Below are 47,221 nucleotides of genomic sequence, written 5' to 3' on the forward strand. Positions count from 1 at the left end.
TTCCACGCTGGTGATATCCGAGTTACCGGGAACTGCGATAACCCACCGTGTTGGTTTTTTGCTGACCTTTGAATAGACTAAATTAGCAACCACCTCCACATCAGAGTCGTTCTCTAATGTCCAGTCTTTTCCAGTTATGCCGGCATCAAGCATTCCTGATTCAACGTATCTCGACATCTCTTGGGGGCGACAGATTGAGCATGACAACTCATCGTCATCTATTTCCGGAAAATAATTTCGGGACATCAACTTGATCTGCCATCCGGATTTTGCGAAAAGTTCTATTGTTGCCTTCTCAAGGCTTCCTTTGGGTATACCTAATTTTAACAAACTCATGTAGTTCCTCGTTTACTTATATTGCGAACCAGAATGTAAGGTACATTCCGGATGATTACTCATTGCATATCAATAATTTGCGAACGTCAGCATTGCTTTTTTTCAGTATGGCTTGAATTCCGGCAAAGGAAATTCTTATGCAATATGCTTTTACTTTTTGCCGTATACTTTTTCAGGATCAAACACTTTTTCTTCAGTGATGACGAGCTGTTCTTTATCAACTGTTCTGTAAAAACAGCTTCGATATCCTTTATGGCAGGCAGCTCCCCCGAGTTGTTCGACTTGAAAAACAACTGTGTCCTGGTCGCAGTCTACCCGTACGGCTTTAATGATCTGTACGTGACCAGAAGATTCCCCTTTGAGCCATAGTTTATCCCTGCTGCGACTCCAATAGTGCGCCTTGCCCGTTTCAAGCGTTTTTTGCCAGGCCAGTTGATTAATATATGCAAGCATCAATACTTGACCAGTTTCGTGGTCTTGTACGATTGCAGGAAGTAATCCGTTTTTATCTTTGGAAAAATCTAACTCTATCATAATCTTTTTTTCATGATGCAGTGGTTTGTAGTCATTGTTATTCGATCCTGCGTTTGGTTTTTAAAACAAATACATCAGGAGCAAGTATCTACACCCCCGGCAAAATAAGACTGCCAGGCGTCGACGACTATAAGGCACGAAACCTTGGCCTATTGGTAACAGTATGTTGAATGAAAGGTCAAGGGAGAACAAATGAGTGTTCATTTACTCTTTTGGGAAAAAAACTCCTGATACGTACCACACTCACGGTTGCCCATCAGTTCAGTCAGTGGCAGGTTCAAAAATTTCGGTAGTAAATAGGTAAGCGTAGAATCCGATAGTAGGCTATAGGAGTCTACGTTTACCTATTTACTGCTAAAATACTGAAGAAGATGTTACCGCATGGACTGACCTTTGGTAGACATTTTGTTGATTGTATATCTCATTAACTATAATTGCGTGGGTATGAAGTTAATATTTTTTCATGAAATGATAAAAAATGTTCATGAGAAATCAGGGTTAAAGAGCTCGGCACAGGATATCTATGCCCTCCTGTCGACTTTGTCAACCCTTGACTTGAAGAACTACCACTATTGTCAAACCTATGCAGGATGTTTATGATACAACACAAATTTTAAACCCATTTAATATAAGGAATCAAAAACAATGTGTCCCGTTCAATTTACAGATAGCGTTTTAGTCAGTTATACTGCCTCGTTAGACAGTGGTGAGGTTGTTGAAAGTGTACCGGAATCAAAGCCCATTCCCGTTTCTATCGGTTCGGGTAGAATTTTACAGGCTGTGGAAGCATCCTTACTTGGAATGGAACCCAACGAAACAAGGACTGTGAAAATATTTCCTGAAGATGCGTACGGTCTTTACCATAAAGCCCTTGTTCATGAAGTCCCTCTTGCAACTTTTAGCGATAAAATACAGCCACGTCCCGGAATGATACTTTCTCTTTCCATAGAAAAAGACGGGCAGGAGCAGCAAGTGCCGGCAACCGTTCTCGGCATTAGCAATGAATCTGTAACCATTGATTACAACCATCCGCTTGCGGGCAAAACCATAACCTATGAGGTTAAGCTCCACGCGATTGGTCATTAATTTTTGCAGTCTTCCTGGCCTGTGAAATACGTCTTCTGAAGTCCGAGGATGCTTTCTCCATTGCAGTTACCAATTTTGCAGGCCGGTTTTTCTCCTTGAATGGGTGGCGAGCACTCCTTTTTTTGCCTGTTTTTTTTGAACTGGGTGAGTTTTTCAAAATTCCATAGTGTCGCTACTCACCTTCATCACCCCAATGCCTCTTTCAAGTTATCTTCATTATCGCCATTACTGTTAGTCATTTTTCCAACCCAATTGGTATTACTGCTTAAAGAGCTGTTTTGCTCTCAAGCAAAAAGTTCTTCCTTCGAGTTAATAGATTTTTCCGCAGCTTCTGCGTTGCAAACCACTTGCGGTGGTTTACTACCGAAGTCTTCGCTACCTGCTGCGCCGCTTGTGCCTTGCCCTGCAAAAAACTTTATTGATAAGAAATCCTGGCGAGATGAAAACTTTGGATGGACCTGAGAGAGCCGACTAACGCGCGATTTTTCAACATAGCTCAGAAGTGTTTAACAGGTGTGGTTTGTTGTGCGAGGTCGACCTGCTTTTTTCTTTTCGTTATTTTTGTACCAGTAAAAAAAAACTGTACAACCCCTTACCGATACGTACAATACAACTATACTTTACCAACAGTGAACACTCAAAACCGTATGTTCAACTGATTTGCCCCTTTGCCTGACAAACCAGGCCGTAAGCATGCTTTAGTCTTGCAGGAGAATTGTTTATGACTTTTGAAGATGACGAAATATTACAAGGTTTTATCGAGGAATCTCTTGAGCATTTAGCTGACATAGAAAACGACCTTCTCGCCATTGAAGAGGGGGGAGCGGATATAGATGTTGATTTGGTCAATAAAGTTTTCCGAGCTGCTCACTCTATTAAAGGTGGCGCAGGGTTTATGGGCCTGACCGCGATCCAGGATTTAGCACATGCAGCAGAAAATGTATTAGGGTTAATCCGCAGTGAGAAGCTTGTCCCAACCCCTGAAATAGTCAATATTTTACTGATGTCTTCCGACCAACTACAACAGCTTATTGAGGATGTGGGTAACAGTAACAAAGCTGATATTTCCCCCAATGTAGATGCCCTGAATATAATCTATGAGCAAGGCGAAGCACCAAAAACAGCGGCCGCTGAATCTTCACCTGCTGTAGAGGAGCAATCACAAGAAGAGGTACCCATTACTCAAGAACATGTCGAAGAGGAAATTGCAGACGCACCCATTGGTGCTGTAAGTGACGAAACTGTATTTAAAGAGGAAGAACCAGCCAAACCTGAACCGAATGTCGAAGCAGAGGTAATACCCTCGACTGTAGTCCAGCCTGCCTGTAATAAAGCACAATCAAAAACCGCAACCAAAACCGACACCTCAATCAGGGTGACTGTCAGTCTTCTTGACCAACTTATGAACCTTGCCGGCGAGCTCGTGCTCTCCAGAAACCAACTTCTCCAGACCATCACCTCCGGGGATGTCAGAAGTGCAGAAACTGTTGGCCAACGCATCGACCTGGTCACCTCAGAACTCCAAGAAGCTATAATGCTTACCCGAATGCAGCCCATTGGGAATGTTTTCAATAAATTCCCTCGGGTTGTCAGGGACTTGTCAGGAAAGTTGAATAAACAGATTGACCTGACCATCGTCGGTAAAGATGTTGAGCTTGATAAAACAATCATTGAAGCTATTAATGACCCATTAACACACCTTGTTCGTAACTCAGTTGATCACGGGATTGAATCTCCTCAAGAACGACTTTCTAAAGGAAAGGATGCTAGAGGCTTAATAGTCCTGAAAGCTTATCATGCCGCCGGTCAGGTGGTTATAGAAATCAGTGATGATGGCAAAGGAATTGATGGAGATGTTCTTGCTGAAACGGCTATTAAGAAAGGACTGGTTACCCAGGAACAAACCAATGTGATGTCCGAAAAGGAGCGTATTAACCTGATTCTCCTTCCTGGATTTTCCACAGCTGAAAAGGTAACCGACGTCTCTGGCCGTGGCGTGGGGATGGATGTAGTAAAAACCAATCTAGATCAACTTGGTGGTTCAATAGAGATTGAATCAGACGTTGGCAAGGGTTCCACCATTAGCATTAAGCTCCCCCTCACTTTGGCGATAATCCCTTGCCAGATTATTATGACAGGTGGTGAGCGCTATGCCATTCCCCAGGTAAATCTGGAGGAGTTGCTCCGTATTCCGGCATCAAAGATTGCAGAGCGTATAGAAAAGGTTGGTAATGCGGAAGTTGTACGTCTGCGAGGGAATCTTTTGCCCCTTATCCGCATGTCGGATGTGTTCGACATAGAACGTACTTACTTTGATCCTGTTAAAGAAGTCACAGTTACAGATCGAAGAAAGAACTTAGCTGACCGAAGAACAGGGAGGTCGTTAGCTGAACATGCTCATGATATTGAAAAAAATACATCAGAAGACGACAGCAACGACTTGAAAGAGAAAAGGACAACCGACCGGCGCCAAGGCCCTGCAAGTGCGCTGAATATTGTTGTTGTCTCTACTGGAGCGATGAAATATGGACTTATTGTTGATCGCCTTCATGACTCAGAAGAAATTGTCATTAAACCTTTAGGTAGGCATCTTCAGCAATGTAAAGGGTATGCAGGTGCAACTATAATGGGTGATGGTAGAATCGCTCTGATTTTAGATGTAAATAGTATCGCATCAATGGCAGGGTTGACTTCTCTTGAAGGATCGGAAAGAGCTCGCCAACTTTCTGAGGCTAACAAAGAGGCTATTACCAAGTCAAAAGACCGGCAAGCCTTACTCACTTTTTCCAGTTCGCCGCAGGAAAATTTTGGTGTCCCATTGAATCAGGTTGAACGGGTTGAAAAAATCAAATCAACCGACGTCGAAGATGTCGGAGGCCGCAGGGTCATGCAGTATCGTGGAGGCAGCTTGCCTCTCATAAGTATAGATGAAGTGGCCATGGTACAGCCGCTGGATGTCCAGGACAACTATCTGGTCATTGTCTTTCATTTGGCAGGAAAAGACATTGGGCTTTTAGCTACCGGCCCAATCGATGCCGTCGAAATATCGTCAGATATTGATGATGTCACCCTCAAACAGACTGGTATAATGGGATCTGCTATTATCGATGGTAATACCACCATGTTGATTGATATTTTTGAAATAGTGCAAACTATCAATCCCCAATGGTTTGAGGATATTACCCTGGAAGATCGTTTTGGTACAGAAATCGAAGCGCCCACAATCCTGATAGTTGAAGACTCCAATTTTTTCAGAAACCAGGTAAAGGGGTATCTCGAAGAAGCCGGCTTTAATGTACTTGAAGGTGAAGATGGTGTTGAGGGGTGGCATATCATCGAAGAGCAACATGACGAAATTACATTGGTTGTTACAGATATAGAAATGCCGAATATGGATGGTTTTGAACTTACTGAAAAAATAAAGCAGCATCCGGAATACAGTGTGTTGCCTGTTATTGCGCTTACCACACTGGCTGCCCAAGAAGATGTCGAGCGAGGTGAGGCTGTTGGCGTCAATGAATACCATATAAAACTCGATAAAGAACGGCTTATGGAAAGTGTCCATAAATATGCCCAGCCGAAAAAGGCTACTCATTGATAGGCTAAAATAATGGCATATGCGTTTTTTATGCTCTTTACTGGGCACCTGGCTCTTTGTGGACCATTACTTCCGGCACATTGTTGACAAGGTCAATGGGATTCGCATCAAAAGATCATTTACCTCTTTGGAGATTTTAAATAATGAAACCATCATCTCAATCCAACAAAACTATGATAGAACTTGCCACTTTTCATGTGGGTGACGCCTTATGTGGAATGGATATCCTGAAAGTTCAGGAAATAAATAAAATCATGGAGATGACCATAGTTCCGCAATCCCCTGACTATGTGCAGGGTATCTTGAATCTTCGAGGTCAGATCGTCACGATTATTGATCTTGGGAAAAAACTTGGGCTTGGTCAAACTGATTTGGGTAGCGATCCTCGAAATATCATAGTCAATGCTCCTGGAGAATACGTAGGGCTGTTAGTAAACAAACTAAGTGATGTGGTGGCGGCAGAGCCTGACAAGATAGAGCCGGCGCCAGCCAACATGAGTGGAATACAAGGCAGTTTTTTTACAGGCGTTTACAAAACCGAAAATAAGCTTATTGGGGTGCTTGATATCAAAGAAGTACTTCGTATGGATACAGAAAACATTAATCGTGTGTAATTAATTTGCTAAAAACAAAAATGTTAACAAGAAAAACCAAGGTCCTGGTTGTTGACGACACCATAGTATATCGTAAGGCTGTGAGTGATGTCCTTAAAGAAATACCTGGAGTTGAAGTGGTAGGCGTCGCACACAATGGAAAAATAGCTGTCTCTAAGATAAAGAGTCTCAAGCCTGACTTGTTAACGCTTGATATAGAAATGCCGGAGATGAACGGGCTGGAGGTTCTTCAATATTTACAAAAACATGCTCCTGATATTTCTGCAATCATGGTTTCAACGTTGACCAGCGAAGGTGGCAACATGACGATGAAGGCTCTTGAGCTTGGTGCCTATGATTTTATTCTTAAGCCAAACACCTCAAATATCGCAGAAAGTAAAAAATATTTAAAGGAAAACCTCGCCCCTTTAATAAAGGCCTTTGTCACCGGGCGCACAGCTATTGGTCAAATGGGGACGAACCGCTTAGTAAAAAAACAATCGCTTAAAGCAAAACCTGCTGCACAGACAAAAAACAAAAGTACCGTACCTGGAAGACCTGGTCAACGTGTACCGCATAATAGTTCAGAAATAATTGCTATTGGTATATCAACGGGTGGCCCTAATGCACTCGCACGGATGATGCCGATGCTACCGGCAAACATAGGGGTACCTATTGTTATAGTACAGCATATGCCCCCTGTTTTTACCAAATCACTTGCTGCCAGTTTAAATAAGAAATGCCGGATAACAGTTAAGGAAGCTGAAAATGGAGAAGCACTTGCTGCAAATGTGGCCTATATTGCTCCAGGCGGCAAGCAAATGAAATTAGTAGCTGCTGCTGATGGTGTTAATCGCCTGGTGAAGATAACAGATGATCCGCCCGAAAACTCATGTAAACCATCCGTGGACTATCTGTTTCGTTCTGTTGGAGATTTTTATGTTGGTAGGGCAACGGCTGTAATCATGACAGGAATGGGGTCAGACGGTACTAAGGGCCTACAGGTGCTCAACCAAAAAAATGCCTATATAATCGGCCAGAATGAAATGTCGTGTGTTGTTTACGGTATGCCCAAAGCCCCTGCTGAACTTGGTCTGTTAGACAGTGTGGTACCGCTTGATAAAATTGCAGGTGAGATTCTTAACTCACTTAAATAAATGTGAGGTTGATCCATCACGAAGAGGGCGTGAGGGATCTTAGCTCAATTTAGTTACAAATCCTTTGACGGCTATGGCGATTATCTTTGTACGCCTTTATTGAAAAAAAGAGTAACTATTCAGCAGCAATCCAACGCTTTAGGATCTGCCCGTTCAACATATCGACGAATGGTTGATCAGTCGGCTTGTGAACATTTGGAGCACTGCTGAATAGTTATAATTTGGGGTCGAGTGATAGCGTTTTGATCTTCGCTGAATGATCACGAAAAAGATGTATAGAAGTAATGAGCGCAGTAAAGGTAAATGCTTGAAATTCGTGCCGTAAGGAAAATTTAAGTTAGAATATCTTTTTAGGTGGTGTCTCTGGCTTGTCCTAAGCCTGGGAAAAAGCTGTATAAATTAAAACTGTTAGGCCGAATGCTAAAAATTACAACAGCAGAAACAAAATTATTTTCACAATATATTAAGGACATTTCAGGCATCCACCTTGATGAGTCTAAAAAATATCTTCTTGAAACCCGCCTAAATGCTATCGCTGAAGAATTTCGTTGTTCCAATTATCACGAACTTTATAATAAATCAAAAAGCGAGCCTGCTAAACTTATTGAAAAAAAAATTATTGATGCGATTTCAACTAATGAGACTCTGTTTTTCAGAGATAACAGCCCGTTTGAGCTGTTGCGGCATAAAATTTTGCCGGAATTAGTAGACAAGCGGTCGCAGAAAAATCCCAGAATAAAAACACCACTTCGAATATGGAGTGCAGCTTGTTCTACTGGCCAGGAAATTTATTCTGTTGCGATTGTGATGCAGGAATTGTTAGGTGATCTGTCCAGGTACTCCGTAAAACTTTTAGGAACAGATATTTCCGACGCCGCGATTGCTCAAGCAAGCGCGGGTAGATATAATAAATTTGAAATAGAGAGGGGCTTAGCCAAAGATAAGCTCAACCGATATTTTTCTCCTGCAGGAGGTAGTTGGAAAATAAAAGATGAGATTCGAGCAATGGCTAATTTTCGAAAAATTAATCTGATGCAGCCTTTTACGGGCATGGGTAAATTTGATATAATTTTATGTCGCAATGTGGCTATCTATTTTACCCCTGAAGACAGGAAAAAGCTTTTCAATAAACTTGCCCAAAATTTAGAGCCCGACGGGTACCTTATCATTGGTTCCACCGAATCTCTCACCGGAATCAGCCCGCGTTTCATCCCCAAAAGGCATATGCGATCCATTTTTTATGAGCTGAAATAATTCGGACTCAGCGTAGTTCACTCCTCCTTGTTTTTTTCTTATTTTAACCTACTTCTTTTAGGTAAAATCCCTTGAATGTCGAAAATACAGATATTGGCAAAGAACTTTCCCGTCTCGTCGAAATTATAGCAACGTTAAGAGGTGATAATGGTTGCCCTTGGGACAAGCGGCAAACACCATTGTCATTTAAAAAATATTTAATAGAGGAATGCAAAGAGCTCATCGACGCAATCGAAGCTGATGACACCGATAATGTCAGCGAAGAAATTGGTGACATGTATTTTGTTATTACCATGTTATCCGCGATGTATGCAGAAAAGAAAAAATTTTCGGTCTTAGCTCCCCTTCTTGCTATTAATCAGAAAATGATTCGTCGGCATCCTCATGTTTTTGCGGGCGGTGAATGCAAAGATGACGAGCAATTACGACTTCAGTGGGAGAAAATAAAAAAACAGGAAAAAACAGGATAAAGACAGAGAATATGACTAGCTGGATTCTCTCTTGACTGCGTCTCTTTTTTTTTGTAGATTGTCCCGTTCATCACACTAACCTTCTCGCTCTCATCATCCAGATAGAAGCGAGGGCCACTATGACCACGAGGAGGAATCATGCGTCATTACGAAACCACCTATATTCTGCGCCCTAATATCGGTGAAGAACAATTCACTGAAATTATTGACAGAACAAATGCCCTTATCACTAATGATGGCGGAACAATTATTTCCGTAGATCGTTGGGGCATGAAAAAACTCGCCTATGAAATCAAAAAGGAAGTTCAGGGGTATTATGTTTATGTGAACTATGCGGCTCCTGGGCACACAATTGAAGAGCTAGAACGTATTTTTAGAATTGATGATCGTTTACTTCGTTTCCTAACGATCAAGCTCAATGAATCAATGGATGAGGCTGCTATTACTCTTGAAAAAGAAAAAATAGCTGCGCAGGCTGCAGCTCTAGAAGCTGCCGAAGCTGAAGAAAGCGAAGAAGAATCTGCCCCTGTCGAGACTAAAACTGCAGATGTTGTAGAAGAAAAAGCCGCAACAACAGCAGAAGAACCGACAGAAGAAGCATAAGAAAATTTATTTATCCAGTTAAAGGATTCACATAGAGGAGATTATCCCCATGGCCCCACCTAGAAAAGTCTTTTCTCGTCGTCGTGTATGCAGATTTTGCACAGATAAAGAAATCATTATAGATTATCGCGACCCAAAAACTCTGCGAAATTTCGTAACCGAACGCGGTAAAATTATACCTCGACGTATTTACGGTACTTGCGCCAGTCATCAGCGTCAATTGACCGAGGCTGTTAAGCGGGCAAGACAACTCGCACTTCTGCCGTATACTGGTTCAACTCAATTTTAAGCGTTTTAGGCTTGCAAAAAAGTGATAAAGGAGGAAGGACCATTTAGACGTGCTTCAATTTTAAAATACATGCTGCTGACGGCAGCTGTATTTTTTTTGCCATCTTTCTTCCCTCTTTTACTTGGGTGGTCACAAGGTGTATTGAGCATTCCGGTATTTCTGATTTTTTGCTTTTTGGGTCCTAAAAACGGCTTGAAATTTTTGAGAAATAGCCTGCTCCTCGCTGGAGCGGGCTTGATCATTGCTCAACGCATTGAGATATTTCTTTTTTCACTCACATTTATTCCACTGGGGTACACGCTCTACCAAGGCATGATCGCAGAGGAAAACGCTGTAGTTACAGGCGTTAAAGGAATCGTAACACAAGGTGGTAGCTGGATAATCTTCTGGATTATCTGTAGTTTGATAACCTCGGAAAATTTGTACACGCAGTTGGTCACCATGCTCGATGCCGGCTTTGCGCAAGCATACGTGGTATACAGCAAGCAGCCCGATATTTCGGCTGAGGTGCTTTACGCCCTGCAAATAGCCATTGAAGAAGTGCGCAGGGTCATTCCTCGTATACTTCCTGGTATATTAGGTTGTATGGTGATTGCTACAGTTTGGTTTAATCTGGTTATTAGCAACATTCTAGCTAAAAAAATGCAGCTCACCGAGAAAGGATGGGGCAAATATACAGCATGGTCTTTACCGGAGCAGCTAGTTTGGTTGCCCATATCTGTAGTCGTTGCCATGCTTGTAGGAAGCGGAGCAATAAAGGATACAGCTATATGTCTCCTGCTGGTGAGCGTTTTGCTCTATTTTTTTCAAGGGTTGGCCGTTTTTATCCACCTGCTGGACAAATGGAACGTTCCCGGCTTTTTCAGGCTTGCTCTATACTTTATACTTATTATACAGAGTTATGGTCTGATTTTTCTTGCTATATTAGGCTTTGCTGATGTGTGGCTTAATTTTAGAAAACTTCCGGGTAGTGTTACCGATCACACAGATAAATAAACAAAGTTATCATTATCGCCAAAAGGCAATATATCGTTGATAAACGAACCAAAATACATGTAGAGGGTTCACTCATGGAAATCATACTTAAAGAAACAATAGATACCCTTGGTCAGGAAGGCGAAATAGTAAAGGTAAAAGATGGATATGCCAGAAATTACCTGATTCCGCAGAAAAAAGCAGTAATTGTTAATAAAACTGCGCTCGCACTGTTAGAGAAAGAAAAACAGGCAATTGAAGCACGACTTGCTCAGCAACAAAAAGATGCTGAAAAAATGACGGCACAACTTGCTGACAAGGTAATTACCATCACCAAGCGTGTTGGTGACGAAGATCGCCTTTTCGGCTCAGTAACCAATAGCGATATTGTTGCTGGACTTGAAGGAATGGGAGTAAGCGTGGATAAAAAAAGCATTGTCCTCAAAGAACCCATTAAACAACTGGGAGAGTACAAAATCCCTGTAAAAGTCGGTTTTCAGGCCGTTGCTGAGATTGCTGTTCAGGTTATTCCGGAAACCCTTGCGGAATAATCCTTTTTTATCTCACTCTCAGCTGTTTCGCGTTTTTGAGTAGCTCTTGATTGGGTAGAGCTCCTCTTTTTCGTTGAATAAATAGTTTATTTATTTTTAGAGTTTTTTTGTAAAAAATAAATATTATAGGTCACCACAGTGCCTTTTCTGATTGCAGAAAAGGCACTTGTAATTTGGGCGTGCATAAATATGCAATGACAGTATAGTTGTTGCTAACGTCTTCGTATTATCCCATAGCATCTGTTTCAAGGCATGGAAATGCAACAAGCAACAGCTCCGCCCCTCACCATACTTCCTAAAATGCTTCCTCCGCAGAACATTGAAGCTGAACAGGCTGTTCTTGGTACCATTCTCATTCAAGATAAATCATTACTTCAGGTCGCAGAAATTATCGACCCTGAAGATTTTTATAAAAATGCGCATAAAATTATTTATGCAGCAATGGTATCACTTTTCGAAAAGAGCGAACCACACGATCTTATAACCGTTACGGGGCTGCTCAACGATCAAAATAAACTTGAAAAGGCTGGTGGCGCCGGCTACATAGCTTCTTTAACCGATATCATCCCCTTTACCGGTACTCTTGTTCATCACGCCAATATTATCAGAAAAAAATCTGTATTACGGCGACTCATTCAGACGACTTCCGAGGTGGCTGCACGTTGCTATGATACGCAGGATGATATTGAAACGCTGGTAGACGAAGCTGAAAAGACTATTTTTGAAATTGCCCAGTCCAAGAAAGGACAGGGATTTCAGCCAATGGCCAACATTGTTCCAAAAGCCTTTGACAGAATTACCAAGCTTTATGACCGTCAAGAACTCATCACCGGAGTTGCCACCGGCTATGATGAACTGGACAAAATGACTGCAGGATTTCAGTCATCTGACATGATAGTTCTTGCTGCTCGTCCTTCCATGGGTAAAACAGCCCTGGCAATGAACATTGTTCAGCATGCTGCACTTATTGAAAAAGTACCTGTAGCTGTTTTCAGTCTTGAAATGTCTATGGAGTCCCTAGCCTTACGAATGTTGTGTTCTTTAGGGCGCATTGACTCGCAAAGAATGAGGACAGGCAAACTCCTAGAGACAGATTGGCCCAAGTTGACCCGTGCTACTGGTATGCTAGCCGATGCTCCCATCTATATAGATGATACCGCAGGGCTCACCGTACTTGAAATGCGAGCCAAAGCGAGGCGATTAAAATCAGAAGATAATATCGGAATGGTAGTTGTAGATTATCTCCAACTCATGCAAGGGAAAAGTGGTATTGAAAACAGAGCCCAGGAGATATCTGATATTTCAAGGTCGTTAAAGGGGATGGCCAAAGAACTTGATGTCCCTGTGGTTGCTCTCTCGCAGTTGAACCGGAGCTTGGAGAGCCGTACCGATAAAAGACCACAACTCTCAGATTTACGTGAATCCGGAGCCATCGAACAGGATGCTGATGTTATCATGTTTATCTACCGTGACGAGATCTATAATAAGGCTGAAGATAATCCCAACAGAGGTTTGGCTGAAGTTATAGTCGGTAAACAGAGAAATGGCCCAACCGGAATTATTAAACTTACCTTCCTTGGAGAGTTTACTACATTTGAAAATTACACTACCCTTGCTCCACCTCTTACATAATAGCTTTTCAAGAGTTGGTTCGAATAGGGAAACATATAGGTTTTCGTAACCAGAATATTCAATTCATTACCGGCAACTGATTATGCAGCAGACAAACGAAAAATATGATTTTCAAGCCATCGAGAGCAGGTGGCAACAGCAATGGGATAAACTTGCGCCATACAAGGTTACTCATGAAAGTAACCAGAAAAAATATTATGTATTGGAAATGTTTCCCTACCCTTCTGGTCGTATTCATATGGGGCATGTACGCAACTACACAATAGGCGATGTTATCGCCAGGTACAAAAGGCTTCAGGGATATAACGTTATTCATCCCATGGGGTGGGACGCTTTTGGACTGCCCGCTGAAAATGCTGCCATGAAAAGAGGTGTGCACCCTGCTGCCTGGACTTACGAAAATATTGATTACATGCGTGAGCAACTTAAAGCCCTTGGACTCAGTTACGATTGGGATCGGGAACTTGCCACATGCAATCCCAAGTATTATCGATGGGAACAACAATTGTTTCTTGAAATGCTTGAGAAAGGTCTGGTGTACCGAAAAGAAACCACGGTTAACTGGTGTAATGATTGTCAGACCGTCCTTGCACGGGAACAAGTTATTGATGGACTTTGCTGGCGCTGCGATCAGCCGGTGTTGCCTAAAACAATGTATGGGTGGTTTTTTAAAATTACCGAGTATGCTGATGAACTCCTAGAAGACCTTGATTCACTGACCGGGTGGCCTGATAAAGTTGCAACCATGCAGCGTAACTGGATTGGCAAAAGTACAGGTCTTGCCTGCGATTTTCAGGTGGATGGAGTAGATGCTGTTGTTTCTATATTTACTACGCGGCCAGACACGATTTACGGAGTCACCTTTATGTCTTTGGCTGTTGAGCACCCCTTAATCGAAGAACTCATCTCCGGAGAACAGCAGCAAGACGCTGTAAAAGAATTTATAGAATCAACTCTTATTGAAAAACAACGGGCAAGTGCAGATCAGGAGCCAGAAAAGAAAGGTGTTTTTACAGGGAAATACTGTATTAACCCTTTTAATGGTGATCGCATCCCCATTTACGTGGCCAACTTTGTTTTGATGGAATACGGTACTGGTGCCGTCATGGCCGTACCTGCCCATGATCAGAGGGATTTTGAATTTGCCCAAAAATATGACTTGCCCATAAGGGTTGTCATTCAACCTGAAAACGAATCTCTTTCCGGTGACAGCCTTGAAGCTGCTTATGACCAACCAGGGCATCTCGTTGATTCCGGCGAATTTACCGGACTCGATTCATCTGCGGCGAGAAAAGCAATTATTGATCACGCGGTTAATAATCAGTTTGGTCAGCCGCACATAACCTATCGTCTTCGAGATTGGGGGATTTCCAGGCAACGATACTGGGGAGCACCGATTCCAGTTATTCATTGTGACCAGTGCGGAGTTGTTCCAGTTGCTAAAGATGACTTACCTGTTGTTTTGCCCGGCGCTGACAAAGCAGGTGGCGAGCACACTCCGTTGCACCAGCAGGAAGCATTTTATACAACCAAGTGTCCCAAGTGCGGCAAAGCTGCACAAAGGGAAACAGATACCATGGATACCTTTGTTGAGTCATCATGGTATTTTATCAGGTACACAAATCCCGGCTATCTTGACGGACCCATTGACCCTGATGCTGCCAAGTACTGGATGGCGGTTGATCAGTACATCGGTGGAGTTGAACACGCCATCCTCCATCTGCTTTATTCTCGTTTTTTCACGAAAGTACTCCGAGACCTTGGCTACGTTACCATCGATGAACCATTTACCAACCTTTTAACGCAGGGGATGGTTATTAAAGATGGTGCAAAGATGTCCAAATCCAAAGGGAATGTAGTTGATCCCAATGATCTTATTGAAAAATTTGGTGCAGATACTGTCCGTCTCTTTTCTCTGTTTGCAGCACCTCCGGAGAGAGACCTTGAATGGAATGCCCAGGGTGTAGAGGGCTCCTCACGATTTCTTAATCGAGTGTACCGGTTGATACAGCAGAATGTGGGCGCTTTTAACGATGATAGCACCATTTCTTCCGGCAAACTCAATGAGGCGTCAAGGGAGTTGCATCGGAAAACACACCAGACCATTCGCAGGGTTACGGAAAGTATTGAATCGAATTTTCATTTTAATACTGCGATTTCCGGAGTGATGGAGCTAGTTAACACTACAACGGGAGTACTCGGAGGAAAACAGGAGGTTGATCAAACTGTACTCAAGCAGGCACTTGAGACCATTATAGTGCTGCTTTTTCCTATGGTGCCTCATTTTTGTGAAGAATTATGGCAGGCTACCAATCACCCTCAAACCCTTGACCAGGCTTCATGGCCAGAGTTTGATGCTGAAGCCGCTAAAGAGGAAGAACTCACCATTGTCGTCCAAATAAACGGCAAGGTTCGTGCCAAACTTCAGGTTGCTTCAGATATTAGTGATGATGATATTCAAGCTATTGCGCTTGCCAATGAAAAAGTTCTCAAGTTCATGCAGGACAGTACACCCAAGAAAGTTATTGTAGTTAAAAAGAAACTTGTTAATATTGTATTATAATTTACTACAGTTACGAAATAACAATAATTATTATAGACTGAAAGGAGATAGACAGTGAAAATAAAGACCCAGGGACTGGCCGCTATTGTGTTCATTACTTTCTGCCTCTGCAGTTGTAGTGCATATTATTTCCCTCATATTTATGAAGGGCCAAGCCAGGTTATTTATGCTCCTACATGGAAAAACCGGACCAGCAAGCTTGGTTTGGATTCACAGATCTATCAAACTTTATCTCGGTGGTTTTTGAAATCAGAATCCATTACCTTGACCAAAGACCAAACTAAAGCTGACCTTGTTCTTGCCGGTGAAATCGTTTCCATAAGTTTACCTAGTATCTCGTGGGATGGTCAATCAAATGCCACTGATATTAAGGTCAGACTTGGTGTTCGCTATGTACTCAAAGATCTGAAATCCGGCAAAATACTCTGGGAAGTGCCTGAACAACTTTGGACAGAAGACTATCCTGCAGAAACAGTCAATGCCACCATCGAAGCAGAGGCACTTGAAACTATTGTCGATGATCTCTCTGAGTCTATTTATCTCGGTACATTAAAAAGATTGCGACAAAAAAACATGCCACCCACAGAAACAGTTACCAAATAAACGAAGCAATCATTCCCTGCAAGGCGCTTCAGAAGTTGGTTTCTGAAGCGCCTTTTTTTATTGTGATTTTAATTGAACCAAATGAACCCACCGCTTAAACCCCTTCAAATCGGGAAACTCGTTTTACCCAACCCTTTTCTTCTCGCCCCATTAGCAGGTTATACAGATCTTGCCTTTCGCCTTTTGTGCCGAGAAATGGGTGCTTCTCTTTGTTTTTCTGAAATGATCAGTTGCCATGGCTTGGTATATGGTCAGAAGAATACTCTGGTCTTGTTGGATACCGTGAGTGAAGAACGACCTTTTGGTATTCAGTTATTTGGAAGTGATCCAATTGCGATGGGTAAAGCAGCTGCTATCGTTTCTACCTATCCCGTTGATGTAATTGATATCAACATGGGTTGCCCTGTAAGAAAAGTTATTAAAAAAGGTGCCGGTTCCGCACTTATGAAAATCCCTGAACTTGCTGAAGCCATAATCAAAGCGGTCTGTGCCAATACTTCGCTCCCGGTGACCGTTAAATTTCGTAGTGGGTGGACTCACGAGAGTATTACCGCTGTCAGCTTTGCTCACATGGTTGAGAATGCAGGTGCAGCAGCACTCACCGTTCATGCCCGAACATGGTCTCAAGGGTTTGGAGGGCTTGCAGATTGGGACATTATCCGCCAAGTTAAACAGGCTGTTTCTATTCCGGTTATCGGCAATGGCGACGTACTTTCTTATGAACAAGGGGTACGGCGAATACAGGAAACCGGATGCGACGGTATCATGGTTGGCAGAGGGGCGCTAGGCAATCCTTGGGTTTTCTCCCCACAGGGGCGGCCTGCAACTCTTTCCGGAAGACTTGTTCAGTTACAGCGACATATGGAGCTTTCTGATAAGTATTTGCCGAATCAAAAAATGCTTTTTAGAATTAAGAATCACGCGGGTCGGTATTGTGCGGAAATTCCTGGCGCTGCCCGTATGCGAAAAAAAATTTATGATTGCGAAAATATGATTGAATTGCTGCAGCTTTTTACAACAGAGGCAAACTATAACGGGCCAGTAGATGAAGACTAATAATCATCTTGTTTATTGCTTAATTGGATTTTTCTTCGCATAGAAAGGTGGGCGCTGGATCCGAGAGATTGGGAAAAAAAATGCTGCACAGCCTAATCGTTGGTTTTGTTTTTGGCTGCAGGCACCCTTGGTTGAGTTTGTAGATTAAAACGTTCTATTTGCTGATATAAGCTCACCGAAATGGCCTGGGCGCGGTTAAGTTCTTCCCAACTCATGTCAGCCATAAGACTGTTTCGGCTAATTCTGGCTGTGGTGTTTCCCTGGCTGGCGGCTATCGAATACCATGCATACCCCAGGGCAAGGTCTCTTGCTGTGCCCGTTCCTGTCGCATGCATCATACCCACATTGGACTGAGCTAAACTATCGCCCTGCAAGGCTGCTTGGGTGTATAGCTCCAGGGCCCTGGACAGATCACTTTGACCATCAAGCCCATGATAATAAATAAAAGCAAGATCGGTAATTGCCGCCAGATTGTTAGCCTGCGCTGCAGGGATGAGCCATTTTTTGGCTTCTTTGTAGCTTTGCGGAACACCGCTTCCGCGAAGGTACATACTGCCTATTATCTGCATAGACTCAGGGGTACGCTTATTTTGTTTTGCAGCCTTCAGCAGCCATTTAAAGGCTTCCTTTAAGTCCGGATCAGTTCCCATCCCTTTAAAGAACATTCCACCTACCACAAACTGTGCTTCAGCGTCACCTCTTTGTGCTGCCACCTTGTACAAGTTTAAAGCTTTTGCATAGTTCTGAGGTTTTCCTATTCCGTTATAATATTTATATGCTTGAACTTTAAAGAGTTGGATTTGTTCATCTATTTCTTCTGCAGCATAGACATTAGAGCCATGAACGGTAGACAATAACAAGTAAAATGCCGCAACAATACCAAGAAGCAGTTTCAGGAGATGTAATGCAGGTAAAATCGTAGATGCAAAAAAAATGTCGTGTTTGCCATTTTTTTTCATGTTGTTAATACTTTGTAAATTTCCGGAACTAATGAAGGCAACCGCACAACATCGTTAACAAAAATATAATTAGCTGGTCCGTACATATGTGCCATATATGTTTGAGCGTGTCTATCTATTGTTATGCAGAATGGGTGAACCCCTTGCGATTTTGCCTCCAATAAAGCTTGTCTGGTGTCTTCAATGGCATATTTCCCTTTATAGTCATCATAATCTTCCGGTTTACCATCTGATAAAATGATGAGCAACTTCAGTTTTGCCTCGATATCTGCAAAAAGAGCATTCATATGGCGGATGGCAGGTGCCATGCGTGTGTATTCTCTGGGGCCGATACCTGTTATTTTTTGTTGGACGGTCGTATCATATTGCTCTTCAATGGTTTTAATTGGAAATATTTCGCAGCGAAGGCGACGCATGCCGGAAAAGCCGTATATGCCGTATCGATCATCAAGCATTTCCATCGCTTCACTTAACAGAACCAATGCTTCTTTTATCGATTTTCCCACCCATCCTGCTGTGGAGTTTGACATATCTACCAGAAAAAGAACGGCAATGTCTCGTTGATCTCGCAGGAGCCGAATAAACAATCTATCTGAAGGCGGATAGCCTGCAAGGGCATCGGCAAGGGACTCGACCAGAGCATCAAAATCAATGTCATCTCCATCACGTTGCCGGCGAATAAAATGTTCACTGGTCTGCATGACTTCAAACTGGTATCGTAATCGAGCAATCTGGCCACGATATTTTTTGAGTGTATCTGCAATAAAAGTCGATTGTACAGGTTCAATCTGTTTTTCAACCACTACACACCAATTTTTCCTGAACCCCTTTCGACGGTAATCCCATTCATCATAGACCACAGGTGCTATAATACCTGCACCTTGTGCAGCAGGATAAAGATCTGGAGCACCCCTACTCTGACCTGCCTGACCAGCAGCACTGCTAACGTAATGTTCGGGCAGATAGCCCAGGTCATCTATGATATCCTGTGCTAGGGATGCAAGTTCATCTGTCAGTTTAATCTCTTGGTTGTTTATTTGAATGTATACAGGTTCAGATAAATGGGGCTGGTTTTCGTTATTTTTATTGCCAATGACGATTCTTGCCTGATCTGCAGAATGCGAAGGCGGTGATTGGGGTTCATCAGATGCGTTTTCCGACGAAAAGGTAACAGTGTCTGGTAATTGTAGCAACAACGTGGAAAAAGCATCAAGGAAATGTTTTTTATCCTGTTTCCTTTTCTCTAGGACTGCAGCAACGACGGCATCCAGCCGTAATTCACCTTGAAAAAAAAGAGGCATTCCCAATAGTTGGTAAAGAGTTTCTTCCTTAAAAAGTGGGTAGATAGCTTTTGCCGCTTTTTTGCTGACAGTAAAGTCGGCAGTATTTTCTTTACAGGTACTCAGCCACTGCTTGACCAATGCTATTGTCTTGGAGGATACGTTGTGTTCAAGGCGAACAAAAAACATGTTTTGCAGGAGCTCAGTTACAGTGGAACACTCGGCTCGGGTGTTCAAATCAGGTAAAAAAGCAGGTAAAAGCGTTTTGACCTGTCGCATAAGGCCCGGCAATTCCTGATCCAAAAAATGGGTAATCCGAATAGTTTCACAAAAATGATAGAGTCTGCTTCCCAGAATGTTGTCCCTAAAAGACGCAAAAAAAGTATCTAAAGGGTGAGTGGCAAAAGCAAGGTCACTGGATTCTTTGATGGCAAGGGTTTTGAGTTTTATAGATGCCCACTGAAAGGAGACCATGAACTTGTACAATAAAAAGCACTGTTCTCTATCTGCACACAGACGTAATTCTTGTGGAACAAAAATAGCAGAAGTGTTGGTATAAAGATTTTCCGCAGGAAGCAGCAAGATCTCTCTTCCAGCCAAACCGTTAATATAAGGTTGTAATCTGCCCTTTGCTTCTTCAAAGTTGAGTCCACGTTTTCCCTGCAGGTGAGAAATGAAATAAGGTATCCTGCTTATGCATGACTGTGCAGCCTGCAAGCCTCCTTTCTCGTAATGATCAAGCAACTCCTTGACCCATTCGGCTAAAAAACCGCTCTCCACAAGAGGGAGTATTTCCTCAAATCGTGTAAGGAAAGTAAAACAAAGCGCATTGGAGACAGGCCAAATGACGGGGACTTGAGCTAGTATAATATTTTGGATGCGCTCTTGCTGATTGGCAAGCGGCAACAGAGAGTCTTCAACTTCCCATTCATTTGGCAAACTTGGCTCTACTAGAGCAAAGAATTGTTTGATCAGTGTTGTTATCTGCATTGATCACCAAAGAGAACTCACCATCTCATCCAGGGCGCTCATCAGTTCGTGGTCATCTGTCAACGGTTCGACAATCGCGACCCGACAGGCCAAATGGATTGGTATACCTTGAGCCACAAGCTGACCAGCCTGAATCAACAATCGGGTACTTGCACCTTCGACAAGTCCTGAGTCTTTCAGCCCGCGTGTCATATGGGCAAGTTTCACTAAAGAACCGGCCAGTTCAATGTCAACGTTTCCTTCTTTTTGAACAATTTTAACTTCTTGTTCAATTGATGGGTAATCAAAAGAAAGAGCGATAAATCGCTGCCTTGTTGATGTCTTTAGGTCTTTTAAGACACTCTGGTATCCAGGGTTATAAGAAACTGCAAGCATGAATTCAGGCGGCGCCATAATCAGCTCACCCTTTTTTTCAACAGGCAGTTCTCTTCTATCATCAGCAAGAGGGTGGATAACGACGGTTGTATCTTTTCGCGCTTCTACTATTTCATCCAGGTAGCAAATCGCCCCTTTCCTCACTGCAAGGGTGAGCGGGCCATCATTCCAAACAGCTTCTCCACCGCGGATAAGGTACCTGCCTACCAAGTCACTGGTTGATAAGTCATCGTGACAGGACACCGTTATCAGAGGACGTTGTAATTTCCAGGCAAGGTATTGCATAAAGCGGGTTTTTCCGCATCCTGTTGGTCCTTTGAGAAGTAGAGGCGCGCCAATGGTATAGGCAGCCATGGCTACATTTACCTCCTCGGCTGTTTGCAGGTAATACGGCTCATCGACAATGATATGTTCTTCTATTTTTGTGTTTTTATCAGCCATCAATGTTCTCCTTTTTGTTTGAATGATTGTAATGTAATGATTTGGATAAGAATGACAACCTATAGTTATAAATGGTTTTTATTTGCCTGTTGCAGAAAAGGACATGCGTGATTAAGCTGGAAAACAAATCCAAATGAACCACAAATGCTCCAGCTCACCATTACTCATTTTTTTCAATGTGCATCGATTTACACACTCACTCTATTTACTCGGACGGCAGTTCCACCCCTTTAGAGCTTGTCGAACTAGCCATCAAACAGGGGATTACAGCATTAGCGCTGACCGATCATGACACTATGGATGGTGTTGAGGAAATGATGCAGTTAGGGGAGGAGTACGACCTAACAATTCTAAGCGGCGTAGAAATCAGTGCCATGTACAATAAACAGAGTATCCATCTTCTTGGATATGGTATAGAGCCGACCAACAGTACATTTACGCAGTGGCTTGCTCTGCTGCAAGGTGGGCGAACGGAACGTAATCATAAAATTCTTGCCTCATTGCAGGAACTAGGATTTGAAATAACCGATAGAGATCTACAGCAAATGTCTGGCACTGGACTCGCAGGCAGGCCTCATATTGCTAATATACTGATAAAAAAAGGTATTGTCCGTTCCTTTGACGAAGCTTTTCGATCGTATTTAGGGAGAGGTAAAAAAGCCTGGCATTGTCGATTCTGCTACTCTGCGATTGAAACAATTAGTGCCATCCATCGTGCCGGCGGCATCGCAGTTCTTGCCCACCCAGGCCAGATAGATTCCAGTATGAAACGTCAGCCCGCCCTTATTCGGGAACTAGCCTTGTATGGATTGGACGGTATTGAAATTTATTATCCGTCCCATTCAAAAAAGATGAAAAAAAAGCTTTTTGCACTCGCTGCCGAAAATAATCTCCTTGTCACCGGGGGCAGTGATTACCACGGAGCAACTCGTCCTGCTAACATGCCGGCTTGCAGTGGGGGGACGTTTTGTCCACCAGTGGAATTGCTTGCACCCATTGTAGAAAAAATTAACCAATACAAATAGCTATAATCCATTTTTCAATGATAATGCCATGTATACGATCCTTGTAGTCGATGACGAACCGAATTATCAAATAGTCCTGTCCGAATTACTTCGTGATGAGGGATATGAAGTTTTTACCGCAGACAGTGGTTTAACAGGTTTGCCTATCGTACATGAAGCCGATCTTGATCTCGTTATTTCTGATATGAAAATGCCGGGAATGGATGGTATTGAGTTCCTTGCTAAAATCAAAGAATATAACCGCGAACTCCCTGTTATCCTTCTTACAGCCTTTGCGGAGGTTGAAATGGCTGTTGAAGCCATGCGACTGGGTGCTTTTACCTACCTAGCCAAACCTTTTTCCAATGAGCAGTTGCTTGCCGGCGTCGGCAAAGCCATTGAACACTATAACCTTATTCGTGAAATTCGAAGGTTGCGCGACGAAGCTACCCCACGTTCCGGTTTTGGCGGAATGATAGGGAAAAATCCTTCCATGCGTGCCGTGTATCAGCTCATTGAAAAAGTTGCTCCCGCTCCATCTTCCGTGCTTATTACCGGTGAGTCCGGCACTGGAAAAGAACTCGTTGCACGTGCCATACACAACTTGTCGCCACGTAAAAATGCTCCTTTTATTTCGGTCAACTGTGCCGCCTTATCAGAGCATCTTTTGGAAAGTGAACTTTTCGGCCATGAAAAAGGCGCTTTTACCGATGCAGTCAGCATGCGTAAAGGGCGTTTTGAACTGGCCGACAAAGGGACACTTTTTTTGGATGAAATAGGTGAAATGCCACCCCAGTTACAGGCGAAATTACTGCGTGTTTTGCAGGAAAAGACCTTTGAGCGGGTGGGCGGTAGTTCAACCCAGAATGTGGACGTCCGGATCCTAGCGGCAACCAACAAAGACCTTAAAGATGAGATTGAAAAAGGGAGCTTTCGCGAGGACCTTTATTACCGATTGAATGTCATTCACATTCACCTCGTGCCGCTTCGTGAAAGAGTCGATGACATACCGGCCCTTGTCACTCATTTTATAGAAAAAAATAGTAAAACACTAGGGAAAGAATTAGATATTTCCCCTGATGCTCTTCGTTTGTTGGTTACACTTCCCTGGGAAGGAAATGTACGAGAATTGGAGAATACCATTGAGCGGGCTGCGATTTTGTGCAGTGGTGATAAAATTGAACCGGAAGATGTGCAGCCGGACTCTTCTCAGCTCCATGATGCGCAGGAATGGAGTACGGGCTTGGAGCTCAGCCAGTTTATCCCTGAGAACCTCAGCCTTGCAGAGATACTTAATGGGATTGAGGAGAAGTTGGTTCGCCAGGCCCTTGAAGATGCTGCCAATGTGCAGGCAAGAGCTGCAGAACAATTGGGCATTACCAAAAGCCTGCTTCAATATAAAATGAAAAAGTATAAAATTAAACGAAAGAAAAAATAACGCAGCCCAGCAACTATACTGTGCTGAAAATGTAATTATTTAGCAGTGCTCTGAATGTTCACAAGCTGACCGATTTAGCAGATAAGTCTCGACTTCGACACATCGAAATGCTGGGCGGACAGATAGTGGGAACAGGGCTCCTGCTGAACAGTTACAAAGATTTAACAGTGTCGGCAAACTAATTCGGGTAAAGGTAAATCAATGCTTGAGCCGCCCCAGTTCAGTTTATTTCTCAAGATGGTAAAATAACTTTTTAAAGGGGAGCTGATAAGTAAAAGCGGCTTGGATGCTTTTTGCACCAGGAGGTAATCATCATCGGTTATTTTCCACTGTAGAGACCCATCAATGATAACCTTGACATCTCCGGCGGGAGCAAGCAACTGGCTCGTTATTTTCGTTTGCGGGGCAAGCAGTACTGGTCTGGATTCCAGCATAAAAGGACATATTGGGGTGACCAGAATAGTATCCAGTTCGGCATGGGCTATAGGGCCACCTGCCGACAGATTGTAAGCGGTTGAGCCTGTTGGAGTAGAAAGAATAAGCCCATCTGCCCTGTAGGTGGCTATATATTCTTTATCAGCCCAACAGCGTAGCCGTACCATATGTTCTGTGCTGTCCTTAACGATAACCACTTCATTGAGGGCGTACACAGGAGCGCTTTTGGCACCGTCTTTACCATGGATGACCGCCGCTGCGAGCATAATTCTTTCTTCTACCCTATAATCGCCTGCAAGTACTGTCTCCAACGAATAGTACATTTCGTCGGCTGAAACTTCAGTAAGAAAGCCAAGATTGCCTAGATTAACGCCTAGTATGGGGATGTCTGAATTGCTGGCCTGTTTTGCCACATGAAGAAGCGTACCGTCTCCACCAAGCACAACCAGCATGTCCAGGCCGGGGGTGAGTGGTTGGTTTAAGCTGGCGTCAATCCCTCGATCTTTAAACCAGGTAACCAGTTGCTTCCCGATTTTTTCAACATCCGGACTGTCCAGCCGTGTGACAATCCCAACAGCTTTCATCCTCACGCGCCCAACTCCTTTGATCGGTTGGCGGCAGCCAAAACCGCATCCATCAGCGCAGAGCGTATTCCACGTTGTTCCAACAGTTGAATACCTTTAATTGTTGTGCCGCCTGGAGATGTGACCTGGGCTTTCAGAGCGGCTGCGTTTTTATCGCTTTCCATGGCAAGTTTGGCAGTACCATATATAGTCTGCAAGACTAGCTGTTCTGCTGTGTTTCGTGGCAGGCCGGCCAGTACCCCGCCATCAACAAGACCGTCAATAATGGTGAAAAGATAGCCAGGCCCGCTGCCGCTGAGACCTGTTACGGCATCAAGTTGAGTTTCCTGGACTTCTATACAAAGACCAATGGCAGAAAAAATAGAAAGCGAGAGTGTGCGATCTGCTTCGGTTGCGTTTGTATTCAAACTTATGGCGGAAGCACCGGCCAAAACAAGAGCAGGAGTGTTAGGCATTACCCGGACAATACGGGAGTTGTCAGGTAATATAGATTCGAGTTCTCCAATGGTGACTCCTGCAAGAATCGAAATAAGCAGGTGATTAGAAGTCAAAAACATTACATATTGGTCGAGTACCTGGTGGCAGACCTGGGGCTTTACTGCAAGAATGAGGACCGTGCATTGCGCGCACAACTCCTCTGCTGTATCGCATGTTGGTATGCCATAAACATCATGCAAATATTTTTTTCTATCAGGGTCTGGATCTATGACTACCAGCTGTTCTTTTTGGGTCACATTGGCAGCAAGCAGGCCACGGATTAACGCCTCTGCCATCTGGCCACCGCCTATAAACCCTATACATTCGTTTGGTTGCAACATATCAGTCTTTCAAAAGGTGTTATTGTGAACTGTTCAGCCGTATTACAGGTGTGCGCAAACCATCAGGAAACAATACTAATATTATTTTTTTCTATCTGACTGCGTGCAGCTGGGGGTGGTGCTGGACCGTTACGTTAGTGTTGTAAAAAAAAACCGCCGGTAAAACCGGCGGTTTAGTAGGATAATATAGCGAAGTCTTTAATTTATTACCACATCATTTGTGGACTTACATACCGAGCAATCAAGTATTTAATACTCTCAGGCTGCGCAAACAGATTGTTGAACTCTGGACTCTGTGCCTGGAATGAAAAAGGGCGTTAGGCAATCACCTGCTGTTTTTGTGGTATTTACAACCTGACGCAGCAGGGCGTCACCTTTTTTCTGAAATTTTACATATTCCCAGGAGTCAGGGTTCTCGGCAATGGTTTTCATTAGTCCAAGGTGCAGGCCGTGACCGGAACGATCAGCTGTAACGTGTCCAAGAACAGGCGTTCCAAGCAGTGCAAGGTCGCCGATGAGATCAAGAACTTTGTGACGAATAAATTCGTCGTCAAACCTAAGCCCATCTTCATTGAGTATGGAACGACGGTCCCAATGAATAGCAATAGTATTTGCGAGATTGCCACCAAGAGCAAGGCCATTTTGCCATAGATATTCAACCTGCTCTACGAAACCGAAAGTTCGAGCTGAGGCAATTTCTTTGCAGAATCGTTCCTGGTTTACGTCGAGACTGTAGGTCTGCTCATTAATGAGTTCATTATCAAAGTGAATGCGACCAGTAATCTTGAAACCATCGTAAGGAACTATTTGAATGGATTTTTCTCCATCAGAGTATCGCAGAGGTTTTGTAATACGCAGAATCTTACGCAATGCCCTTTGTTTTGCTTTCCCACCTCGCTTAAGCAAATGGATAAAAGGCTTGGCGCTACCATCCATAATGGGCACTTCATGTGAATCAATATCGACTTCGGCATTATCAATACCAGAACCGCGAAGCGCTGCCATCAAATGCTCTGTTGTAGAGATGCGGTTTGCTCCCTGGCCAATAGTTGTTGCCAAGTTCGTGTCAACAACATTTTCAGCCCGCGCTGCTATTTCAGGTGTACCAAGAAGGTCTGATCGCAAAAAACGAATACCGCTGTTGGCTGCGGCTGGTCGTATTGTCAAATTGACGGTTCGACCGGTATGCAACCCTACCCCGCAACAACTTACGGATCGTTTTAAAGTGTATTGATGAGGCTCAATAAGTGATGCCATATTTAGTCCTATATATATTAAAAAAGTAAATTGCCTGTATGTATGGTTTCAACTTATGCAACAAGTGAGCCAAAAACAGACATCATTTCTTTTAAAATAGATAGCACTTTAAAAAGGTCTAAATATCAAATAATTAGGCGGGTAATTTTAATTGTTTGCCAGAATGCGGCCACATGGACACCTGTGTCAAATAAAACACACATCAGTAAATAATCTACAAATGTTGAAATTTCGACACATCTAATGGAGATGAAACGAAAACAATATGTTACCGCTGTATCTCCTTCAAAATATATTGGTCGAAAGTTGGATCAAATTTTGTCTCCATTCTCAGAGCATACAGTGGCAAAGGCAATGTTTTCTCTTTAAATTTTACAAGGTCCTTTTCCGTTGTCAACAGTGCTTCGGCGCCAACTTTATCAGCTTTATGAAGAAGGGTTGCCACGCGTTGATCCGTATACTTTACATGGTCGGGAAGGCTACTGAAGCCGACGATATTTAGCTGTTGTTTTTTTAAGGTTTGTTGAAAGGCTTGTGGATGCGCAATTCCAGAAAAACCATAAGTCGGCACCTGATTCAAATCTGTAAGTTCAGATGGACTAAGAGTGTCGTTACTGTCCAGTTGAACTAAGCGTTTCTTTTCATACCTTGCAAATTCTGTTTTTATTTCAGGGAATTTCGCGTGAAGAAGAGAAGCAAATTGATCAGCGCGATCATGGTTTTCCTGATGTACATCCGTCATGACAAATGTGGTAGCTCTCTTAAGCGCCGTAACAGGTTCGCGAAGATCGCCCCCTGGAAAAACGCGTGAATTTCCAGCTAATACATCTGTTTTAAAAAGGACCAGGTTAATGTCTCTGGCGAGTTGCATATGTTGAAAACCATCATCAAGCAAGAGGACGTTAGCCCCCATAACTATAGCCTGTTCTGCTGGTAATTTTCTCACAACACCGGTTAGAATGGGAATTCCAGGAAGGGTATCAGCTAGAAAACAAGACTCGTCACCTGCTTCCTTTGCATCAAGGAGAAGTTCAAACCCGTTTGAAACTATATTAACCGGTTTACGTGATGTTCCTCCATATCCCCTTGAAATAACTGCAGGTTTATATCCATTTTGCTGCAACAATCTGGCGAGATATTGCACGACGGGTGTTTTGCCGGTTCCACCTAATGTCAAATTACCAACACTGATGACTGGTACGGAGACGCGATGGGTTTTGAAATAGTTTTTTTTGTACAATAACGCCCTGAAATGCATGGCCAAGCTGTACAAAGGTGAAAACGGCCGCCCTAAAGAGAAATAAAATTGTTTTGAATTCATAGCAAAAAATAATCAAAAAAAAAACGAATTGAAAAGGTGATAAAGGGCCACAATAAAACCTTATTATACAACTCGCTACAAGCTTTTTGCGCTTATCCTGCCCTGTATAAAAGGTTAAGTTTAATTAAAAAATAAATACACAAACCTTCAAGCCCTACAATGTGTGAATAGCATTATTGTTCTTGCCGGCAATTTCATTTACTCGTTCAAGTCATTTTTAGTGTAATTTTCTTTTTGAATGGGGTATGAGTGAGCGTTATTGTTTCTAGAATTTTTTAAAAAATACATTAAGGAGGGACATCACGTGATTTTTTCAAAACGAATGCTATCCATTCTTGCAGCATTTGCCCTGGCAGCAGGCATCGCTTCAAATGCATCTGCAGCAGAGACCATCAAAATTGGTGTTGCCGGCGCTCACAGTGGAGACTTGGCATCTTACGGGATCCCAACCATGAAGGCAGCCCTGCTTGTTGCTCAAGATCTTAATGAGCAAGGAGGCATCAATGGTGTGAAAGTTGAGGTTTTAGCTGAAGATGACGTCTGTAAGCCTGAAGTAGCTACCAACACCGCCACCAAGTTGGTTTCCGAAAATGTAAACGTGGTTATCGGTCATATCTGTTCTGGAGCCACCAAGGCTGCGCTGCCGATATACCGTGATGCTAACATCATTGTTATGTCTCCTTCCGCCACCAACCCTGATCTTACCCAAAGTGGTGATTACCCCAATTTTTATCGTACTATTGCCTCTGATGATGCTCAGGCTCGGACATTGGTTGATTTCGCTACGGATACCTTAAAGGTTGGTAAAATCGCAGTTATTCATGATAAAGGCGACTACGGAAAAGGATTGGCTGAGTTTGTCAAAAGTTTTCTCGAAAAAGACGGCAAAGCTGAAGTCGTCTTGTTTGAAGGCGTGACACCTGGTGCTGTAGATTATTCAGCCGTTGTTCAAAAGATTCGACGCAGTGGAGCTGACGCTGTTATTTATGGCGGTTACCACCCAGAGGCTTCCAAAATAGTCAGCCAGATGCGCAAAAAAAGAATGAAGACCATGTTTCTTGCACCTGATGGCGTAAAAGATGATACGTTTATCAACGTTACCGGGAAAAATGCAGAGGGCGTCTACGCTTCCGGACCTGCTGATGTTTCCAAGAACCCATTGACCAAAAAGTTTCGTGATAAATTCATGGCCACCGAAGGTGCTGAGCCCGGTGCTTTTTTTGACAATGGCGTAACCGCAGCTCTTGCCCTCACCAATGCCATTGCTAAAGCAGGGACTGATTCCGCTGCAATCGCAAAAGTGCTGCACACTGAAACTGCCGACACACCTTTTGGGGCAGTAAAGTTTGACGAAACCGGTGAGCCTATCGGCATTGGATTTGTTGTTTACCAGGTTAAAGACGGCAAATTCGTCACAGTTCAGTAAAGTTTTCCGACACTGATTTTCATGCCTGGAACTGTAATAACAGTTCCAGGCATTGTTGCGTTAAGGTTTCTTTAACTATCACCCCACAACCAAGCCAGACACCGCATCTACTGCTGCGCATTCTCTTATGGACTATTTTATTGAACTCTTTTTCAGTGGTCTGACACGGGGCTCTATATATGCTTTAATTGCCCTTGGTTATACAATGGTTTATGGTATCATTGGGCTTATAAATTTTGCTCATGGTGAGATTTATATGATAGGAGCTTTCACCGCTCTTATTGTCTCCACCGTCCTGACCATTTATGGTTTTCCCCTTCTGGCAGTGATCGTCCTTACAGCATTGGCTGCTGTTATCTGGGCTGCATCATACGGGTATACCATCGAACGTCTTGCATATAGGCCATTGCGAAGTGCACCTCGTCTTTCTCCATTGATTTCAGCTATCGGCATGTCAATTTTTCTTCAAAACTACGTTTTGCTTGCCCAGACCTCGGATTTCCAACCCTTCCCTGCCTTAATTCCTGAATTTGATTTTATGGAACCGTATGCCCATATAGTCGGTTCCTCTGATCTGGCTATTCTTGTTGTGTCAGCAATTGTCATGATTCTTTTGACCTTCATGATCAAGTTTACTCGCACCGGCAAGGCAATGAGAGCAACGGCTCAGGATAGAAAAATGGCAATGCTGGTCGGTATTAATGTTGATAATGTTATTTCCATTACCTTTATTACCGGTTCCGCTTTGGCCGCTATTGGCGGACTTCTTATTGCATCCCATATTGGCCAAATAAATTTTTATATCGGTTTCATAGCCGGTATTAAAGCCTTTACCGCAGCTGTATTAGGTGGAATCGGCTCAATACCCGGAGCAGTTCTGGGAAGTTTTATTCTCGGGCTCACGGAAGCTTTTGCCACTGGATACGTTTCCAGTGACTATGAAGACGTGTTTGCTTTCAGCCTGCTCGTATTAATTCTGATTTTTAAACCAGCCGGTCTTCTCGGCAAGGCAACCGTAGAAAAGGTTTAATCGTCATTTTTACATCAATAAATCCCTATCAATTTCAGGCCCATGCTCTCTTTTAAGGATTTTAGAAATGGATTAATGGTCACCCTCTGGTTTGTCTTTCTTACCTTTCCTTTGCTGGTGATCAAAATCAACCCCATTGAAAAAAGTGTTGTTTGGCGATGGCATAATATGCTGTATGTCGCTTGCGGCACTTTTGTGTTCTATGTACTCTCACGTCTCTATCTTGCCAGGAAAAAAGAACAGCAACAAAAAATTAAAACAGGCATTGTAGAAGACAAGGTAGCTTGGAGTGCCAAGCTTTTTTCCGAGCCTAAATTTTACATACCGATAGCCGTTGCTGGTTGTCTTTTTGCTTTAGCTTTTCCTACCCTGTTTTCGACCTATCAGGTAAATATCATGATTACCGCCCTCATGTACGTTGTACTTGGGCTTGGGTTGAATATAGTGGTCGGTGTAGCAGGGCTGCTTGATCTTGGGTATGTTGCTTTTTATGCAGTTGGTGCCTACGCCTACGCCCTATTGAACATGCATTTCGGACTCGGTTTTTGGACAGTACTTCCAATAGGCGGCCTTCTTGGAGCATTGTTCGGCATTTTATTAGGCTTTCCCGTGTTGCGCTTGCGCGGGGATTACCTGGCAATCGTCACGCTTGGTTTTGGCGAAATCATCAGGCTTATTCTTGAAAACTGGGGAGAGTTTTCCCAGGGACCCAGTGGAATTTCCAATATTGCACGCCCTGGCTTGTTCGGCATTGATCTCTCGTTAGAGATGTCGATCAACTTTATGTATTATTTGACCATTCTCATGGTTATCTTTACTATTTTTGTAGTTAACCGATTACAGGATTCGCGAATCGGGCGAGCTTGGTTTGCGTTGCGTGAAGACGAAATAGCTTGTCAAGCCATGGGTATCGACAAAATGAAAACCAAGCTGACCGCCTTTGCACTTGGAGCCACCTGGGCAGGTATGGCGGGAGTTATGTTTGCTGCCAAGACAACCTTTGTTAATCCAGCCAGTTTTACATTTCTAGAATCTGCAATCATTCTCTGCATAGTCGTGCTCGGCGGGATGGGATCCATTCCAGGTGTTATCGTAGGCGCCCTGGTGCTTATCCTCCTACCTGAATATCTACGCGCCTTTTCTGATTACCGTATGCTTGTGTTTGGCGCGATCTTAGTCATTATGATGATTTTCAGGCCTCAGGGGATTATTTCCACTGTTCGACGCACCTATTCTCTTAAAGATTAAACAACCTGTTCGAATTTAAGTATGGAACCTATTCTCGATGTTAAAAACCTCACCATGGATTTTGGTGGGATTCGTGCACTTGATCACCTGAGCTTGCAGATTAAACCAGGTGAAATAGTTGCCCTCATTGGTCCCAATGGTGCCGGTAAAACCACCTTTTTTAATTGTATCACCGGGATTTATAAACCCACCAAAGGTGATCTGCTTTTAAACCCGCCAGGGAAAAAAACAAAAAAGCTCAATGGACTTAAGCCCAACAAAGTAACAGAACAGGGGCTGGCCAGAACATTTCAAAATATTAGGCTGTTTCCTAACATGACAGTGCTCGAAAATGTCATGATTGGGCGCCATTGCAGAACCAAGTCCAAAATTTTCGGCGCCATTTTCAGAGACCCACGTACCAAAAAAGAAGAAAAAGAGATCGTGGAACAGAGCCTTGAGATTCTAAAAAAAATTAATCTTGATAAGATGGCGGATGAGTACGCCAAGAATCTTCCTTACGGTGCGCAGCGTCGACTTGAAATAGCCAGAGCCCTGGCTACGGAACCAATCGTCTTGCTGCTTGATGAACCTGCTGCCGGAATGAATCCTCAAGAAACCCAGGAGCTCGATGAATTAATAACCAAGATTCGTGATGAGGGGCTTGCCATTTTGCTTATCGAACATGACATGAAACTGGTCATGAACATATCCGACCATATATTTGTGGTTGATTACGGTAAAAAAATCGCAGAGGGTAGCCCGGAAGAAATCGGTAAAAATCCTGACGTCATCAAAGCCTATCTTGGAGAGGATATTTAAAATGCTTGAACTCCGTCAAATTGATACCTTTTACGGGAATATTCAGGCCCTGCATGAAATTGATCTTAAGATCGAAGAAGGTGAGATCATAAGCTTGATCGGTGCCAATGGGGCCGGCAAATCCACTACCCTGATGTCCATAAGCGGTATTACCCCACCCAGGTACGGCGAGGTCCTTTTCAAGGGAAAACCCATTCACGAATTATCTCCTGATAAAATAGTGACCCTTGGCATTTGCCAGGTTCCTGAAGGAAGACATATTTTTCCCGAACTGACGGTTTCGGAAAATCTAGACATGGGAGCCTTTTTAAGAAAAGATAAAAAAGGTATCGAAGATGACCGTGAATATCTCTACGACCTTTTTCCTATCTTAAAACAACGTCGGAACCAGCCGGGAGGAAACCTCTCCGGTGGAGAACAACAGATGCTAGCCATGTCCCGGGCTTTAATGGCACATCCTCAGCTCTTGCTGCTGGATGAACCCTCCATGGGACTTGCTCCGTTAATCATTAAACAAATTTTTGAAATTATAGAAAAAATAAACAAAGAACAAAACACGACCATTTTCCTGGTTGAACAAAATGCCAACTTAGCGCTGAAAATTGCAGATAGGGGGTATGTACTTGAAAATGGCAAAATCATTATGCACGATCAGGCTGACAAACTCCTGGTAAATAAAGATGTGCAAAAGGCATACCTCGGTATTTGATGTTATTTCAGCCGTTCTTTTTTAATTCCAATATAATTAATTTTTACAGTGAAAACCATTAAAGTAGGTGTATTAGGTGTTGGGTATCTTGGTCGCTTCCATGCCCAAAAATATGCTGCCATGAAAAACGTCGAACTCGTCGGCGTTGCAGATACAGACAGCGAACAAGCACATAAAGTTGGAGAAGAGTGCAGTTGCAGGCCATTTATTGATTACAAACAACTGCTGCCTCTTGTCGACGCTGTTTCAGTCGTCGTACCCACCAGTCTTCATCATCAGGTCACCAAGGACTGTCTCAATCAATCAGTGGACGTAATGGTTGAAAAACCTTTTACTACCACTCTTGAGCAAGCCGACGAACTGATAGAACTGGCCAGTAAAAAAAAGGCTGTTTTACAGGTCGGGCATTTGGAAAGATTTAATCCTGCTGTGCTTGCTATGCAGCCGCTACTGAATCACCCGTTGTTCATCGAGGCCCATAGAATATCAGTGTTTAAGGACAGGGGGACAGATGTAGACGTTGTCCTCGACCTGATGATCCATGATATTGATATCATTCTTTCTATCGTAGATTCTCCGCTGAAAACCATACATACCGTTGGCACGCCTGTCATGACCCAGTTGACTGACATTGCCAATGCGCGTCTTATCTTTGAAAATGGTTGTACCGCCAACGTCACGGTGAGCCGTATCTCCATGGATAACATGCGCCGCATGCGTATTTTTCAGCCGGGGCGATATTTATCTGTTGATTTCGGTAAAAAGGAAGTCATGTCTATTCAACTCAAAAAAGAAGAGAGTGCTCCCTTTCCTTTACCAGATGTAAAGAAATATGGATTCCGTGAACAAGATGCCTTGGAACTGGAATTGACCGACTTTGTTACTAATGTCAGGCAAAGAAGTAAACCTATGGTTTCAGGGATAGAAGGACGTAGAGCGTTGGATATTGCCTTGCAGGTGGTTGAACAGATTTCAGTCAACCAGGAACAAGTTCAACATTTGCTTACCCCGGAAAACAACATTTGTTTGTAGTGCGAATTACCTCTTCTTCTATTTGTTAAATAATCCGCGACTATTATGCCTAGAACCAGCTCCTCTTCATCAGAACATATCATGATTATTGCAGGAGAAGCATCCGGCGACATGCACGGCGCAAACCTGGTCAAAGCTCTGCAGGCAATGCGGCCTGATATTACTTTCAGTGGTATGGGTGGGAAAGAACTGGCAGCTGCCGGCGTTGACATTCTCTTTGACGCCGCAAAGATTGCAGTAGTAGGCGTAGTCGAGGTTTTCAGTCATCTCAAGGATATTTTTAAAGCGCGACAAACCCTTATTGAAGAAATGCGGCAGAAAAAACCGGCACTGCTGATTCTTATCGACTTTCCTGACTTTAATATGCTGCTGGCTGCCCAGGCCAAAAAATTAGATATTCCTGTTTTTTATTATATAAGTCCTCAGGTATGGGCTTGGCGGTCCGGACGTGTAAAAAAAATTGGCCGGCTATCGCGCCGGGTAGCGACTATTCTCCCTTTTGAGCAACAATTTTATAAAAATTATGGATATGAGGTGGACTTTGTTGGCCACCCTCTCCTGGATACCGTTACTACAACCATGTCCAGGGCGGAATTTCTCAAAAAATATGATATACCGCCAGGAAACAGGCTCATAGGAATTATTCCGGGAAGCCGAAGTAAGGAAATTAAATTCCTGCTTGCAGACTTTTTACAAGCAGCCGTCCTGTATGAGCAGCAAACCGATCAGTCCTGCACTTTTTTATTGCCACAAGCCTCTACCATATCAGATGCCCAACTGGAAGAGAACGGTCTTGGTGAGTTTGGTCATGAGCTGGACATACGGGTTATAGCTGAAAACAGGTATGATCTGATGGCAGCCTGCGATGCAGCACTCACGGCATCCGGAACCGTAACCCTGGAGCTCGCGATACTGGGTACGCCAGCCGTTGTGGCGTATAAACTAGCGCCTAAAACCTATTTGCTGGGCAAAATCCTTATCCGCAATATTCGTTTTTTTTCGCTGGTTAATCTCATCAGCGATAAACAAATTATTCCAGAGCTACTTCAGGATGAAGTAACACCAACGCGACTTGCCTCGGAACTCGACAAGCTACTAACAGACCCGTTAGAGCACCAGCAGGTCCATCAGGGGTTGCAAGCACTCAAGTCGTTATTAGGCGGACCAGGAGCCTCTGCCAAAGCGGCATCGATTGCATTGGAGATTATTCGTGAAAACCGATGATTTTTCTCCTGAAAATGAAGTTGATGAGCCAGTTGCAATTCCCATAGACGGTACCTTAGACCTGCACCCTTTTAGTCCCAAGGATATTAAATATCTTATTCCTGATTACCTCAAAGAATGCCAGGCCCAGGGCATTTATCATGTCCGCATCATTCACGGCAAAGGGACAGGGGCGCTACGACGAAGTGTCCATGCCATACTGCAACGATTGCCCACTGTAAAAAAGTTTGTCCTTGCCGATGAGACAGGAGGATCTTGGGGAGCCACCCTTGTTACTCTGGAGGAGGAGCGGCCTGAAGGGGCTTAACAAGGCCATGTTGAGCCGCCAGGGTTCTGACTGAGAGCATAAAAGTTGATGGCATGGGCAAGGCTCGATCTTCCTGGAGGATACCCAGTGCTTTTGCCATTAACAAAGAGGGAATCGAATGAATTCCTTCCTGATTGTCACAGATGGCTTTCATGCGCAGGCCATCGGTAAGAAAAGGACAGAGCTTTGGGAAACGCTCGCCGATATTGCGTAACTCTTCTTCTACGCGTTCCCTGTTTTTGCCCGCAAAATCGGTAATCCCTGTGTCAGCAGGTTCAGTCCCGAATAAATTATTTACCACTGCCCCTGCTAACTTGCGCTGGTCATCTTCTGCCAAATCCGTTGTCCTGGAATCGATATCTTCTTGAAGTTGCTTGAACAAAACCATCTGTATCATGGTGATTGCCTCACGCATGGCAGGAACGACTTTATTGTCTACTTGTGGATTTTCTTGCGACTCTTGGGTTGTATTATTCATAAAACAATTTTAATTACTGGATTTTTAACAAGTTGGTCATAAAGAGACAGTCGTTGCTCTTCAGACTGCACAACAAGTTCAAGGTTCATGCTTACATAACGTCCGCCTGAGCTGGTATGAGAGTTTGCCAGCAGATGGTCGGTAGTTGGGAGTAGATCCATTACAGCATCAATGATCGAATCACGATCAGTGCCAATAATCTTATACTGCCATAAACACGGATACGATATTTCCGGTTTACAGCCTTCAACGGGTATATTCAGTGTTTTTTTCTTCATGTCAGCCTTATACTGTAGCTATTCGAGCAAAACAACGGCAAAAGGCAATAAAAATTATCCAACTCCAATGGCCGCAGTGGTATACTCTATTTCTTACTCATTGCAACGTAACGGAGCACAGGGTTTGAAACTCCCCCGCACCCTTTACCTCCGAGCTGAAAGTGATTTTAACACTCTGTTAACGCATAAAAAAACAAAAAAATGTTTATTCTCTCACCGTCTAAAGGACAGGATTTTGACACCCCCGTTTCAGGAAAGCCTGCCACTGTGCCTGTTTTCCTTGATAACTCCCAGAAACTGATTGACTTGCTCAGAGAGTATTCAGTCGAGGAATTGCGCGACTTAATGCAAATAAGTGAAAAAATAGCACAGCTGAATGTTGACCGTTATCAATCCTTTAGCCAGCCATTTACCAAAGACAATGCAAAACAAGCCATCTTTGCCTTTACCGGTGATGTGTATCGGGGCATTGCAAGCGACAGTTATTCAGCAGAAGATCTCCAGTTTGCCCAGGAACATATGCGAATTCTCTCCGGACTATACGGATGTCTGCGCCCCCTGGATTTGATTCAGCCTTACCGGTTGGAGATGAAAACCAGACTGGCAAACGACAAAGGACCCAATCTGTATACATTCTGGGGTAACAAAGTTGCGGAGGCCATTAACACAAGTGCGGCAAACAGCGATTCTCCAATCCTTTTTAACCTTGCCTCAGTCGAATACTCCAAGGTGATAACCAGAAAAATACTAAAAATACCTGTGGTGGATATCCTCTTTCAGGAAGAAAAAGAGGGCAAGTTGCGGACAATCGCTGTGTTTGCAAAACGAGCCCGTGGTCTTATGGCTGATTACATGATCAAACAACGCGTTACTACGCGGAAAGGGGTACAAGCGTTTACCACCGATAAGTATGCGTTTGCCCCGCATCTTTCCGATGATAAACGGTATGTTTTTACACGTCCACAACCATAGGCCATCTTGCATAATTGCCTTTTTGCCCAACCTTTTATTATACTTATAAAATTAACCTCGGAATAGTAGTTATATGCCTTTGGTAATTTTTTAAATATGTCTCAAATTTGTACAAAAATTCACTTATTCAAGATACCCCATAATCAGTTGGGGGAAACTATTGTTCCCGACCCCTGGCTTTTTTCATGGTTAAGCACGGTTATCTGGTCATTTATTGTCCACATGTCATAAATGTAGCCAAGTCCGAAGATGCCGAAAGTCAGCAGGTAGATAATACCTGTAAACCATTTTCCCATATACATCCTATGGATGCCGAATAACCCGAGAAACACCAGCAACAACCAGGCGACTGTATAGTCAATGGGGCCTGCTTGAAAACGAATATCTGCTTCTCTTTCCATTTTCGGGATCAGGAATAAATCAACCAACCAGCCTATGAAAAAAAGGCCCAGTGTAAAAAAATAAATGGTGCCGGAAATTGGCTTACCATAATAGAAACGGTGCGCACCAAGAAAACCAAATACCCAGATAATGTACCCAATAACTATACTGTGGGTCGGTTGTTGTTCTTCCACGGACGTTTTCCTCCTATTTTTTGTTTTAAATACCAGATATTTCGTATTGATTGCTCTATTCGCTCTTTACTCACCCTGCCCTGTTTCAACAATTCAGTGACCGCATCAATCCCTTGTTCTACAGCATTTTCCTGGTTACATAGATTATTGCCGATAACCAGCATGTCAACACCTGCCATCACAGCTTCCTGCACTGCCTGGCGATAGGACCACCGTTTACTGATAGCTGTCATCTGCAGGTCATCACTAAATACGACGCCTGAAAAACGCAGATTTTCGCGCAAAAGATTATTGATCATCAATGGCGAGAGGGTAGCTGGTTTACCTTGCCGGTCAAGACCACGATGGACAAGGTGTCCGGTCATTACGCCGTCACTGTATCCGTTGCTGATTAACTCTCTGTATGGCTCCAGTTCAATTTCCTGCCAATCTTCTGTGATATCTACAAAACCGAGATGTGAATCATTTTTAGAACTTCCATGACCTGGAAAATGTTTTATACAACACCCTATTCCGTATTTATGGTGCTGTTCGATAAAAAGCCGGGCATGGGCAACAACCTCACTGACATTGGTGCCAAAACTGCGCTCAAATTTACCGATTATAGGATTGTTAGGATTCAGGTTAAGATCAACCACAGGTGCAAAGTTCAAATTAATCCCATGGGCATGAAGCGTCTGTGCCAACAAGTCGGCCTGCTGTCTGGTTGCATCAAGCCCCTCTTTTGCCATACACGCGGCACTGCATATGGGTGGGAAATTGTTATTTTCCTTTAGCCGGCACACTTTTCCGCCTTCCTGGTCCACCGCAATAAAGAGTGGTGTTGCAGCCAAAGAATGCAAGCTGTCAACAAGGCGGGTTAATCCTGATGGAGAATCGAAGTTTTGTATTGCACCGGAAATATTGCGATCAAAAAGGATAACACCGCCAAGATCACGATCTTGTATACTTTTTACAATCCAATCTGTTGGCTTAAGTTCGCTACCGCGAAAACCCACCAGAAACATTTGTCCTATGTTCATTGAATCACCTGTATATGTTGAAAAATATCTCTTTCTGCTGATTCAGCGTGTCAAAAATAAGTCATTAATATATATAGAAACGCTCTTTTTCTTTGTCATATTTATGACTTTGCCGCTGGTTTGATTTTCTAACGTTGTTCTGTTTTATATAAACTCTTGTTATTTAACAATAAAATTTACGTGCAACATAGGCATCAATTTAGCAAGAGCAACCGTGAAAGCATTGAAACTCGGATACAATTTTACCAAATAGGACATTGGCCATGAACGCAGCTGTTGTAACAAGCCAGCAAGACCCAACGCTGACTAAAACCGTTGACACGCTCCTTTCCGAACTTGAGCATTATCGGAAACAGTCTGAGGCATTGCAAAAGGTAAATATTCTCCATCAACGTTTGTCCGGCGTACTGGACTTACCGACAATGCTGGAAACATACTCCATATGGATGATGGAGCATATTCATCATGACCTGATAGGGTATTACAACCCAAGTCATGAAAAAATGCATATGTATTGTTCAAGTCATGGTCCTGAAAGACGCCACGCCGTAAAAATAACAGAGCATCTTCTCAGGCAGAGTGCCCATGCTCCTAAAATGCAACACGTCGAGGACCTGTTCACATTCACCTGGCATTCGCAACTGGAAGCAACCAGCGGAACTTTTGTGATGATCCGCAAAGGTGTTGCATTCACCCAATCTGAAACAGCCTTTCTTGAACAAACGTTTGCCATTGTTGATGCACCTATAAAAAGAGCACTGGAATTTGAAGAAGTATTTTATCAAGCCCGCAGAGATACACTTACCAATCTGCCCAACAGGTTTGTCTTTGAAGAAAGGATTGATGCTATTATGGAGCAGGCAAAACGATATAAGCACCCACTGACATTAGCTGCTCTCGATCTTGACCATTTCAAGGCTGTTAATGATACAATGGGCCACCTGGAGGGTGATAAAGTGTTGCAACAGGTTGCTGCAGCGCTGAATCAGGAGATTCGTGGTTCTGATTTATTAGTCAGGATGGGTGGCGATGAATTTTTGGTTGTGCTGCCGGATACGAACTTGCGTGAAGCCGAATACCTGGCCACACGCCTCTGTTCTGCTGTCAAAGCATTGAATATCTCAACCAGTGCCGGTATGCTGGGTGTCAGCATCGGGCTTTCTACGTGGGATGGTGAGATGAGCAAAGAGCAATGGTTTGAAGCCGCAGACGATATCCTTTACCAAGCCAAAGCAAAAGGTAAAGCAAAAATAGCCGTCAACTGATCCTTTTCCACCCACCGGGAAGTGACTCAGGTTAAAAAAAAACCTGTCACCTCCTGCAGCCAGGGGAGCACCACAGTAAGCTCCCCTACTCCACCTTTTTCACCGCTATCACCAACGGTATTGAGTGCAAAGCACTCTGTTGCTGTTGGGTGGCGCCAAGTTTCCACTCCTCGCACATATAATCGTCACCCATTAGGGCATCGATATCCTTTATCAACCGGGTAAGATTAATAATCGGGTGCCGGGTAAAAACATCAGGTAAACCATAGGTTAGGTTGCATGCCAGACACTTGCCTGGACGTTCATGTAAATCCAGGGTAAAGTGTAAGGTCTCGTCTGCGCTATCATAACGATTATACGCAAGACGAATATCAAAAGCACCCTCTTCCGCGTCGCCAAAAAGAGCTTCAAAGAAGTCATTACTTCGCTGTGGAGGAAATAATTCGGCTAATTTTTCTGCGGTAAAATATTCGGTAAATAAATCCATAATTCGTATAAATATCCCTTATGTGCGAACCCTATAAAACAGCTAATAAAAAGCCATCCTGATCTAAAAAATGATAGAAGTGTAAAGCGAATTATATCTAATCTGTCTTTATTATAGTGTCAACAGCCATTGCTTCTCGTGATTTGCTATGGTACGTATTGCCCCCATGCAACAACACTTATTTGAACATACAGAGCAAAGCCAAGATTCTGCATCCGGAATGACTGCTACCACAGATCTCAATCCTGCCCAGCATGCTGCCGCCACCCATGATGATGGTCCGGTACTTGTGATTGCCGGTGCAGGCAGCGGCAAGACGCGAACCCTGGTCCACCGAATGGCGTATCTGCTCAGCCATGGGGTACCACCCGAGTCAATCCTGCTGCTCACCTTTACCAGAAAGGCGGCGCAGGAAATGCTATGGAGGGCGGGTCAACTAACCGATCATGCCTCCCAACGGATTGTAGGCGGCACCTTCCATGCCACTGCCAATATCCTGCTCCGTCAATATGGGCACTACCTTGGCTTTGGGCCGCGTTTTACCATCATTGACCGTGGCGATGCTGAAGGGATCGTTAATCTTCTCAAGTCTTCCCTGGGACTTTCCGGAGCAGGAAAACGATTTCCCAGTAAACGGGTGATTATCAACCTTATTTCCGGTTCGATAAATAAATCGCGCAGCATAGAAGATCTGGTCTATGAAGGTCATGTCCACCTATCAGAATTTCTAGAAGATTTTCACGCAATCCATCAGCATTATAATCAGTTTAAGCAGGATCATGGACTCATGGACTATGATGACCTGCTGGTTAACTGGCAAAGATTGCTCAGTGAATCCACGGAGGCAAAACAAGCCATCTGTAATCGCTTCCAATATGTGCTGGTTGATGAATACCAGGATACAAACCTTATACAGGCTCGTATTATTCGTCTGCTTGCCTCCAGCCATGACAATGTGATGGTGGTTGGCGACGATGCTCAGTCCATTTATAGCTTTCGCGGTGCTGATTTCTATAACATAATGCGTTTTTCGGAACAATTTCCAGGCACTGATGTCATAAAGCTGGAAGAAAACTATCGCTCCACCCAGCCTATTCTTGAACTGACCAATGCTGTTATCCGCAACGCCGAAGAAAAATTTACCAAGTCCCTGTTCTCCAGTATCGAAGGCGGTGTGAGACCCACAGTGTATTCTGCAAAAAATGAAGCAGCAGAAGCACGCTATATTGTCAAGACAATACGCAAATTGCGGGAAGAAGGGACACCTGTCAATGAAATCGCTGTCCTTTTTCGTTCCGGATTCCACTCCTACAAGCTCGAGATGGAGCTGACCAGTCACTACCTGCCCTTTGAAAAACGCGGCGGTATGCGATTGACCGAATCCGCGCACATAAAAGACATCCTTTCATTTTTCAGGATTCTGGTTAATCCGTGGGACAGTCTGTCCTGGAACCGGATATTGCTCCAGCTTGATAAGGTAGGTCCCAAGACTGCTCAAAAAATCATTAATTTTATCAAAACATCCGACACGCCGACAGCTGCGCTCTCGCAGTATAAACCAGGCAAAACCTGGAAAAACGGGTTTGAAGCATTGCTGGCAACCTTACAAGAGATAGACCAGCCGGATCTCCCTCCTTCTACCATCTATGACCGGGTTATAGAGTACTATCTGCCTGTTTTTGAAAAAATTTATTACGATGACTACCCGAAACGGCGGAAAGAACTGGATCAGATAAGTGCTCTTATCGGCGGATATGGCGATCTCCAATCGTTTGTTGATGATACTGCGCTTGATCCACCAGAAAACGTTGCCAACACAGCAGACAAGGAAGATACAAGCCAGCTGATCATTTCCACCATCCATTCATCCAAAGGCTTGGAATGGGATGTGGTTTTTGTTATGGGACTTGCCGAAGGCAGGTTTCCCCATCAAAATGCGACCCCTGGCAGCCAGTACGAGGAAGAAAGACGACTGTTGTATGTGGCTGCCACCAGGGCCAAAAAACAACTCTTCCTTACCTACCCATGTGAGCTTGTCACTCCAGACAGACAATTCCGTCGCACAGGCATGTCTCCGTATATTCGCGAAATACCTCAAGGCCTGTATATAAAAGACCAAGGCACCCCAGCCTACGGAAACAGTGCACTCCCAGATCCCGGGGATGTGCCTCGACCTCTCAAAAAAACTCAATCTGCCCGGCAAACGTTTACCACAGGCATGGTTGTCAATCACTCCTATTTTGGAAATGGCAAGGTTGTCAACATACCTGGTCCTCGCAGGGTGGAAGTCATGTTTGACCGCCACGGAACCAAAATTTTACATCTTGATTACGCAAAACTAGAAATTATAGATTAGGGGAACTCTTCAGCAATACAACTGTGGTCCCGGCCACCATTTGAAAAGAAACTTGCATAATCGGATAATAAAAATATTAAAAAAAGCAAAGTAATCCTAGTCATTTAATCAGTATTAGCTCGCGATCATTGCACACGCGCCTAAAGCAGTACTAAAGTTACGATATTTTCCACCTTACTTTCATTTCCAGCTAAAAGCCGATTGCTTATTTTACCCGCCGTTACCCATGCACTATTCTGAAGCCTGCACCTATCTCAACAAGCTGCAATTTTTTAAAATCAAACTCGGTCTTGAGGCTGTAAGCAACCTCCTCCGAAAGCTTGGCAGCCCTCATACTACCTTTCCTACTGTTCACCTTGCCGGGACCAATGGCAAAGGGTCAGTTGGTGCTACGCTGCTCAGTCTCCTCAGCCAAAATGGGTATAAGGTAGGCTTTTATTCGTCCCCTCATTTGTCCAGTGTCCGGGAACGTTTTTGCATCAATGGAGAGCCTATTGATCGCCATAGCTTTGCCGAACTTGCTACCACCATTAGAGATACACTGGGCACGCAACACATAACCTACTTCGAATTTACCACAGCCTTGGCCTTTCTCTGGTTTCAGCAGCAAGGGGTGGATATAGCGATTATTGAAACCGGCCTGGGCGGCAGGCTCGATGCAACCAATGTTATAACTCCGCTGGTTTCGGTGATCACCACCATAGATCTTGATCATCAGGAGTACCTCGGCAACACCCTTACCCAAATTGCTGGAGAAAAGGCAGGGATTATAAAAAATACTGTTCCGGTGTTATCTGGCGTGCAGGACCATACTGCCCAACAAGTCATCAAAGCCACTTGCCTACAAAAACAAAGCCCGCTCTATACCCTGGGTGTTGACTTTACCTGCCAATCAATAACACCAACTGTTTTTACCTACACCGGTATTAATGGTGTCCAGTTCAAGGGACTGCACAGCGCACTACAAGGTAAACATCAACAGACTAATACCTGCCTGGCACTTGCAACCGCAGAGCTACTCCAGCAAAAAGGTTTTCATCTGGCCGAGGAAAAAATTGCCGAAGCCCTGCAAAAGACCAGCTGGCCTGGCCGCATGGAAACTGTTGTCAGTGGTGATGGGCAGGATAAACGTCATTTCCTCCTTGATGGCGCCCATAACGAAGCCGGCATACAAGCGCTTAACTACACCCTTCAAGATTCGTTTAACGGCAAAAAAATCATACTTATCTGGGGCAGCATGGCCGACAAGGACCTCGGCCCAGCTTGGCTTGCTCTGCTTGAAAAGGTTTCTGTTATTGTCTTAACCCAGGCAGAAACAACCCGGTCTGCAACCGCAGAACAGCTTGAAGAACGGGTCCCTAAGCATTATCATTCAAAAGTACGCTGCAAAACCGAAGTAGACAACGCACTCGGATATGCTGCAGCGCACACTACCCCCGAAGATCTTATTTTAATCGCCGGTTCCTTGTACCTGGTCGGCAAGACAAGAGAATTGCTTCTGGGAAAGAATACTTTATAAACAAAAATATATAATGGTAGATTATTACAGCTTAGGTGGGATCGACGATTCCATTATCAAAGCAGAACGAAAAAAAGCCAAACAGCTGCGCAGTACCCGTTGGTGGCAGCAAAAAACATCCACTGAAACCTGCTACTATTGTGGAGAAAAAGTTGGCTTTAAAAACCTGACCATGGACCATGTAATTCCACTTGGTAGAGGGGGTAGAAGCACCAAAGACAACCTGGTTCCATGTTGCAAGGAGTGTAATAATAAGAAAAAATCTCTTCTCCCGGTCGAGTGGGACGAGTACATGACTCACCTGCACAAATAATCATCACCAAGGTAAAAATGTAATACTGTTTTCCATACACCAGTAGTAAGCAACGCCTGTAAAGAAGTACCGGCACTTGCACATTCTTTCGTTTACATGCGATTGCAACCAGTGTATATAAACTTCACTTTGAATTGTGTGCAGTTCAACTATCATTTTCTTCTGTAGCACACTGTTGCATCATCTTTGGGCGGGTAGCTCAGCTGGATAGAGTGTCGGCCTCCGAAGCCGAATCATACGCCCCGTTTTCCCTGTAAGGTCAGACACATATGTAGCATGAGTAAACAGTTTGGGTCAACCCTAAACATTCATCTACACCTTTTTTTCTCAGCACGACCCCTCAATTCTTCCCCCCCCTTCCCAAACCTGCAGTCGTCACCGTATCCAATCAAGACATTTTTCTCATCATCTCCCGACCTCCCCCCAAGCCAACCGAAAATGCAAATAAACAATGCTACATCAGCTAATTAAGGCTCAAAACTAACCTCAGATTCAAGTTACTCTCCATATCGTTGTACCTATCTCGTGCTTTTTTCCTTCTGTTCCATCCGAAATAATCCCTTCATATCATAGACTTATCCCCTGTCACCATCATACCTATTCCTTCCTTATAGCCAGTTCTGTTCAGATTTGACTCACAATTACTGCACAGGTATGGACTGATCTAACCAATTTAGCGCTAGTCGTGTTGGTAACCAATACGCACTACGCCCCATATAACTCTTACGAGGTGGCGAATGAAAGAAAAGGTATTTAGACGCGGAGACGTTTTAGCGATGTTTGGAGTCGGAAGAACCACCCTTCATTCATGGCTAACGAACGATCTCTTTCCACGGCCAGTGAAGATTGGCGGGACTAATTATTGGCTCGACTCGGACTTAGATAAGTGGATCGACGCACAGGTGAAGGTGAGAGACGAGTCTCTACAGGAAGCGGAACAAGTCTAATCAATAACACTGCCAAGAGCCAGTCAACTCAATGATGAGGGTAAGTTTTATATGAGTGACGCAGAGATAACCGTTGTAGATGCAGTAATGGGAACAGGGAAAAGTACTTGGGCTATCGAAGAGATAAACAGCAGCGATACAAAACGCTTCGTTGTTGTTTTGCCAAGGGTGTCGGAGATAACTCGGTTTAAAGAAGCGGTCAGCAGGAGTAGTGTTGTCGCACTTGATGACGCGCTACCAGGAAGCAAGCAAACTCGCTTTGAGAAAGCCCTAGAAGACTCAGAAGTAATTCTGATATCTCACAGCCTTTTTGAGAGCTATCTGAAGCCTCATGTATTCGAACTGTTAGAGCAAGGAGATTGGCACTTGGTGGTTGATGAAACAACTTGCGTATTTGAACCTATTAACGGGCTGAGTAAGACCATGCTAGGCGGCTGGAAGGCTTATGGCATTGTCGATCTGGAGCGAGTCAACAGTAGGCTTACCAAGATCGTTCCTGTAATCATCATGACTGAATTGTATACCAAGCTGAACAACTTCCATATCAGTAAGTCCGAGAGGGAGATTCTGAAGAAAACCCTGTATAGGGAAGTCTATATGATTGAGGACGATAGCCAGAGGGGGTTCTTCTCCTTCACTCTGAAAGCTAACCGTCTAAAACCATTTAAGTCGGTAGCAGTCTTGACCTATATGTTTGCTGACAGCCCTATGGAGTACTGGTGTACAATAAACAGAGTCCCCGTGCAACACATGGAACTGCTTGGTAATGGAGAGTTACAACCTCATGACAGACAATATAGCGGGAAGCAGTTTGCTGACCTTATTGAAGTACTAGAGCCTAAAAGTAAGTATGGATCAAAGCCTAACCACTTCTCGGCCACCTCTTCAAGAGGACTGCTGAAGTGACGTGGTCAAGTAAAAGTGGACACTTTTCTTAGGCTGCTTTTTTCAACTTCATCATTTTTTCAAAATCATTTGGACTGCGATAGCCAAGATACGAATGCCGTCTTCTGCTGTTGTAAAACATCTC

46 protein-coding genes (1 of these 46 only partly in view) are annotated in these 47,221 nt (G+C 43.7%); 32 read left to right on the top strand and 14 right to left on the bottom strand.

Features of this window, described 5'->3' with window-relative positions:
• Both hisG and hisI read right to left on the bottom strand, forming a co-directional pair.
• Nucleotides 1–336: the 5' portion of an ATP phosphoribosyltransferase gene (gene hisG / locus JWH17_RS04440; protein WP_205221366.1), read on the bottom strand. The gene continues 537 nt to the left of window position 1, outside the view; the window shows 336 of its 873 coding nt (coding positions 1–336); it begins with the start codon at nt 334–336; its stop codon lies off the left edge, out of view.
• Nucleotides 337–486: 150 nt separating this feature from the next.
• Nucleotides 487–873, bottom strand: a complete 387-nt coding sequence (gene hisI, locus JWH17_RS04445) for a phosphoribosyl-AMP cyclohydrolase (RefSeq protein WP_369125041.1) — start codon at nt 871–873, stop codon at nt 487–489.
• A gap of 642 nt (nt 874–1,515) precedes the next feature.
• On the opposite strand from hisI, the gene JWH17_RS04450 reads away from it, so the two are divergent.
• From JWH17_RS04450 to dusB, 15 genes are all read left to right on the top strand, one after another.
• The gene (locus JWH17_RS04450; RefSeq protein ID WP_205221368.1) at nt 1,516–1,956 is read left to right on the top strand and encodes an FKBP-type peptidyl-prolyl cis-trans isomerase; all 441 of its coding nucleotides are present in this window, start codon (nt 1,516–1,518) and stop codon (nt 1,954–1,956) included.
• Between the two features lie 99 nt (nt 1,957–2,055).
• Complete coding sequence (locus JWH17_RS04455; protein ID WP_205221369.1) at nt 2,056–2,418, top strand: hypothetical protein; 363 nt, start codon at nt 2,056–2,058, stop codon at nt 2,416–2,418.
• Between the two features lie 259 nt (nt 2,419–2,677).
• Nucleotides 2,678–5,554, top strand: a complete 2,877-nt coding sequence (locus JWH17_RS04460; RefSeq protein ID WP_205221370.1) for a hybrid sensor histidine kinase/response regulator — start codon at nt 2,678–2,680, stop codon at nt 5,552–5,554.
• Nucleotides 5,555–5,697: 143 nt separating this feature from the next.
• The gene (locus JWH17_RS04465) at nt 5,698–6,168 is read left to right on the top strand and encodes a chemotaxis protein CheW (RefSeq protein ID WP_205221371.1); all 471 of its coding nucleotides are present in this window, start codon (nt 5,698–5,700) and stop codon (nt 6,166–6,168) included.
• A 20-nt stretch (nt 6,169–6,188) separates the two neighbouring features.
• Nucleotides 6,189–7,304 (top strand): protein-glutamate methylesterase/protein-glutamine glutaminase, encoded by a 1,116-nt coding sequence (locus JWH17_RS04470; RefSeq protein WP_205221372.1) that lies wholly within the window; start codon nt 6,189–6,191, stop codon nt 7,302–7,304.
• A 417-nt stretch (nt 7,305–7,721) separates the two neighbouring features.
• Nucleotides 7,722–8,558, top strand: a complete 837-nt coding sequence (locus tag JWH17_RS04475; protein ID WP_205221373.1) for a CheR family methyltransferase — start codon at nt 7,722–7,724, stop codon at nt 8,556–8,558.
• Nucleotides 8,559–8,629: 71 nt separating this feature from the next.
• Nucleotides 8,630–9,028, top strand: a complete 399-nt coding sequence (locus JWH17_RS04480; protein WP_232370893.1) for a MazG nucleotide pyrophosphohydrolase domain-containing protein — start codon at nt 8,630–8,632, stop codon at nt 9,026–9,028.
• 138 nt (nt 9,029–9,166) lie between these two features.
• On the top strand, nt 9,167–9,631 hold the full coding sequence (gene rpsF, locus JWH17_RS04485; RefSeq protein WP_205221374.1) for a 30S ribosomal protein S6: 465 nt from the start codon (nt 9,167–9,169) through the stop codon (nt 9,629–9,631).
• A gap of 49 nt (nt 9,632–9,680) precedes the next feature.
• Nucleotides 9,681–9,920: a 30S ribosomal protein S18 gene (rpsR, locus tag JWH17_RS04490; RefSeq protein ID WP_205221375.1), complete on the top strand. Its 240-nt coding sequence runs from the start codon at nt 9,681–9,683 to the stop codon at nt 9,918–9,920.
• 69 nt (nt 9,921–9,989) lie between these two features.
• The gene (locus JWH17_RS04495) at nt 9,990–10,916 is read left to right on the top strand and encodes a DUF2232 domain-containing protein (protein WP_232370898.1); all 927 of its coding nucleotides are present in this window, start codon (nt 9,990–9,992) and stop codon (nt 10,914–10,916) included.
• A gap of 74 nt (nt 10,917–10,990) precedes the next feature.
• Nucleotides 10,991–11,446, top strand: a complete 456-nt coding sequence (gene rplI / locus JWH17_RS04500) for a 50S ribosomal protein L9 (protein ID WP_205221377.1) — start codon at nt 10,991–10,993, stop codon at nt 11,444–11,446.
• Nucleotides 11,447–11,704: 258 nt separating this feature from the next.
• On the top strand, nt 11,705–13,078 hold the full coding sequence (gene dnaB, locus JWH17_RS04505) for a replicative DNA helicase (protein WP_232370894.1): 1,374 nt from the start codon (nt 11,705–11,707) through the stop codon (nt 13,076–13,078).
• 82 nt (nt 13,079–13,160) lie between these two features.
• Nucleotides 13,161–15,641: a leucine--tRNA ligase gene (gene leuS / locus JWH17_RS04510; RefSeq protein WP_205221378.1), complete on the top strand. Its 2,481-nt coding sequence runs from the start codon at nt 13,161–13,163 to the stop codon at nt 15,639–15,641.
• 54 nt (nt 15,642–15,695) lie between these two features.
• Nucleotides 15,696–16,244: an LPS assembly lipoprotein LptE gene (gene lptE / locus JWH17_RS04515; RefSeq protein ID WP_205221379.1), complete on the top strand. Its 549-nt coding sequence runs from the start codon at nt 15,696–15,698 to the stop codon at nt 16,242–16,244.
• Nucleotides 16,245–16,325: 81 nt separating this feature from the next.
• Complete coding sequence (gene dusB / locus JWH17_RS04520) at nt 16,326–17,300, top strand: tRNA dihydrouridine synthase DusB (protein WP_205221380.1); 975 nt, start codon at nt 16,326–16,328, stop codon at nt 17,298–17,300.
• A gap of 92 nt (nt 17,301–17,392) precedes the next feature.
• On the opposite strand, the gene JWH17_RS04525 is transcribed toward dusB, so the two are convergent.
• Genes JWH17_RS04525 through JWH17_RS04535 form a run of 3 tightly spaced genes read right to left on the bottom strand, consistent with a single transcriptional unit; the run spans nt 17,393 to nt 21,345 of the window.
• Nucleotides 17,393–18,259: a tetratricopeptide repeat protein gene (locus tag JWH17_RS04525; protein ID WP_205221381.1), complete on the bottom strand. Its 867-nt coding sequence runs from the start codon at nt 18,257–18,259 to the stop codon at nt 17,393–17,395.
• Nucleotides 18,256–20,529: a nitric oxide reductase activation protein NorD gene (locus tag JWH17_RS04530; protein ID WP_205221382.1), complete on the bottom strand. Its 2,274-nt coding sequence runs from the start codon at nt 20,527–20,529 to the stop codon at nt 18,256–18,258. Before JWH17_RS04530 ends, JWH17_RS04525 begins: the two co-directional genes overlap by 4 nt.
• A 3-nt stretch (nt 20,530–20,532) precedes the next feature.
• On the bottom strand, nt 20,533–21,345 hold the full coding sequence (locus JWH17_RS04535; protein ID WP_205221383.1) for a CbbQ/NirQ/NorQ/GpvN family protein: 813 nt from the start codon (nt 21,343–21,345) through the stop codon (nt 20,533–20,535).
• Between the two features lie 176 nt (nt 21,346–21,521).
• Here JWH17_RS04535 and JWH17_RS04540 point away from each other — a divergent pair, with 176 nt between their 5' ends.
• Both JWH17_RS04540 and JWH17_RS04545 read left to right on the top strand, forming a co-directional pair.
• Nucleotides 21,522–22,370, top strand: a complete 849-nt coding sequence (locus JWH17_RS04540) for a PHP domain-containing protein (protein ID WP_205221384.1) — start codon at nt 21,522–21,524, stop codon at nt 22,368–22,370.
• A 28-nt stretch (nt 22,371–22,398) separates the two neighbouring features.
• Complete coding sequence (locus tag JWH17_RS04545; protein ID WP_205221385.1) at nt 22,399–23,787, top strand: sigma-54-dependent transcriptional regulator; 1,389 nt, start codon at nt 22,399–22,401, stop codon at nt 23,785–23,787.
• Nucleotides 23,788–23,948: 161 nt separating this feature from the next.
• On the opposite strand, the gene JWH17_RS04550 is transcribed toward JWH17_RS04545, so the two are convergent.
• From JWH17_RS04550 to lpxK, 4 genes are all read right to left on the bottom strand, one after another.
• Nucleotides 23,949–24,806, bottom strand: a complete 858-nt coding sequence (locus JWH17_RS04550) for an NAD(+)/NADH kinase (RefSeq protein WP_232370901.1) — start codon at nt 24,804–24,806, stop codon at nt 23,949–23,951.
• Between the two features lie 2 nt (nt 24,807–24,808).
• Complete coding sequence (gene proC / locus JWH17_RS04555) at nt 24,809–25,624, bottom strand: pyrroline-5-carboxylate reductase (protein WP_205221387.1); 816 nt, start codon at nt 25,622–25,624, stop codon at nt 24,809–24,811.
• 258 nt (nt 25,625–25,882) lie between these two features.
• Nucleotides 25,883–26,881 carry a UDP-3-O-acyl-N-acetylglucosamine deacetylase gene (lpxC, locus tag JWH17_RS04560; RefSeq protein WP_205221388.1) on the bottom strand — a complete coding sequence of 333 codons (999 nt, stop codon included), beginning with the start codon at nt 26,879–26,881 and terminating at the stop codon, nt 25,883–25,885.
• 268 nt (nt 26,882–27,149) lie between these two features.
• Nucleotides 27,150–28,202, bottom strand: a complete 1,053-nt coding sequence (gene lpxK, locus JWH17_RS04565; RefSeq protein WP_205221389.1) for a tetraacyldisaccharide 4'-kinase — start codon at nt 28,200–28,202, stop codon at nt 27,150–27,152.
• Nucleotides 28,203–28,524: 322 nt separating this feature from the next.
• Here lpxK and JWH17_RS04570 point away from each other — a divergent pair, with 322 nt between their 5' ends.
• The 8 genes from JWH17_RS04570 (at nt 28,525) to JWH17_RS04605 (ending at nt 35,979) form a co-directional block, all read left to right on the top strand.
• Complete coding sequence (locus JWH17_RS04570) at nt 28,525–29,628, top strand: branched-chain amino acid ABC transporter substrate-binding protein (protein WP_205221417.1); 1,104 nt, start codon at nt 28,525–28,527, stop codon at nt 29,626–29,628.
• A gap of 127 nt (nt 29,629–29,755) precedes the next feature.
• The gene (locus JWH17_RS04575) at nt 29,756–30,658 is read left to right on the top strand and encodes a branched-chain amino acid ABC transporter permease (protein ID WP_205221390.1); all 903 of its coding nucleotides are present in this window, start codon (nt 29,756–29,758) and stop codon (nt 30,656–30,658) included.
• Between the two features lie 42 nt (nt 30,659–30,700).
• On the top strand, nt 30,701–31,906 hold the full coding sequence (locus JWH17_RS04580; RefSeq protein ID WP_205221391.1) for an ABC transporter permease subunit: 1,206 nt from the start codon (nt 30,701–30,703) through the stop codon (nt 31,904–31,906).
• Nucleotides 31,907–31,927: 21 nt separating this feature from the next.
• Nucleotides 31,928–32,707: an ABC transporter ATP-binding protein gene (locus tag JWH17_RS04585; protein ID WP_205221392.1), complete on the top strand. Its 780-nt coding sequence runs from the start codon at nt 31,928–31,930 to the stop codon at nt 32,705–32,707.
• Nucleotide 32,708: 1 nt separating this feature from the next.
• Entirely contained in the window at nt 32,709–33,416 is a 708-nt protein-coding gene (locus JWH17_RS04590; RefSeq protein WP_205221393.1) for an ABC transporter ATP-binding protein, read from the top strand.
• Between the two features lie 48 nt (nt 33,417–33,464).
• Nucleotides 33,465–34,448, top strand: a complete 984-nt coding sequence (locus tag JWH17_RS04595) for a Gfo/Idh/MocA family oxidoreductase (RefSeq protein ID WP_205221394.1) — start codon at nt 33,465–33,467, stop codon at nt 34,446–34,448.
• Nucleotides 34,449–34,493: 45 nt separating this feature from the next.
• The gene (gene lpxB, locus JWH17_RS04600; protein WP_205221395.1) at nt 34,494–35,672 is read left to right on the top strand and encodes a lipid-A-disaccharide synthase; all 1,179 of its coding nucleotides are present in this window, start codon (nt 34,494–34,496) and stop codon (nt 35,670–35,672) included.
• Nucleotides 35,659–35,979 carry a Smr/MutS family protein gene (locus tag JWH17_RS04605; RefSeq protein WP_205221396.1) on the top strand — a complete coding sequence of 107 codons (321 nt, stop codon included), beginning with the start codon at nt 35,659–35,661 and terminating at the stop codon, nt 35,977–35,979. The genes lpxB and JWH17_RS04605 overlap by 14 nt, the downstream gene beginning before the upstream one ends.
• Here JWH17_RS04605 and JWH17_RS04610 read toward each other — a convergent pair.
• Entirely contained in the window at nt 35,945–36,457 is a 513-nt protein-coding gene (locus JWH17_RS04610; protein ID WP_205221397.1) for a hypothetical protein, read from the bottom strand. The two genes, JWH17_RS04605 and JWH17_RS04610, sit on opposite strands and share 35 nt — an antisense overlap.
• Nucleotides 36,454–36,735 (bottom strand): HP0495 family protein, encoded by a 282-nt coding sequence (locus JWH17_RS04615; protein WP_205221398.1) that lies wholly within the window; start codon nt 36,733–36,735, stop codon nt 36,454–36,456. The genes JWH17_RS04610 and JWH17_RS04615 overlap by 4 nt, the downstream gene beginning before the upstream one ends.
• Before the next feature lie 201 nt (nt 36,736–36,936).
• On the opposite strand from JWH17_RS04615, the gene yaaA reads away from it, so the two are divergent.
• Nucleotides 36,937–37,707 carry a peroxide stress protein YaaA gene (gene yaaA / locus JWH17_RS04620; RefSeq protein WP_205221399.1) on the top strand — a complete coding sequence of 257 codons (771 nt, stop codon included), beginning with the start codon at nt 36,937–36,939 and terminating at the stop codon, nt 37,705–37,707.
• 143 nt (nt 37,708–37,850) lie between these two features.
• On the opposite strand, the gene JWH17_RS04625 is transcribed toward yaaA, so the two are convergent.
• Both JWH17_RS04625 and nagZ read right to left on the bottom strand, forming a co-directional pair.
• Nucleotides 37,851–38,282 carry an NINE protein gene (locus tag JWH17_RS04625; protein ID WP_205221400.1) on the bottom strand — a complete coding sequence of 144 codons (432 nt, stop codon included), beginning with the start codon at nt 38,280–38,282 and terminating at the stop codon, nt 37,851–37,853.
• Nucleotides 38,252–39,304, bottom strand: coding sequence for a beta-N-acetylhexosaminidase (gene nagZ / locus JWH17_RS04630; RefSeq protein WP_205221401.1), 1,053 nt, complete (start codon nt 39,302–39,304; stop codon nt 38,252–38,254). Before nagZ ends, JWH17_RS04625 begins: the two co-directional genes overlap by 31 nt.
• A 263-nt stretch (nt 39,305–39,567) precedes the next feature.
• On the opposite strand from nagZ, the gene JWH17_RS04635 reads away from it, so the two are divergent.
• Nucleotides 39,568–40,569 carry a GGDEF domain-containing protein gene (locus tag JWH17_RS04635; protein WP_205221402.1) on the top strand — a complete coding sequence of 334 codons (1,002 nt, stop codon included), beginning with the start codon at nt 39,568–39,570 and terminating at the stop codon, nt 40,567–40,569.
• An 85-nt stretch (nt 40,570–40,654) separates the two neighbouring features.
• Here the strand turns inward: JWH17_RS04635 and JWH17_RS04640 are convergent, their stop codons facing one another.
• Nucleotides 40,655–41,056, bottom strand: coding sequence for a pancreas/duodenum homeobox protein 1 (locus JWH17_RS04640; protein WP_205221403.1), 402 nt, complete (start codon nt 41,054–41,056; stop codon nt 40,655–40,657).
• 148 nt (nt 41,057–41,204) lie between these two features.
• Here JWH17_RS04640 and JWH17_RS04645 point away from each other — a divergent pair, with 148 nt between their 5' ends.
• From JWH17_RS04645 to JWH17_RS04665, 5 genes are all read left to right on the top strand, one after another.
• Complete coding sequence (locus JWH17_RS04645; protein WP_232370895.1) at nt 41,205–43,412, top strand: ATP-dependent helicase; 2,208 nt, start codon at nt 41,205–41,207, stop codon at nt 43,410–43,412.
• Nucleotides 43,413–43,638: 226 nt separating this feature from the next.
• Complete coding sequence (locus JWH17_RS04650) at nt 43,639–44,931, top strand: bifunctional folylpolyglutamate synthase/dihydrofolate synthase (protein WP_205221404.1); 1,293 nt, start codon at nt 43,639–43,641, stop codon at nt 44,929–44,931.
• A gap of 13 nt (nt 44,932–44,944) precedes the next feature.
• Nucleotides 44,945–45,244, top strand: coding sequence for an HNH endonuclease (locus JWH17_RS04655; protein ID WP_205221405.1), 300 nt, complete (start codon nt 44,945–44,947; stop codon nt 45,242–45,244).
• A 737-nt stretch (nt 45,245–45,981) separates the two neighbouring features.
• Nucleotides 45,982–46,191 carry a helix-turn-helix transcriptional regulator gene (locus tag JWH17_RS24535; protein WP_205221406.1) on the top strand — a complete coding sequence of 70 codons (210 nt, stop codon included), beginning with the start codon at nt 45,982–45,984 and terminating at the stop codon, nt 46,189–46,191.
• Nucleotides 46,192–46,242: 51 nt separating this feature from the next.
• Complete coding sequence (locus JWH17_RS04665) at nt 46,243–47,097, top strand: DEAD/DEAH box helicase family protein (protein WP_205221407.1); 855 nt, start codon at nt 46,243–46,245, stop codon at nt 47,095–47,097.
• Nucleotides 47,098–47,221 lie beyond the last annotated feature (124 nt).

Source organism: Desulfogranum marinum (assembly GCF_016918565.1).
In the GTDB taxonomy this organism is placed as follows: domain Bacteria; phylum Desulfobacterota; class Desulfobulbia; order Desulfobulbales; family Desulfobulbaceae; genus Desulfogranum; species Desulfogranum marinum.

Coding starts and splice junctions, on each gene's coding strand:
- JWH17_RS24535 (WP_205221406.1), top strand. CDS start 45,982: ATGAAAGAAAAGGTATTTAGACGCGGAGACGTTTTAGCGATGTTTGGA.
- JWH17_RS04655 (WP_205221405.1), top strand. CDS start 44,945: ATGGTAGATTATTACAGCTTAGGTGGGATCGACGATTCCATTATCAAA.
- JWH17_RS04460 (WP_205221370.1), top strand. CDS start 2,678: ATGACTTTTGAAGATGACGAAATATTACAAGGTTTTATCGAGGAATCT.
- JWH17_RS04650 (WP_205221404.1), top strand. CDS start 43,639: ATGCACTATTCTGAAGCCTGCACCTATCTCAACAAGCTGCAATTTTTT.
- JWH17_RS04495 (WP_232370898.1), top strand. CDS start 9,990: ATGCTGCTGACGGCAGCTGTATTTTTTTTGCCATCTTTCTTCCCTCTT.
- rpsF (WP_205221374.1), top strand. CDS start 9,167: ATGCGTCATTACGAAACCACCTATATTCTGCGCCCTAATATCGGTGAA.
- JWH17_RS04525 (WP_205221381.1), bottom strand. CDS start 18,259: ATGAAAAAAAATGGCAAACACGACATTTTTTTTGCATCTACGATTTTA.
- JWH17_RS04455 (WP_205221369.1), top strand. CDS start 2,056: ATGGGTGGCGAGCACTCCTTTTTTTGCCTGTTTTTTTTGAACTGGGTG.
- lpxB (WP_205221395.1), top strand. CDS start 34,494: ATGCCTAGAACCAGCTCCTCTTCATCAGAACATATCATGATTATTGCA.
- JWH17_RS04540 (WP_205221384.1), top strand. CDS start 21,522: ATGTGCATCGATTTACACACTCACTCTATTTACTCGGACGGCAGTTCC.
- JWH17_RS04615 (WP_205221398.1), bottom strand. CDS start 36,735: ATGAAGAAAAAAACACTGAATATACCCGTTGAAGGCTGTAAACCGGAA.
- JWH17_RS04585 (WP_205221392.1), top strand. CDS start 31,928: ATGGAACCTATTCTCGATGTTAAAAACCTCACCATGGATTTTGGTGGG.
- lpxK (WP_205221389.1), bottom strand. CDS start 28,202: ATGAATTCAAAACAATTTTATTTCTCTTTAGGGCGGCCGTTTTCACCT.
- JWH17_RS04610 (WP_205221397.1), bottom strand. CDS start 36,457: ATGAATAATACAACCCAAGAGTCGCAAGAAAATCCACAAGTAGACAAT.
- JWH17_RS04580 (WP_205221391.1), top strand. CDS start 30,701: ATGCTCTCTTTTAAGGATTTTAGAAATGGATTAATGGTCACCCTCTGG.
- JWH17_RS04465 (WP_205221371.1), top strand. CDS start 5,698: ATGAAACCATCATCTCAATCCAACAAAACTATGATAGAACTTGCCACT.
- JWH17_RS04645 (WP_232370895.1), top strand. CDS start 41,205: ATGGTACGTATTGCCCCCATGCAACAACACTTATTTGAACATACAGAG.
- JWH17_RS04450 (WP_205221368.1), top strand. CDS start 1,516: ATGTGTCCCGTTCAATTTACAGATAGCGTTTTAGTCAGTTATACTGCC.
- JWH17_RS04530 (WP_205221382.1), bottom strand. CDS start 20,529: ATGCAGATAACAACACTGATCAAACAATTCTTTGCTCTAGTAGAGCCA.
- JWH17_RS04640 (WP_205221403.1), bottom strand. CDS start 41,056: ATGGATTTATTTACCGAATATTTTACCGCAGAAAAATTAGCCGAATTA.
- JWH17_RS04475 (WP_205221373.1), top strand. CDS start 7,722: ATGCTAAAAATTACAACAGCAGAAACAAAATTATTTTCACAATATATT.
- JWH17_RS04590 (WP_205221393.1), top strand. CDS start 32,709: ATGCTTGAACTCCGTCAAATTGATACCTTTTACGGGAATATTCAGGCC.
- JWH17_RS04550 (WP_232370901.1), bottom strand. CDS start 24,806: ATGAAAGCTGTTGGGATTGTCACACGGCTGGACAGTCCGGATGTTGAA.
- JWH17_RS04575 (WP_205221390.1), top strand. CDS start 29,756: ATGGACTATTTTATTGAACTCTTTTTCAGTGGTCTGACACGGGGCTCT.
- JWH17_RS04470 (WP_205221372.1), top strand. CDS start 6,189: ATGTTAACAAGAAAAACCAAGGTCCTGGTTGTTGACGACACCATAGTA.
- yaaA (WP_205221399.1), top strand. CDS start 36,937: ATGTTTATTCTCTCACCGTCTAAAGGACAGGATTTTGACACCCCCGTT.
- dnaB (WP_232370894.1), top strand. CDS start 11,705: ATGCAACAAGCAACAGCTCCGCCCCTCACCATACTTCCTAAAATGCTT.
- dusB (WP_205221380.1), top strand. CDS start 16,326: ATGAACCCACCGCTTAAACCCCTTCAAATCGGGAAACTCGTTTTACCC.
- JWH17_RS04635 (WP_205221402.1), top strand. CDS start 39,568: ATGAACGCAGCTGTTGTAACAAGCCAGCAAGACCCAACGCTGACTAAA.
- JWH17_RS04535 (WP_205221383.1), bottom strand. CDS start 21,345: ATGGCTGATAAAAACACAAAAATAGAAGAACATATCATTGTCGATGAG.
- rpsR (WP_205221375.1), top strand. CDS start 9,681: ATGGCCCCACCTAGAAAAGTCTTTTCTCGTCGTCGTGTATGCAGATTT.
- JWH17_RS04545 (WP_205221385.1), top strand. CDS start 22,399: ATGTATACGATCCTTGTAGTCGATGACGAACCGAATTATCAAATAGTC.
- rplI (WP_205221377.1), top strand. CDS start 10,991: ATGGAAATCATACTTAAAGAAACAATAGATACCCTTGGTCAGGAAGGC.
- proC (WP_205221387.1), bottom strand. CDS start 25,624: ATGTTGCAACCAAACGAATGTATAGGGTTTATAGGCGGTGGCCAGATG.
- lpxC (WP_205221388.1), bottom strand. CDS start 26,881: ATGGCATCACTTATTGAGCCTCATCAATACACTTTAAAACGATCCGTA.
- JWH17_RS04570 (WP_205221417.1), top strand. CDS start 28,525: ATGCTATCCATTCTTGCAGCATTTGCCCTGGCAGCAGGCATCGCTTCA.
- nagZ (WP_205221401.1), bottom strand. CDS start 39,304: ATGAACATAGGACAAATGTTTCTGGTGGGTTTTCGCGGTAGCGAACTT.
- JWH17_RS04665 (WP_205221407.1), top strand. CDS start 46,243: ATGAGTGACGCAGAGATAACCGTTGTAGATGCAGTAATGGGAACAGGG.
- leuS (WP_205221378.1), top strand. CDS start 13,161: ATGCAGCAGACAAACGAAAAATATGATTTTCAAGCCATCGAGAGCAGG.